The sequence below is a fragment of the Bacillus velezensis genome (genome assembly GCF_001461825.1).
Taxonomy (GTDB): Bacteria; Bacillota; Bacilli; order Bacillales; family Bacillaceae; genus Bacillus; species Bacillus velezensis.
In genome coordinates this window covers 458,744-513,431 of sequence record NZ_LLZC01000012.1, presented here as the reverse complement: position 1 = coordinate 513,431, position 54,688 = coordinate 458,744, and the positions used below count along the sequence as shown (strand labels likewise).

The following is a 54,688-nucleotide window of genomic DNA, read 5'->3' as shown; positions in this document are numbered from 1 at the left end:
CCGATTTCATCCACAATTATTACATCAGGACTCATAGAGCGGATCATCATCATCAGCCCTTCCGCCTTCGGACAGGCATCAAGGACATCGATTCTGCGGCCGAAACTGTGCTGGGGAATGCCCCGCAGGCAGCCGGCAATTTCCGACCGTTCATCTACGATACCTGTTTTTTTTGCAGGAATGCGTTTTGATCCAGTGCTGGAAAGCCGGGCCAAATCACGAAGCAAGGTCGTTTTCCCCGTTTGCGGAGGACCGATGATCAGCGTGTTCAGCCAGTTTTCTTTCCATAAAAAAGGAATGAGCGGTTCTGCGATCCCCAGCTTCTCCCGGGCGATTCGGATATTAAAAGAAGTAATATCCCGGAGTCCCTTGACGGCTCCGTTTTCGACGATGACTCTTCCGGCCAGTCCCACACGGTGGCCTCCTCTGATTGTGATGTATCCTTTTTTCAGCTCTTCTTCCAGCGTGTACATACTGTAATTGCTGAGCCGGCTGAGGATCAGCTGTGCGTCGCCGGCCGTGCACACATATGACAAATACAAAGGTTGTCCTTTTTGGATCAGTTCAACCGGCCTGTCGACGCGGATTCTGATTTCTTCTGTATCCCGCCTCGCTTCTTCGGGCACGGCGGAGATGGCATCTCTCAATAATTCAGGGAGAACCTCTGTAATCTCATTCAATAGAGTCTCCTCCTTTTTTACCGATTGGCTTCTTTAAAATGTATGATCCGGGACAGACTTTATGACACCCCGGCCCTCTATTTATGCACACCGGCCAAAATCAGCACCACTCCCGCAAAAATCAATATTAATTTTGCATATGAGAGCTGTCCGGCAATCTGATAAATGCCGATCGTCATTGTGATGATAAAGATCAGCGGGCCGACGATTGCCAAAATACTATTCACCACAACTGCCTTTCTGATGTCGTTTGTCAAAAGCATGATAATAGCGGCCGATAATTCAATGAGCGAGGACAAAACTCGTAAACCGGCCATCGTTAAAACAGTAGAATTGATTGAACCAAACAAAAATTTCATTGCAATCCCCCAACTTCAAGCATTTTGTTACACTATATGCTCTAGCTGACGGAAGTAGTCTCACTATTTTCATATAGAAGAAAGATTTGATGCAGAACGCAAAAAAAGCCTGCCCCGTAAAAGGAGCAGACTCCGAATTTCTTTAACTACGCTCTTGACACGTAAGAACCGTCTGATGTATTTACAACTAGCGTATCGCCTTCGTTCACGAAGAACGGTACGTTTACGACAAGACCTGTTTCCGTTTTGGCAGGTTTTGTGCCGCCTGACGCCGTGTCGCCTTTAATTCCCGGCTCTGTTTCAACAACTTTCAGTTCAACTGTGTTCGGCAGTTCAATACCGAGCGTTTCAGACTGATACATCATGATGTGCACAGACATATTTTCCAGAAGGTATTTTAATTCTTCTTCGATTTGGTTTTCATTCAATTCAAGCTGTTCATATGAGCTTGTATCCATGAACACGTGCTGATCGCCGTTGGCATAAAGATACTGCATCGTTTTTGTTTCGATTTGCGCTTTCGCAACTTTTTCACCTGCACGGAATGTTTTCTCCTGAATAGCGCCCGTGCGCAGGTTACGCAATTTAGAACGGACAAATGCCGCTCCTTTTCCCGGCTTTACGTGCTGGAAGTCAACGACGCGCCAAATGCCGCCGTCTACTTCAATCGTTAGTCCTGTACGAAAATCGTTAACTGAAATCATGTTTGATGTCCTCCTATATTCCGATCACAAAATAATTAATTCTTTAGGGGAATGCGTAATTGTCCGGTTGCCGTCCTCAGTGATGATGATATCATCTTCGATTCTTGCGCCCCCAACTTCCGGTATGTATATGCCCGGCTCAACCGTTACCGCCATGCCCGGCTCAAGAACGGCCGATGACCTGAAAGACAGCCCCGGTGATTCATGGACTTCCATTCCGAACCCGTGTCCTGTCGAATGGCCGAAATACTGTCCGTAGCCTTTTGCGGTGATGTGATCCCTCGTCAGAGCGTCCGCTTCTTTCCCCGTCATGCCGGGTTTAATATGCAGGACACCAAGCGCTTGGGCATCGTATACGACCTGATAAATCTCTTTCAGTTTATCACTTGGCTCTCCGACCGCGACGGTGCGTGTGATATCAGAACAATAGCCTTTATAATAAGCGCCGAAATCGAGCGTGACCAAGTCTCCCTTTTCAATCAATTTGCCGCTTGCCACTCCGTGGGGAAGGCTGGATCTGACTCCCGAGGCGACGATCATATCAAAGGAAGAGCCGTCTGCTCCTTGGCGTCTCATATAAAATTCGAGCTCGTTTGCAACTGAAATCTCTGAGATGCCCGGTTTGATAAACGTCAGAATATGTTCAAACGCATCATCCGCAATCTTCGCAGCTTCCTCTAATATCTTAATCTCTTCACTTGACTTAATCAAGCGCAACTTTTCAACGGAATCCGCGACGGGAACCATCTCCGCTTCCTGCAGCACCGCTTGGTAGGATGCATATGTTCCGTACGTCATGCTGTTTTGCTCGAAGCCGAGTTTTTTAATGCCGTACTCAAGAATCGTATCCGCAGCCGTTTGGATTAAGCTTCCGCCGTGCTCGATAATGTCAAAACCCTTCACTTGCGTCTTCGCCTGCTCGGTGTAACGGAAATCCGTGATAAATGCCGCACGTTCTTTCGATATGACCGCAAGGCCTGACGAACCCGTAAATCCCGTCATATACTGCAGATTGGCGGAGCTTGTCACCAACATTCCGTCTATATCCAGCTGACCGAAAAGATTTCGCAATTTCTCAAGTTTCATTCCCTTTCTCCTCCTCGCCGATTCTTGACTGCCGCCTGACAACGCGGGAGCATCCCCGCCCGGTTTTCAGCATAAAAAATGTTCACTTCTCGTGAACATTTTACCATACCGGACAGGGATTATACACTTATTCACTTGTTGCCGAGCGCCCTTGCAAGCTTGTCTGACGTAAGTTCATTGTAGTTGAAGGAAATTGAGTAGCCGACAAACAAACCGTACAGAATGTAAAGGCAAAGCGTCGTCACGATTGTATCTGATTTCAATTCAGTGATGGATTTCACATCTTCGAAAATCGGATTGAATAAGAAAAAAACCGCACACCATAAAATGACGCCGTACACCATCCCCGGCCACATCGTTTTAAAACGCTTCAGGCAGACGAAATAAATAAACGCCCCGGCAATTGAAATGAATCCGATGACAACGATGCTGACCATCGTGCCGAGCCATTGTTTTTTCCATTCTCCGATCATAAACGGCTGAAGAATCATGTTGGGGCTGATCTCTGAAAAATGAAAGACATACCCGAGATAGCCGATCAAACTCCAAAATACACCGCCGGCAAATCCGATACCGCAAATTCTGCCGGTAAATGAAACAGGCTGCTGATCATCATCCTGCTTCTTCTTTTCTTCCTGTTCTGAATGTTTTTCGCTTGTCATCATGGCACCTCCAGTCATAGACTGCCCCAAAATTTAAAAGTCATAAAAAGCTGCGCCATATTTTCATTCAATGAGTAAAATCTAAAGAAACGGGGTATACTGCATGTAGAAAAAGCATTGATTTCCCAACTGTCTAACTAGAGGTTTACCGCGGTTTCCTGTACAATAGAGTGAAAGGAAATGGTTAGTAAATCCTAAGAAAACAGGCAGGTTGATAAACAATGTCCAAACAAAAAACGCCCCCTGCATACGGCGGGCAGGCTGTTGTTGAAGGGGTCATGTTCGGCGGCAGAAAAAATTATGTTACCGCCATCCGCAGGAATGACGGAAGCATTGATTTTTTCAAGCTTCCGAGAGTGCCGAACGCCAAGCTTTCGGCTTTAAAAAAGATTCCTTTTTTGCGGGGAATCGTCGCCATCATTGAGGCGAGCGCCAACGGCACAAAGCATTTAAACTTTTCCAGCGAACGATACGGGCTTGATCCTCAGGATGACGCCAAGCTGGAGCAGGAAGATAAGAAGGGTTCGGGCTTATCGATGTTTTTCAGCCTGGCGGTGATCGGCGTTCTGTCGTTTTTGTTCAGCAAATTCGTTTTTACGCTCGTCCCGGTCTTCTTAGCGGAGCTTGTAAGGCCCGTCTTTTCCTCAGACGCCGCGCAGATCGGAATCGAAAGTCTGTTTAAGCTGCTTCTGCTTCTCGGCTACATTTATTTTTTATCAATGACGCCGTTAATTAAAAGAGTGTTTCAATATCATGGAGCCGAACATAAGGTCATAAACTGTTATGAACAGAATTTTCCAATTACAATAGAAAATGTTCAGAAACAGTCACGGCTTCATTACCGTTGCGGTTCAAGCTTTATTTTATTTACGATCATTGTCGGCATGTTCGTCTATTTACTCGTTCCGACAGATCCGCTTTGGGTGCGGATTTTAGACAGGATTGCGCTTATACCGGTCGTTCTCGGCATCTCCTTTGAAGTGCTCCAGCTGACGAACAGAGTGCGGAATATCCCCGTTTTGAAAGTGCTCGGTTATCCCGGCCTGTGGCTGCAGCTTTTAACGACAAAGGAACCGGCGGATGACCAGGTCGAGGTTGCCATAGAAAGCTTTAACGAGCTTCTCAGACTGGAAGACATTTCAGAACAGAGCGAAAAGCCGTCTCACAACGTAATCTGAACCGTTACCGTTATTATTTTGGAGGTGGGCAGTTATGAATCATCGTGTACAACCTTTTTTTGCTGTATTGATAGCGCTTGGCGCATTCGGTTTCATTTATGCGGCGGTAACCAACCCCGGGCAGATGATTTCAAGAGCGATCACCGTTATTATCGCAGGCATCATTATTTATTTTATCGTGAGGACGGTCCTGAACCGCCGCACCGGCCGTGACGGAACCGCTTTCAGAAAAGCGGCCAGACAATCGCGGCTCCGAATGAAGGAACAAAAAGCGAAGCACCGCGCCGGACACAGAGGCCGGGTCAGCCATTTGCGGAGCGTGCCGAGCAGCAGCAGACCGAAGCCGATGATTCTTAAGAAAAAAAGCCAGACCCAGCTTACCGTCATAGAAGGCAAAAAGAATAAAAAGAAAAACAGAGCGCTTTTTTAATAGCTCCATTGCTTCAAAAATTGCTCTGTTCTGCTTTTTCCTAGCTCAATGAGAGCTAGTTTTTTTTGCGGTGTGAGATGAAACTCCGTCGCCATCACATGTTCCACCGGAATAAAAATAATATTCTGTTCGTACTTTGTCGCGATATGCCTGGCATCATGAGCGTCTTTCATCGTTTCAAACAAAGCCCCGAACAGCTCAAAAGCGTTGCGGATTGTTTTTTTCGGGCGCTCTTTTTCGTTGGGCGAAAGTGAAATTCCGATGACCGGCCGTTTGCGTTCTTTTGAATACAGCCAAATCGGGAAATTGCTTAACACGCCGCCGTCAACGACCGTCGAGGTGCCTTTTTCGGTCTTCAGTTTTATCGGTTCAAAAAAATAAGGAATGCTGCAGCTCATTCTGACGGCTCTGGCAACCGGGAACATCTCCGGATTTAATCCGTAGCGGGGAAGATCGTCAGGAAGCACGATCATCGTTCCGTTCGTCAGATCTGAAGCGATGAGACGGAGCGAGCCTTTTTTCAAATCGCCGAACGCGATGATGCCCTTCGCTTTTAATTTATCCGCAATCCATTTTTCCAGCATATCGCCTCTGTATAGTCCGAGGCGCCAATATATCGACACCCACTGCAGGATTTTCAGCGGGAGGAATGAGTATCTCTGATCAAGCAATTGCCTTCCGTCCACCTCATCTATGATGGAATGAACCTCTCTGCTCGTATAGCCCGCAGCGATAAATGCGGCAATAATTGCGCCGGCGCTTGTTCCGGCGAGCCTTTCAAAGCGAAAGCCCTTTTCTTCCAGCGCTTCATAAGCGCCGGCAAGCGCCACCCCTTTTATCCCCCCGCCCGAAAATACGCCGTCAATCTGCATAGCGCGCCCTCTCCCTTCCATCTCAAGGTGTATTATTATTTTAAGAAACGGCTGGGCGAAATAGACCAAAGAATGAAGACATTAAAAAAAGGGCGCCCCATTTCGGGCTGCCCTTTATTCACCGGGATTTTCGGTTTTTTTCTGTACGGATTTCAATTCTTTTTTCCGGCTTTCGTCATCTTCGAAATACTGAACGAGGTCGCCGATGCGGTCAATGCTGTTCCAGCTCAGATGATGTTCGATTCCTTCAACATCATTGTAAATCTTCTCTTCATCAACACCAATGATTCTTAAAAACTGCTCAAGCAATTCGTGTCTGTATACGAGCCGTTTGCCGATCTTTTTGCCTTTTGACGTCAATACGAGCCCGCGATATTTTTCATAAATCAAATACTCGTCTTTATCTAGTTTTTGAACCATTTTCGTTACAGAGGAGGGGTGGACTGCCAAAGCTTCCGCGATATCAGAAACCCGTGCATATCCTTTTTCTTCTATCAGCATATAAATCTGTTCAATATAATCTTCCATACTTGGTGTTGTCATAAGTAACCCTCCCAAAAAGCACCTTAACTTTATAAACCATTACAAGTTTACACTAACGGTCATGAAAAAACAAGGATGCTTCCGGTCTGTCAAGCCTTATCAGCGCTTATAATTCCATTCATCAGACGCGTATTTCGTCTCAGCCAGCTCATTGACAAATGCAAGCTCTTCAGACGTGAGTGTGTAAGGCTCAAGATGAATGTTCAGCCCTTCCTCAAAACCGGCTTTAAAAGCGATTCTGGCCTCATCCATCGTTACCCGTTTCGGCGCTAAGGCGTTGATGGCTACCGCTTTGTTTTTGAAATTCCGCTGCATACGCTCACGGACTCTGTCGCTCGGATATAAAAACAGATCAAACAGCTTATCCTCATCAATGTCAAGCAGGATGGAACCGTGCTGAAGAATGACGCCTTTTTGGCGTGTCTGTGCGCTTCCGGCAACTTTCCGTCCTTCGACGACCAGTTCATACCACGAAGGCGCATCAAAGCAGACGGACGAGCGCGGATTTTTCAAGCTTTCTTTTTCTTTCTCCGTTCGCGGAATCGCAAAGCAGGCATCAAGTCCAAGGTTTCTGAATCCCTGCAGAATACCTTCTGAAATCACCCGGTACGCCTCTGTCACCGTGGCCGGCATTTCCGGGTGATCCTCTGAAACGATTACGCTGTATGTCAATTCTTTATCATGCAGAACACCCCGTCCGCCTGTCGGTCTTCTGACAAACCCGAGGCCGTGTTTATGTACTGCGTCAAAGTTAATTTCCTTCTTAATATTTTGAAAATACCCGACAGACAAAGTTGCCGGATTCCAGCCGTAAAAACGGATCACCGGAGGAATTTTTTTTTGGCTGTGCCAATATAAAAGCGCTTCATCCAGCGCCATGTTAAATGCCGGGCTTTCATTCCCTGAGTCAATAAACCGCCATGTTTCTTTTTCCATACACTGAACCCTTCTTTATCGTTTTAATAAAATCAGTTTAACAAACTGCCTTGAAAATGAAAAATATTTCGTTTCATTAAGGATGACAATCGCTTCATGCTTTACTATAATAGTATTTGTCCCAAAACGTCCGGTAAGCCTTGTTTTCAGGAAGCAGGGTTTTATTTTATAAGCTAAAGGAGTAGAATCGCATTGTCTAATATGATTGCTTTAATTATTGTTGCGGCGTTTATCGTTTATATGATCGTGTCGTATTTTTACCAGCAGCGTTTAATGAAAACACTTACGGAAGAGGAATTCCGCGCGGGCTACAGAAAAGCGCAGCTGATTGACGTCCGTGAGCCGAATGAATTTGAAGGCGGCCATATTCTCGGCGCGCGCAACATTCCGCTGTCACAGCTGAAACAGCGCAAAAGTGAAATCCGTCCTGATAAACCCGTTTATCTGTACTGCCAAAACAATGTCCGCAGCGGACGCGCGGCACAGACGCTCCGCAAACACGGCTGCAAAGATATTTACAACCTGAAAGGCGGATTTAAAAAATGGGGCGGAAAAATTAAAGCAAAAAACTAATCATGAAAAAAGAGCTGTCCGTTTTATACGGAAGCTCTTTTTTTATACCTTGTCAGCGGCTGACGTCAGGTGTACGTTCGTACTTTAAAACCGGCTTTCTTGCCGCCTTGGTTTCATCCATTCTTTTGACAACTGTTGTATGCGGCGCCTCCTGAACGATTTCAGGCGATTCCTCCGCTTCCCGCGCAATTTGAATCATGGCATCTATAAACGCATCAAGCGTTTCCTTTGATTCCGTTTCCGTCGGTTCGATCATGATGCTTTCTTCAACATTGAGAGGAAAATACACAGTCGGCGGATGATAGCCGAAATCCAAAAGCCGTTTGGCAATATCAAGCGTTCGTACGCCAAGCTTTTTCTGCCTTCTACCCGATAACACAAATTCATGCTTGCAATGACGGTCATACGGGAGATCATAATAAGGCGCGAGTCTTCTCATCATATAATTTGCATTTAAAACCGCGTTTTCGGTCACAGCTTTTAAGCCGTCAGGCCCCATGGAACGGATATACGTGTAGGCTCTGACATTAATGCCGAAGTTGCCGTAATAAGGTTTTACGCGCCCGATCGACTGCGGCCGGTCATAGTCAAACGTCAAACGCCCCTCTTTTTTCGTGAGAACGGGTTTCGGCAGATACGGAATGAATTCTTTTTTTACGCCGACCGGCCCTGAGCCAGGTCCTCCCCCGCCGTGCGGCCCGGTAAATGTTTTATGCAGATTAAGGTGAACGACGTCAAATCCCATATCTCCCGGTCTTGCTTTACTTAAAACGGCATTTAAATTCGCTCCGTCATAATAAAGCTTTCCGCCGGCCTGATGGACGATTTCAGCCATTTCCGTAATGTTTTCCTCAAATAACCCGAGGGTGTTCGGATTCGTCAGCATCAGCGCCGCTGTTTCTTCATTTACCGCTCTTTTCAAATCTTCAATGTCAACCAGCCCGTGCTCATTTGACTTGACGGTAATCGTTTCAAAACCGGCGACCGTGGCGGATGCCGGATTCGTGCCGTGGGCTGAATCAGGGACAATCACCTTCGTCCGTCCGAAGTCTCCCCGCGCTTCGTGATAGGCGCGGATCATCATCAGACCGGTCCATTCGCCGTGAGCGCCCGCCGCAGGCTGCAGCGTCACCTCGTCCATGCCCGTAATCTCCTCCAAGTGTCCGCTTAAATCGTATAAAAGCTCAAGCGCCCCCTGAACCGTGTCCTCGTCCTGAAGCGGATGAATAGCGGAAAAACCTGCGATCCGGGCAATTTTTTCATTTAATTTCGGATTGTATTTCATCGTACAAGAGCCGAGCGGGTAAAAGCCTGAATCAACTCCGTGGTTCCTCTTAGAAAGAGCGGTATAATGCCGCATAATATCGAGCTCTGATACTTCCGGCAGCTTTGCGTCTTCATCGCGGATATAGTCACCGGGAAGAAGACTTTCAAGCTCTGTTTCCGGCACATCAAGCTCCGGAAGGCTGTAACCGATACGCCCTTCGCGGGACATTTCAAAAATAAGCGCCTGATCTTGATTATTCATGTTGATCCCCCAATCCCGCAATAAGCGAATCGATCTCTTCTTTTGTTCTCAGCTCTGTGACAGCAATGAGCATATGCTGATTCAGTTCCGGATACGCAAGGCCTAAATCATATCCGCCGATTATGCCGTCTTGCAGGAGCCGCCGGTTTGCTTCCTTGACGGGAAGATTCAGCCTGACGGCAAATTCATTAAATATCGGGCCGTCAAATGCTACGTGCAAGCCGGCTTTTTCCGCTTGGCGTCTCGCGTAATCAGCTTTCAATATATTTTGGCGGGCCATGTCTTTGACGCCGTTTTTTCCGAGCGCCGTCATCGTAACTGAAGCCGCTAAAGCATTCAGCGCCTGATTTGAGCAAATGTTAGACGTGGCTTTGTCTCTTCTGATATGCTGCTCGCGCGCCTGAAGAGTGAGAACAAAGCCTCTTCGCCCGTTTTCATCTTCCGTTTGGCCGACAAGCCGGCCCGGCACCTTTCTCATCAGTTTTTTCGTTACTGCAAAATAGCCGCAGTGCGGGCCGCCGAACGCCGCAGGTATGCCGAAAGGCTGCGCGTCCCCGACGACGATATCAGCTCCGTATGCCCCGGGCGGTGTCAAAATACCGAGCGCGAGCGGGTTTGAAGAAACAATCAGCTGGCTGTTTCCTTTATGTGCGAGCGGCTCAATGTCCTTTAACGGCTCGATTTGTCCGAAGAAGTTCGGATACTGGACGATCACGGCGGCCGTTTCATCACAAACGGCATTTTCCAATGCTTCAAGATCTGTGACGCCGTTTTTCGCGGGCACCTCTACAACCTCAATATATTGGCCCTTTGCGTATGTTTTCAAAACATCCCGTGATTCCGGATGAACGGCTGCGGAAATGACGATTTTTTTCTTTTTCGTATGGCCCGACGCAAGCATCGCCGCTTCCGCCAGCGCCGTTCCCCCGTCGTACATAGAGGAGTTTGCGATATCCATTCCCGTTAATTCACAGATCATCGTTTGAAATTCAAAAATCGCCTGCAGCTCTCCTTGTGAGATTTCAGGCTGATAAGGCGTATACGCCGTGTAAAACTCTGATCGGGATATCACATGATCGACGATAACCGGCTGGTAGTGATCGTACACTCCTGCACCCAGAAAAGATGCATATGTAACAGCGTCTTTATTTTTCGCCGCAAGCTTTGTCAGCTCTCTCGTCAGCTCAGTTTCTGACTTTGCTTGTTTAATGCGGTAGTCTTTTTGAAACCGTACATTTTCCGGAATATCGGCAAACAGTTCATCAATTGTTTCTGCGCCGATGGCTTTCAGCATTTCTTTTTTATCCTGTTCTGTCGCGGGCAAATATCGATGCTTCATATGACTCTCCTTTTTCAGCTCTGTTTTGGACGTTTATAAAACGGTGTGCGGACAATCTTCGCTTTTACCGTTTTTTTACGGATTTCCACTTCTACTTCCGTTCCGACTTCACTGAATTCCGTTTTGATTAAGGCAAGGCCGATATTTTTCTTTAAAGTCGGAGATTGCGTGCCTGTCGTGACTTCACCGATCGGAACACCGTCTTTTTTCACGGCGTACCCGTGTCTCGGAATCCCTTTTTCAATCATCTCAAGTCCGACCAGCTTTCGCGGGGCTCCTTTTTCTTTCTGTTCGCGCAATACAGACTTCCCGAAAAAATCGGAATCTTTCTTGTGTTTCACGGCAAATCCGATTCCGGCTTCAATCGGTGTAATATCTTTCGTCAATTCCTGACCGTATAAAGCAAGCTTCGCTTCAAATCTCAGCGTATCACGGGCGCCGAGGCCGCACGGAACGAGACCTTCATACTCTCCCGCTGCAAGTATCTCCTTAAATAGATGAACTGCATCTTCATTGCGGCAATATAACTCAAACCCGTCTTCACCGGTATAGCCTGTTCTTGAAAGCAGGACTTGTCGTCCGGCAACGTCCGCCCCATCAATAAACGTAAACGGCTTTAAGGAGGACAAATCACATTCAGTCAGCTTCGCAAGAACCGACTGAGCATTCGGCCCCTGAACGGCAAGCAGTGAAATCCCGTCAGACTGATTCGTCAGCGTGACATCGCCTTCTGCATGTTCCGTCAGCCAAGCGATGTCTTTTTCAATATTAGACGCGTTAATCACGAGCAGATAGCAGCTCCCGCTTTTCTGATAGATCAGCAAGTCATCCACCGTACCGCCGTCAGGAAAACACATGGCAGTATAGAGCGCGTTTCCCGGCTTTAAATCGGCAACGTCATTTGTCATCATTTTTTGCAGAAAAGACAGGGCGTCTTTACCGGATACTTCAACTTCCCCCATATGGGACACATCAAACAGGCCCGCTTTTGTACGGACGGCTTCATGCTCCTCTTTAATAGAAGAAAATTGAACCGGCAGCTCCCATCCTCCAAAATCAATTGTTTTTCCGCCGTATTCTTTATACACGTCATAAAGCGGTGTTCGTTTCAGCATCATCTTCCCCCTTCAGTCATTGGCGCATTGTAAAAACATATAAAAAAGGACAGAGAAACACCTCATGAAAATGAAGGTTTCTCTGTCCCGGCACCTGAAAGTTTACTTTATGAACATATCATAAAGACGTCCCCTTTGGTGGCCTGCTTCTTCTAAGTGCAGACACTCTCCAGAGTTGCGTCGAGCAAGAGTTCTTTTGCCTGAGAGATTCACTCCGCAGTTTGCTCCTTCGGCGCCCGGACGCCCATCTTTCGTCCGAGTCTCTCCCCTTGCTGTCATTCGCTCATATTTACCAATTTTATGGACATACTAAAGCAATATCTTTTAGTGAAATCATTACTTATATCCTACCACCCTCACTTACGTCCGGCAACAAAAATTATGATAAATCAGTTTTTTAAAAGAAAGGCGGTTTTGTTACATATGACAGCAGAGATCATATTTGATGCAAACTGGCCGGGAGAGTTTTCTGAGCGGCTGAAAACGGACGGTCCCTGGTCAAATTGGGAGATGTACAAACTGTCGGCTGAAGTCCAGCAGACCCTTGCCATTCCTGAATTTGAAGGATTGAGGGCTCCTTTATACCTGCCCGATTTCACTCCGCTTCCCCATCAGCTTGAAGTCGCGCAGAAAGTCGTTGAAAAAATGAACGGCAAGGCGATTTTAGCTGATGAAGTGGGGCTCGGAAAAACGGTGGAAGCGGGCCTGATTTTAAAAGAATACATGATTCGCGGGCTGGCCAAAAAAATCCTGATTCTTGTGCCGGCATCACTCGTTTCCCAGTGGGTCAAAGAGCTTCAGGAGAAGTTTTTGATACCCGCTGTTGAACAGAAGAAAAGCTATGTGTGGGAACAGTGCGATATCGTCGTTTCTTCTATTGATACGGCCAAACGCTCGCCTCACAAGGACATTGTGCTTTCTATTCCGTATGATCTCGTCATTATTGACGAGGCGCACAAGCTCAAAAACAGCAAAACGAAAAATTATGAATTTGCGAGAAGTCTTGTGAAGAAATACTGCCTGCTTCTGACGGCGACGCCGATTCAAAACCGGATCGAAGAAATCTTCAATTTAGTGTCACTGTTAAAGCCCGGCCATTTAGGAAATGAAAGCGGATTTCAAGAAACCTTCAATCAGAAGGACGGGATTGACGCTCATGAGCATTTGAAAGAGCTCGTCAATAAGGTGATGATCCGCAACACGCGGAGCGACACCGGCCTTACATGGACGAAGCGCCACGTGAAAACAGTGCCGATCACCTTTTCACCGACGGAACAGGCGCTTTACGATGACATCGCCGCACTGAAAAACGGCACGGAAAAGCCCGCAAGCGCATTTTCCATTATGACGCTGCAAAGAGAGTGCTGTTCAAGCAGGGAAGCCGTGTATATGACGCTCAAAAAAATGCTTGACCAAAAAGACAAACAAGCGCCCGCATTCGATGATCAGACGATCGCTAATTTAATGGACCGCATCAATCAAGTCACGCAAAACTCAAAAGCGATTCAAGTTGTTGACTTGATCCAAAAGATTAATGATAAAGTCATTATTTTTACTGAATACAGGGCGACACAGATTTACCTGCAATGGTTCCTTCAGCAGAACGGCATAAGCTCCGTTCCGTTCAGAGGCGGATTTAAACGCGGAAAAAAAGACTGGATGAAGGATCTCTTCCGCGGCAAAGTGCAGGTGCTGATCGCTACAGAAGCCGGAGGCGAAGGGATCAACCTGCAATTTTGCAACCATATTATCAATTATGACCTCCCGTGGAACCCGATGCGGCTTGAACAAAGAATCGGAAGGATTCACAGACTCGGTCAGGAAAGAGATGTCCATATCTACAATATGGCGACAAAACATACGGTGGAAGAGCATATCTTAAAACTTCTGTATGACAAAATTCATTTATTTGAAAATGTCGTCGGAGAATTAGATGACATTTTAACAAAAATCAAAGTGAGCAATTTTGAAGACCATTTGCATGATATTTTATGCCATTCGCTGACAGAGGAAGAAATGAGAATCAAAATGGACAATCTCACCTCTTTTCTGTCGTACGGTACGGAAAAGCCCGCCAGAAAAAAAGGATCTTAATCTAAAAGGAGGAAGCGCGACATGAGACAGCAGGAGGTTCACGAATTTTTACTGCGCTTTTTTGAAGCGAACCACTGTCCGATTACAGAACACGGGCCGGGTTTTATGACGGTTCAGTTGACGGTCGAGATGGACAAACAAATTATGAACCGCCCGTTTTATTGGCATTGGCGTGAAAAAACGGGCGGCGAACCGAACCCGATGAAGATCACGTTCATCACTGATAAAGAAACGGCTCCGGAGGATATGGACGGCGAATTTATTTACTTTGGAGCCCCGCGCCTCTTTCAAATCTTTCAAGCAGTTAAACAAAATGGGAGATTTACAAGAATATATGAGAAAATTGTATCAGCCGGAGCCAGAGTGCCGCTTCAGCCCTGGCTGGGATTAAATGTAGTGATTTCATACCAATCCGACATGAAAAAAGACAGACTTTTGTCTTTAGGCCTGCATCTTGTTTCTGGAACAATTATAGAAGGGTTTCAGCAGAAGCTTGCACCGCTTCCGCTGACCTCGCAAATATCAGACTATTGCTTTACCATATCGCCGATGATTAAGCCGGAAAGCGGGATTAAAAGGATGGAGCATTACTTAAAAGACGCTGCCGCCAAAGAGCCGTCAGACTGGGCTGACAGCGCGATCGCCAGATGGAAAAAGGACCTCAGGCTGCTCGATCAGTTTTATGAGCAGACAGAGGAAAAACCTGAGGAATACCATTTGGAAAAACAAGCGCTGAAAGCCTTATATCAGCCGAAAATTCACATTCAGATTGAAAACGGCGGTTTATTTTTCCTGCAAAGTAATTTTTCTGGATAAGCGTTATCCATTCGACACCTTTCCCGTTTTTTCTGGAAATTCTATATTATAATAAAAGTATATAGAAAAAATTTCTGGCGTTTCGCATGCGATGAATCACTTCCAGACATGTAAAGATAAGGTCATGGCCGGATTGGCTGAAATACATAAACAAGTATTTTAGGAGGAGAAAATGCATGAAAAATGCAAAAACAGAATTTTCACAATTAGATAAGGAATGGGTTGAGCTGATATTAGAAGCCCAAAAAGCAAATATCAGCCTAGAAGAAATACGCAAATACCTGCTTTCGAATAAAAAGTCTTCTCAACATATCCAGGCAGCCAGAAGTCATACCGTAAATCCTTTCTGAATGTGCTATAATATCACAAGGAAGGTGATGACATTGATTGGCCAGCGTATTAAACAATACCGAAAAGAAAAAGGCTACTCACTATCAGAACTAGCTGAAAAAGCTGGGGTAGCGAAGTCTTATTTAAGCTCAATAGAACGAAATTTACAGACGAACCCCTCCATTCAATTTCTCGAAAAAGTCTCCGCTGTTCTGGACGTCTCGGTTCATACTTTACTTGATGAAAAACATGAAACCGAATACGATGGTCAATTAGATAGTGAATGGGAGAAATTAGTTCGCGATGCAATGACATCCGGGGTATCAAAAAAACAATTTCGTGAATTTTTAGATTATCAAAAATGGAGAAAAGCGCAAAAAGAGGAGTAGTGCCGCCATATGTGCACAACTCCTCTTTTAACTGTCCGACTTTCGGATTAGTTTTTATCCTCACTGTGAGCCTTTTCATTTTCCTTGACGTAACCGTCTTTATCCGTATGATCTTTCGTAATGGTCAAGCCGTTCCACTGCGTTGCTTCAAAAGAGAATTGAAGAGAAATCGCATTGCCTTGGAACTTGTTTTGCACACTTAATCCGTCCGCAGTTTTTGCGGTGTCATTTTTAAATTGGATTTCCATTCTCACCTGGTCATAATCAGCAGGCGTTTTCGGAACTCCGTCGTACTCAGGAGCTGTTTTGCCGTTAATGGTTGCTACATTGACTTTTCCGCTCTCACTCAGGAATTTCGGATCAATGTGCTTGCTGATCGCTTCGGCAGCTGCTTTATCCTGTTTTGTTGACATTAAGTATAAGTCTTTCAGGCTGGCCGCCTTCAAAATGATATTTTTAGGATAGCCGTTGCCCCCTTCTTTACCGACTGTCAGAACCGTAATTTCAAACTGGCTGAGGAAATCCTCCGCAGATTCATTTCCTTTCTTTGCTCCTTTAAAGTCAGTAAAATTCAAAGCCATCAGCACTTCTTTAATGGCAAGTGAACCGTTGTTTCTGAATTCGAAATCTTTCGTCAATTTATCGCCTGGTTTTAAGTTTGACAAATTGACATTGGCTGATTGTTCTTTAGCCGATAAATCAAGTGTTCCTGACGCAAATGTAGCGTCCGTCGACTTCACATCATTAAATGCGGCCCATGTGCCTCCTCCTACTAATGCTAAACCGAGTGCGGCTGAGGCAACGCCCAAGCTTAATTTCTTTTTCATACCCATGTTTGTACTCTCCCCTTACTTTTTATTTTTGTTATCAAATCCTGTCGCCAGGTTGCAACCGTATTCATGTGGAGATGGTTCCCTTTTTCGCATGTTCTTCCAGCGCTTTCGTTTTCCGCTCAATATCGCGGAGGGCGCTGACAATGACTGTTATTGAGTAAATCAAAAGCATGACGCCGGGAACGATTAACAGAATCGCCGTTCCGATCGGCTGGCTGGCCAAATGTATGACATATCCGGCATACGGAAGCTGATATCCCGTATACTGGGCCGCCACTTTTTCAGCTTGAACGGGTGCGGCATCCGGGGCGGCATTATGGTCCCCTTTTGTCTCAAACAGCAGGTTCCCGTCCTTTTTTGTGATCCCGATTATTCTGTGTGTGACGGCTGTTCCGTCATCTTGCGTAAAGGTGATCACATCCCCTTTTTTTAAGTCATTCACGTCAGAAATTTTCTTTACCGCTATGAGCGAACCCGTCTTAAATTCCGGGTCCATTGAACCCGACAGCACGGATTTCAGCGTATAGCCGAAAATGGCCGGCTCACCCCCGGAAGCCCGGGTCGAAATCACCGTTAACGTCAGCACAATAATCAAGCTGAAGATGACGGCATACAAAATATTACTGATCAGTTTCAGCGTTTTTTTCATGTTCTTCCCCGCTTTCTTTTACCGGCTCAGCCGGCTCTTTCTCCGTTTTCTTTAGATCGGAAACGGTCGCCTGTTCCCGGCATTTGACGAGTTTCATCGGTTTTGACCACTCAAATTTTTCTTCGTCGGCCGGGTACCCTTCAGGCTTGTAAACCTTGAATGCGTATATGCCCGGCTGCAAAGACCGCTTTGGCTCAATTTTATAAATCGTTTTGCTTTTTTTATCAGTAATAAGCCCTTTATCCACAACATTGCCGTTTCGTAAAGGCTGCTGCTGAGAAGCGATTTTATGGAGCTCCCATTTCCAGTCAGAAACAGTCCGCTCTTTTCCCTTATTCTCCAGCTCGGCATAGAGCTGAAGCGGCGCACACACGGTGCCTGACGTATCAGTTTGATTTGTTATATGTAAATCACTTTGATCCCAGCGTTCGTCATAACGGCAATCGTCATCCGTATATTGAAAATCTCCGCAAGTTTGAACCGGGAGACTGAAGCTTTTCACATCATTGAAGGAGGAACTTGTATCACCTGTGAACTGAGCACATATCATCACGGACAGGCAAAAAATGAACGAAAGCCGTAAAAATAGCATCATCCGCCATCTCACCTTGCCTTTTTTTTCCATTCGCAACAATCGGAACATGCCTTACCCCCTGTAAAACTGTTAATAAATATGACAACCGTTCTCTTTAAAGAACTGTATGAACAAAGTATAATCAAGGATTATCGTCTTGAAAAATGTCAAATTCGGTCAAATTGTTCGTTTTTGAGAATGGTATCTTTCAAAAACATCGTTTTGCTTCAAATTACACACCTTTTTGGAATTTTTTCTAATAAAACGTGAGAAAATAACGAGGTGCCTAGCACAAAATGGAAAGTATATACAGCGAAAGGACGAAGAATGATGATCAAACAAAGTCTGATTTGCCTTTCTCTTCTTGTTTTCGGGGTTTCAGGAACAGCTCAGGCGGAAACGGTGCCTTATTATGCTGTTCACCATAAATCAAAATGGGAAAAGTTAGCAGAAAAAGAAGCTAAAAAAAGATATCCGCTCGCCCAAACGTTATTTATTCAAAAGGTATGGGATCGGAAAAGAACGGACGAAGCAGTCAAGCAATACCACTTGACATTGCGGGATGGCGCAAAAGAATTTGGTGTGTTTGTTACGATTTCTTTTAATCCCTACAGCCAAAAAGTAAATAAAATTGCCGTCATTGAGGAATACCAATAAGGCCCTCCTGTATCAGGAGGACCTTTCGTGTGATTCAACTTTATTTTTTCCGCTGCATCCACAGCTTAAAACTGTACGGCAATATTCCGAACCAGTGCTGAGAAGCCGGCACTTTCTTTTCTTTCCGCACTTCTTTTCGCTCTCTCCGTTCCTGTTTCGGCGTATCGAAATATTTAACGAATTGCTCAGTCATATATTTTACATAATCATTTGTTTTCACGGCTCTCACCTCATAGTGCTGTCTTTATTATGAAGTGTTGTCCCGCCGCCTCTTTTTTATACTTCCGTCCATTGAATCAGCTGTTTCTTCTTCTGATCGAACAAAAGGGTAGCCTCCCGTCTCGTGCCTGTCGTGGTTTCCGCCTGAATTGTAACCTGAACCGTTTCCCGGCGATCACTCCCGGTGATGTGAAAAGAAACGGTGCCGTACGGAAAACGCTGTGTACCAGCCTGGGCCTTTTGTCCCTGTGTCATATGGCGGCTTGACAGCAGCGCGCCGTTTTGGAGCAGGTTCTCTCCGATCCAGTACTCCCCGGCCTCTTTTGCAAATGTTTTTCGGGTGATGAAATCAGATGAAGTATAGCTGATGACAAGTAAAACTGCGGCAGAAACAAACAGAACCGCGGGATATATAAAACCGTCAGATTTGTACATTTAATCACCTTTAAAAGAGCTGTAAACCGGAATGACCGCCTGATTCTTTTTACCTGTAACGCTTGAGATCTCTAATAAGAGCAGGCCATTTTTCACATCAGCCGTTAATGATGCCGCGTTTTGCAGGATCGGCACGTGGCCTTTTCCGTTTACTCTTTTCCTTATCATCTTATGATAAATTTCAAAACGCACTTCTTCGCCTCCTGTTTTCCGGCATGCTAACGCCCGTCCGCCGTCCGCCGGCTTCACAGTCTCAGCCTGTTTACATTCGTTCATGATCTGCTGAACGGCAATTTGATGCTCCCGGCTGTCTAATCCGCCGTTATCGGTCCGGTTTGATAAGAACAGATGTAAAATCGGGCCCAGGGTGCCTGATAGGAAAAGACAGACTGCCAAGGAGAACAAAACATTAAGAAGCGTAAAGCCAGTCTGTTTTGAGAATGCTGAGGCACATTTCTTTTTCGCCGGGGTCAGCCGCACACACTTTGTAATACTCACCATCCTCCTTCCACTTCACACCGGGAGACGGCGGCTTTTTTCCGGTCATCATATAAGTGCTGATATGTTTCTGAAGAAGCTGGTACGCTTCCTGGCGATCTTCTATTTTCAGGCCATCTGTCAGCATGCCCGTCCAGACCGGAATGATAGACGTCATAAGGAACAGCCAAATGGCCATTGCTGATAGCGTTTCAATAGTAGAGAACCCCTTATTTCCGTTTAGCATGGACATTTCCGCTCCCTAAGTAAACTGTGATCTCATAGGTGAACCCGGCGCTCTTCAATTGAATCTTTCCTCCCGAATTCGGATGGCCTTTTTCGTTAAATTCAAGGCTCTCCGGTAAAGTCACAAGCGTAATGTGAAGCGAATCAAAAGAACGCTCGACAATCCTTCCGCCTGACTGCAGTTTGTATTTATGCTCTTTTGGAAGAAAAGTGATTTTTGTTCTTTTATGTTCTGCGATAGCCGTTTCCTGAGCAAGCTGAATATCTTTTTGGAGCTGTTCTGTTTTTTGCCGCACGGCAAGGTGGGTGCAGACCGGCGGAACCGTCGTGAACAAAACCGTCAGCAGGACGGACGCCAGGCTTAACACAATCAGGCTTTCAAGAAGGGTAAACCCATTTTCTGTCCGCCTGTTATTGTTCAACTGTAACTTCTCCGCCACTAATTAAGATCTGTTTACCATTCGGGCAGGCTGTATTCTTTTTGATATACCCCTCTGATTGTAAATCGTTCATATCCGGCATTTTACCTTCATGGTCGATTTCGTACGCCGTCACTTGGGCTTTCACCATATTCTGCAGTCCTTCACAGCCTTTACGCTGAATGCTTTGATTATGTTTTGTAACGTTAGGAATGGTGATTAAAAGCAGAATGGAAACGATAAATAAAACAATCAGCATTTCAATTAAAGTAAATCCATCTTGATTTTTCAGACGAAGCACTCCCTTACATTTGGTTCATCATCTGGTACATCGGCATCAGCATTGACATGTAGACAATTAAAATCATACCGGCCACAACACCGTAAATGACAGGCTGGAGAATGCCGGTATACTTCGCCGCGTTTTGTTCAAGACGCTCCATCATAAACTGGCTGTACGTATAAAGTTCGCGGTGAAGCCGGCCGTTTGCCTGTCCGTGGCTGACTGCAGCCGCAAGGTCTTTTTCATAGCACGGATGCCCGGAAAGAGCGGATTCTATGGTTTCTCCGGCTTTCAGACGTGTAATGAGCATCTCTGCTTCTTCACGATAAAAAGGCAGAAAAGATTGTTCTTTAAAAGCTGTTAAGCTGTCATAGATAGAAAGGCCGGATTTCAGAAGACTGCTGAGCTGTAAAGAGAAAAAGTAGCTGTTAAAAAGAACGGCCGCTTTTCCTAATAGGGGGATTTTCACAACAATCAGCATTTTATCTTGCGGGGATTTTTTCTTACATAAGAACCAAACGTACAAAAACAAGCAGAAAGCGGCGGACAGCGCCAGTGCGCAGGCTTCATGAAAATGCCGAAAAAACGCAAAGATCAAAGCAGTCGCACCGGATGTATTCATATTCATTGATTGATAAATCCCAGAAAACTGCGGAATGATTAAACTTTGCAGGATATAAAACATGACACAGACGGAAGATATTAAAAACATCGGATACCGGAGCATTTTTTTGATTTGATTCGTCTGCATGAGCTTTCTCTGTAACAAGTCGCCGCTTTGTTTCATCGCCCCCGGCAATTCCCCGTGTTTCTCAGCGAAATAGCAGATAGAGACGGCTTCTTTGTGAAAAGACAGTGCCTCAAGCACTTGGTAAAACGCATCACCTTCCCTCAGCCGGCGGATTCCGTCCGTCAGCTCTGCAAGCTGACGTTTATGCAGCTGGAGTTTCAGCAGTCTTAGCCCTTCAATCAGACTGTATCCTTTTTCCGTCATTTCACCGAGCCTTTTCAAAAAAGCCGCTTGATCCTTCAACGGCCAGGTTCGTTTAATCCGCTTCATGATACACCCACCGATCGTAATTGTCGGTCGTGACATAGCCGAGCGCGATTCCTTTTCTGATCAGCCTGCGGAGCGTCTGATATTGAAAATTGGCGTGCTCTCCCTTTGCTTCCTGAAAGCATTGGGTGAGGTTTTTCCCGTAGAGCAGTTCATAAATGCCCGCACGGCGTGTCTGCCTGTACATCCGGCAGTACACGGAACAGTTTTCCTCTTTGCAGAACGGACATGTTAAATCAACCAGACGCTGAGCGGCAATGGCAATGACGGTTTGTTCAATTTCTGTCATGTTCACGCCAAACTCCAGCAGCCTGTATATGGCGCCCTTAGCATCTCTTGTATGCAGGCTTGAAAGAACGAGGTGTCCCGTCATTGCCGCGCGGACTGCGATTTCAGCCGTCTCGGCATCCCTGATTTCCCCTAAGATGATCATATCGGGATCATGTCTTAAAATCGCTTTTAAACCGGCGGAATATGTGACTCCGGCTTTTTCATTCACCTGAACTTGCAGCACATCCTCATCTCTTGTTTCTACGGGGTCTTCAAGCGTGACAATCCGCCGGTTGAAATGCCGTTTTGCATAGTTGACAAGCGAGTAAAGAGTGGTCGTTTTTCCAGATCCGGTCGGGCCGGTAAACAGAAGCAGGCCGTGCGAATGCTTCAGAAAGGACAATAGTGCGGCGCCTGCCCCCCGAAATAAGGACAGTTTATCCAGAGGGGGAATCTGCTGCTTAGGCAAAAGCCTGATGACAAGACTTTCATCATTCATTGTCGGCAAGGTTGACATTCTCAAATGAACGGTTTCTGTCGGAAGCGGCAGAGACAATGACCCGTTTTGCGGCTTTCGTCTTTCTCCTATATCCATGGCCGATAAAAACTTGAAATGAGAAATAAGCCTTACACATTCCTCTTTTTTTAAGACTCTTTTTTTCACAAGAGCATGGCCGATGCGAAAATGAATGAAAGCATCCCTTTCTCTCGGCACAATGTGTATATCTGAAGCCCTTGCCGTATAGGCCTCGTTTATGATGTTCCTGCTGTATGTTTCAATATTTTTCACAAGACTTCCCTCCTTCCGCACGTATTGTAAATCAGATACACAAAAGCCGGCAAAGGAGAGATTATGCGTTTTACACTGTGTAAAACGCATAAAAATAAAAAACAAGCCCCCTGACATTGATTTACCGAATGAAATCCGGAACCATTCGGCCATTTTCAGCCATCAAAAAAAGCAGGCGAATGCCTGCTCTTCTTAGCGTTTCTTTTCTTTCCGCAAATATTTTTTTTGATGCTCCCTCAAAATGTCCCCTGTCCAGCCTTTGTGCCGCAGATAAATATAAATCAGCAGGGTTGATACAATAATGAGCACGATGGAACAGATATACGCATATTTCCAATGAAGCTCCGGCATGTTATCAAAGTTCATCCCCCAGAGAGCTCCAAGCGCCGTCATCGGTGTAAAGAGTGTTGTAAAGATCGTCAAGGCTTTCACAATTTCATTTCCTCTTTGGGAGGTAATGACTTCCTCGGCGTGCAGCAGATTGCTCAATTCCTGATCAAACTCATTGATATATGTAATTCCTCTTTCCATCTTTTGATGAGCTCTGAGGTAATCTTTCTGCCTGTCATTTTTCGGAAGAAAAGCTTCTTTTAAAGCCATTTCTACTTTTTTAGCCCCCAGTGTAAGACCTTTCCAAATGAACAGCTCATGGCGCAGTTTATGCACATTTTCCAAGATTCCTTTGCTGTTGTCATCATGAATCTGCCATTTCAGCGTCCGCTGCTTGACTTCAAATTCATCCAGTCCGATCAGATAGGAATTCATCAGCTCTCCCAGTAAAACGAAAAAGCCTTCAATCGGATTTTCACAGGTTTGAATCTGCTGTGTGGCATGCTTTTCTTTTACACCGCGCAGCAGCGAAAAATCAAAATTAATTGTAAAAAAGAAGTCTCTCGTAATATAAAAGTGAAATACGGTATGGTTTTTTTCATCATCTAATCCTTGATGATAGATTAAAGAACCGAAAACCGCTTCATTATTCTGATCATTTGTATCTGAGCGCAGAAAGTTTATATGATTTTCATGTTCAAACCACTTTTCGCATTGCGGCCAGTGATTGTGATGGATCATTTTTTTCGCTTCTGTTTTTTCATGCGGACCGAGCTGGTACCACAGCCAGTCCGCACCCGAATGTACCTTCATCTCTTGTCATCCTCCAGTATCGCTTTCTTGTTTTATTACCGTAAATGAAGCAGGCTAAACCAGGTTCGATGTTTGAGCAGCCTTCTACAGTGGTATTATTCCGAAAAAAGGGAGGTGCAAGCCTTCCTTCGCGGAAGGCGTTACATTGTATATCATCAAACTATCTGCCATCGTACTATTTATTTTATTAACGGCGTGTTTTGTCGCCATAGAGTTTTCAATCGTTAAAGCAAGGCGCTCCCGCATTAATCAGCTCATTGAGGAAAATGTAAAAGGAGCAAAAGCAGCCAAGCATGTCATTACACACCTTGATGAATATTTATCGGCCTGCCAATTGGGTATCACCGTCACCGCTTTGGGAATCGGCTGGCTGGGTGAACCGACAGTCAAAGCAATGCTTCAGCCGTTATTTTTAAAGACCGGAGTTCACGAAGCGGTTGCCCAAGTCCTGTCATTGATCATCGCCTTTCTGCTGGTTACATATGTGAATGTCGTCATCGGCGAACTCGCCCCGAAAAGTTTTGCTATCCAAAAAGCCGAGCGGATTACACTTTTGTCTGCCAGACCGATGATTTTGTTTTATAAGTTAATGTTTCCGTTCATCTGGCTGCTCAATCATTCCGCCCGCCTGATTACAGCAATGTTCGGCTTGAAGCCTGCTTCCGAACATGAAATGGCTTATACGGAAGAGGAATTGCGGGTGCTCCTTGCCGAAAGCTATCGAAGCGGCATGATTAAAAAAAGCGAGCTGCATTACGTAAATAACATTTTTACATTTGATAAGCGCACTGCCAAAGAAATTATGGTGCCCCGGAATGAAATGGTGAGCCTGCCGTTAGACAGCGGATCGGGACATATGCTCCGGGACATTATCAAAACAAATAAATATACCCGGTATCCCGTAGTAAAAGGAGATAAAGATCATGTAGTCGGCATCATCAATATAAAAGAAGTTTTATTCAGATTCCTGTCAGAAGGAGCGGCGTTTACAAAACACGAACTCAGCCCTTACATCCAGCCGGCGATCCACGTGATTGAGACGATTCCGATTTATCAATTATTCGTTAAAATGCAGCGGGAACACGCCCATATGGCCATTCTCATTGATGAGTACGGCGGAACCGCGGGATTAGTAACGGCGGAAGATATCATTGAAGAGATCGTCGGCGAAATCCGCGACGAATTTGATACGGACGAAACACCTTCCGTTCAAAAGCTTGGGAAGAACCGCTATCTCCTGAACGCCAAATTGCTGATCAGTGACGTCAATGATGTACTCGGAACAGAGATTACGGCTGATCAAGTCGATACACTCGGGGGCTGGTTTCTTACTCAGCATATTGACGCGAAGCCCGGGAGCACCATTGATTTTGAAGGCTACACATTTACGGTAAAAGAAATCGACAGCCATCATATCATTACGATTGAAGCTGACAAAGCTGAATAGCTGAGGGAGAAATCCCTCCCGGCCATTCAGCTTTTTATCATCTTAATGATTCTTTTACGATAAATCCGTTTTTTGCCAGCGCTTTCGCCAGACTCTGCTCCGTTTTCACCTGAGAAAAATCAATGCCGAGCTTCACGACGGTCTGCGCGATTTCCGGCCTGATGCCTGAGATTGTCGTTTCTATGCCAAGAAGTTTTGTGCTGTCAATCACTTTAAAAATCTGATAAGCGACCATCGTATCCACAATCGGCACACCTGATATATCTAAAAATAAATAAGAAAGCCGGAGTGAAGAACATTGATCAAGCACCGATTCCAAAATCATTTTTGCCCGGTAGGTGTCAATTTCGCCGACGAGCGGCAAAATTCCAATACCGTCGGCAATCGGCATAATCGGCGCGCTTAGTTCGTTAATCATTTCTTTTTGGGCGTTTAATTGTGTAACCGTCACTTTATAATATTCCTCTGTAAATACTTCAATCATATGGTCAATTGCTTTGTTCAGCTTCTCTCCCCAATGGAATACCGCATTCGCCCCAGGCTTCTCAGACATTTTTTCACAGCATGTCTGTATGCGGTTCCAGACCAATCTCCGGAATTCTTTAAAGCTCGTGACGCTTTCATAGACCGGTACTTCATGGACGGCCCGGTCCCTTGCGAACTGAAGCGCCCATTTTGTCAGCTCCTCTTCCCCGCCGTCTTTTTCCGATAGAATGCCGGCAACGATTTCAATTAACAGACGGTGCTGCATTTCCGCTTTCTGATCGTCTGAAGGCCGCCCCGATTTTGGTATGAGCAGCCACTGGCGTGTGATTTCACCTGATTCTTCAATTAAGGTTCGAGATAATGTTTCGTTCAAATGTTTCACGGGTCTCCTCCATTCAAATTCCTTTGTATGTATAAATCGGCGCCGGACGCACATACTGTAATTACATCCGATGGGCTATAGCCAAGCGGTAAGGCAATGGACTTTGACTCCGTGATCGTTGGTTCGAATCCAGCTAGCCCAGTCCCGCAACCGCAAAAAACGAAGATTAGCTGATAAATTTTGATCAGCGGATCTTCGTTTTTCTCTTATGATACAGATTGATGTACCGTTTTTTTCTTCGTCAGCTTCATCAGTTCTCCCGGATTGTATCCGATAACGAGCTTATTGCGATCGATCAGAATCGGACGCCGCAGCAGTTTCGGCTTCTCAGTCAAAAGCTTCAGCACTTCATTTACAGTCATTTCTTCAATGTTCAGGTTGAGGTTTTTAAATGTTTGGCTTCTCGTCGCCAATATTTCATCAATTCCTTCGGTCGTTAATGATAAGATCTGCTTCAATTCATCAATTGTCGGTGTCTCCCTGAATAGATGGCGCTCTTGAAAGTCAACATTGTGGGCTTTTAACCAATGTTTCGTTTTTCGGCATGATGTGCAGCTCGGGTATGAATAAAAAATAAGTTCTTTCATTTTTAAAAATTCCTCCCTCGGATAATCCGTCTCTTTGTTAACATAAGTACCCTGAACTTTTTTTCATTAAACATATTTCAAAAAAATTTTTCGGATCTTTTTCAGAGAGCGGCATAAGATATAAAACACAGGGAAAGACATAAATTCCACAATAAATATAATCATGAAAATGTTTACATTTCGAGTGCCGATCTATTATAATAAACTTCAGATAGACTCTCGGGAGGGGATAAGGAATGAATCGCATGTTCCGGGTGTTAGGATTTTGGACGGGGATATTTGCAGTCATGTTTTTTTTAGGGGGCATGAAAGACGCTTCTCTTTTGTTTTTTGGACAGACGATCTTTTTCGTATTTCTTTCTTATTTGAATTTGACTGAGCGGATGTATATTTATATTTTCGGAGCTTACTTAACCGTATTTTTCGCCGGATTTACATATTACTCTATTTTTATTATGACACCGGGCGGCGGAACCCACTGACAGAAAAAGACAGACCGATTAGGTCTGTCTTTTTTCATTTACAGTGAAAAACCATTAATAAACGGGTTTCGCTCCTGCTCTGTCTGGATATCCGTTTCCGGCCCGTGCCCGCTTAATACAAGTGTATGTCCGGGAAGCGTGAGCAGTTTTTGATGAATGGAATCAAGCAATACGTTCTGACTTCCGCCGTGTAAATCAGTGCGGCCGATGCCTCCCTGAAAGAGCACATCACCTGAAATCACCAGATCCGCGTCCTTCACATAATAAGAAACGCTTCCCGGTGAATGTCCCGGCGTAAACAATGTCTCCAAATGGAAAGGCCCGATGTCCAAAATGCCGTCGCCTTCGATCAGCCGTTCAGCGGGCCGTGCCGTTACGGCGATGCCCCGCAATATGCCTGATCCGTTTAAAGAAGAGTCCTCCAGCCACTTTTCTTCATTTTTGTGAAGATATACGGGAACGTCCCATCTGTCTCTTACTTCGTCAAGCGCGCCGATATGGTCAAAATGAGCGTGCGTCAGTAAGATGGCCAGCGGCTTCAGATTGTTTTCTTTTATGTAATTGTTGATTTTGTCCGCTTCCCCGCCCGGATCAAAAATAAGACAGGACTGATCCTCACTGACGAGAAAATACGCGTTTGCCTGAATCGGACCGGCCGGCATTCGTCTCCATTTCACTTTCATCACCTCTTTATGTATATGCCCTTATTATGAAGGTTTTCTGCGGAAGATTCAATGAATGCGGCCGGGAAAACGCTATCGACAAACAAAATGAAAACGGTTAAAATGAAATGGAAAGATTTTCAGGTTCCAATGACAAAGGAGGAGCATCATGTTACTTGTTGTAATCTTCGGCCTTGTCGCATTATTAGCTGTATTAGGAGTCCTGCGGGCTGTCAGACAGAGAAATATCCTGGGATTTTTGTTAGCCGCCGCCACGCTGGGCGTGTTTGGCTGGTTTACCGTAATGACCGTTGTAACCAGCGGCTATCCGACTGCACATTAAAAGCCTGTATCCAATGGATACAGGCTTATTTTTTATTGCTGCAAATGTTTGCTGACACTTTTGATTTTGCTCTCCAGCGTCGTTTCTTTATCACGTCTGTCATCAATGCGGATATTTGTCGCCACTCTGTGCAGCCCTTTTTGGAACGGGGCTTCGTGAATGTCCTGAATGACTGCGAATAAGTCGCTCAGCTCACCTTCAATCAACGTGTTCATCGGCGTGAGCTGAAATTTGATTTTGCCGGCAGCTTTGTAACCCTCCAAAATGTTTTGCACATCCGCTACATACTCACTGACGCTCGGTGTTTTTGTTCCGATCGGAATGATTGTCACATCTGCAATTGCCATTTGGTTCAAACTCCTTTTTCATTTGTTATGATTGGTTCTGTCATGCCTGTTTTCAGTGAAATCAGACGGTCATACGTAAAGCCGTATAAAGCGTATTCCCCGTTCGGAGAGATCTGAATCGGCTCCATTTCCGTGTTTTTGAGCACCGTCCGCTCCCGTTCGTCTCCTAAGTCAAAGCTGATCAGATTGTAAGAGCGGCCTTCAGGCTTAAATATGTAAAACCGCTTGTGTGTCTGATCGTAATCATATTCCATTGGCGCAAAGCTCTTATACTTTTCTTGGAGAGGAAATCGGTGTGTCACGGATGCCGGCTTTTGGAAAAGGAACTCGCCGTCTCCGTCCGATTGATCCGTTTGTCTGACGGCAATCGTCATGCCCGGGCGGGAATCGGCCCAGATGACGTGATGAAGCACTCTTTTTTCTTTTTTTGTCTGCAAGTCATAAGAATATAAAGGACCCTCTTCCTCCGTTTTTCCTTGCTTGATATATTGGAATTCATCAGTGGAGGTCCAATGGACAAAAGGGGCCTGAACGGGACTCTTTTTTAAAATGCCGTTGTTCATATCGGCAGTATAGGCTGTGAAGTCCCATGTTTCAGTAAAAACGGTAATCATCATTTGATACGGGTCATACGGATTCCAAGCCGTCTCCAGCTCATAAGAGTTAAAGGCTTTGTGATAAAGTCTTTTCCCCTGCTTGTTCATAAGCACAAGCTCAGTCTGACCGCTGCTTGTCACCTGTACAAGAATCAGCTGTTTTTTCCGGCTGATCTTTACATTGACAATATGGCCCTTTGTTTCATAGAGCCGTTCGGATTTTCCGCTGAAAAGATCATATTTCATCAGCTGATGATGTGCTGTATACAGAATTGTTCTGTTATCCAGCCATCCTTCCGTTTTCTCCGCTTCCTTTTTACTGAGCGGAACGATTTTCTGTTCTGCCGATTTTGCCGAAACGCCTGTGTCTTGCTGCTGATGAGATGGTTCACAGGCCGCTAAACACAGAACGAATGCGGACAGCAGAACACAAACCAAGTATCTCACCAGCCTTCCCTCCATTCTTTTCTATTGTCCCATATTTGTTTATGTAAACAAATGAGAAATTTCACAGATGTCTCAAAAAACAAGCGATCTCCACAAAATACCTTCCGTCGCTTGATAAATATCAGCAAACTGATAAAAAGGCAAAGGGTTTTTTCCCTTCCCGAGCTCAATGGTATAGCCCTCTTTTCCATACTGCTGTATAAACCAATCCCTAAAACCGGCATGGCTGTCAATGGTTTTAACGCCTTGATAGCGGTTTCCGCTTATCGCTTCAAACTCCCGAATCATCCGGGATGATTGCTCCGGTTCACCTCCTTCGTATCCCCAATAAATCTCTTCTCCCTGCGTATGAAGCGCGATCAGCCTGTCAGGCGGCTGCTCCGTTATCAGCCGGTGCATCGCCTGCGCCTCCGGTTCAGTGAGCGGCGCCGTCCCCGGAAAATCACGGTATGAAGGGGCTTTCGGTTTGCGCCTCTGTTCAATATCCCAATTAGATGGGAAATGTTTATTTAAATCCACACCGTTTATATTCGCCTTCCATTCGCGGAAATCCGGGCGGTGCTCATTTAATTGATGAAGAAATTCATTTTTTTCTGATAAATCTTCACATCCGTAAAGTACGAGATCAACACCGTCGGGATTTACGAGCGGAACGAATGACAATGATGTCCGGCTGAATATATCAAGCACAGAGTGCCCGAAAACAGTTTTATTTTCGCATAATGCCGCGCAATATTCTTTACACCATTTAAGCGCGACCGAGGTGGTGATCCATTCATTGGCATGAAATGAGGCGTTTACATGGACTTTTCTTTCAGCCGTATCCGCACCTATTTTCAGCTCATATAGCGGCTTTCCCAATACGGAACTGCCGATTTTACGGCACGTGACAAACGGAAAGACATCCGTTATTTTCTCAATTTCTTCATAAACCGATTGGGAGCCGTACACCTTTTCTTCCTTCACCCATTGATCATCGGAAAGAATCCTTTCACAGTGCCGGATGTATCGCGAAAGCCCGCTCAGCGTCTCAAGCGGCGGACTCTCTGACTGCCCGCACACGGCAAAGCCGGGACAAAATAATTCATCGCTTTCCGCCGTTTTATCAGCGGCTTTCAACAGTTTTACATCAATTGAAAGCACCTTTGCGATATCTTTCATATGCTGTTTCAATTCAGGTTTGACACGAATTCCCGCCATGTTCATCCCCCTTTTTTAAAAACTATATGACAGGGGAGATAAAAAAAGAAAGCCGCCCGCGATATGGGCAGGCAGACTTTCTTCAGCAGTTTTGATGTTTGAGCCATTCATTTTTGGCAATCCACGCCCCGCCGATGACTCCGGCGTCATTTCCAAGTGCCGCGATCGAAATATCGGCCGCTTCCGCAGAACGCGGGAACGCGGTGATTTTGAAGGTCTCTTCCACTTTTGACCGCAGGATTTCACCCGCTTTAGAGACCCCTCCGCCGAGCACGATTTTCGTCGGGTTCATGGCGCTTGCCAGGTTTCCGAGCACGAGGCCTAAATGTTTTGCGACATAATCGACGACTTCAAGCGCTGTCTTATCCTGCTGTTTAGCCGCTTCGAACACGTCACGTGCCGTCAGATCATCCACTTGTAAGAGCGAAGAGTCGGAAACCGCCGCAAGCTTTTCTTTCGCGATGCGGACGATGCCTGTTGCGGACGCAATCGTTTCGATGCAGCCGGATTTTCCGCAGTTGCACGGAGCTCCTCCTTCCGGAATACTGCAAATATGACCGATTTCTCCGCCGGCCCCGTTTTTACCGTGAACGATTTCTCCGTTGACGATGATGCCTCCGCCGACTCCGGTTCCGAGCGTCACTAAAATGACATCTTTGGCCCCGTCACCTGCACCCTTCCACATTTCTCCGAGCGCCGCGATATTGGCATCGTTTTCAATGACGGCCGGAATACCCGTTTCCGCCTCGAGATGGTCTTTCAGCGGATAGTTTTTCCACCCCATATTTGTCGTCTCATAGACCATTCCCGTCGCCATTTCCACGGGTCCGGGCGCTCCCATTCCGATCCATTTTACGATCCGTTTCGGCTTGTTCAGTTCTTCCAGCTTCTGGTCAAGCGCTTTGGCGATCGTGACCGTAATTGTGTTTCCTGATTTATCGGTCGGAACTTCCCATTTATGCTGAATTTCACCGTACATGTTGATAAAGGCCAGCTTGATGGTTGTTCCGCCAAGATCAATCCCCGCAAACCATGTATCTTCCATAATAATCTCCTTTTCTTATTAAAATCCTGCTTTGTTATCTGCCTTTGATCCGCTCCGATTCTCTCTGAAGAACTCCGGCGGCTTTTTGCCATAATTCTCTTTCAATCACGTTTGACAAGTACATTTCCTTTAATTCATCTTTCATAAAGTCAATTTCGGCTTGTCTGTCACCGAAATAAACGATATGTCCGAATGACTTAAACAGCTGCTGCACGTCATAAAATGAATTCATCTTCTTCACCATTTCTATTCTTCTTAGTATAAGCGTATTTCATCACTGATCCGGGCGTCAAGCAAAAAACGATTGGAGAAAATATCCTTGTATTATTTTCATAAATTGTATATTCAAAATTGTAAAAAAACACTCATTTATGCGTTTTTCTGTTACAATACTTTCGTGCCCAAAAGCACAAAAGGATTAAAGTTTGATGGGGTGTTGTTTTGAAACAAGAAAAAAGGCTGACGTTCATCTCAGCCATCAGTTTATTTGTCTTGATGTTAGCAGTCATTATTTCCTGCCTGTTTTTCTTTCATACAGAGCCGCATATGCCGCTATTCTTTTGCGTCATTATTCTGTCTCTGGCAGGTTTGTGGCTCGGTTTCTCGTGGGACAGTCTTGAAAAAGGAATTGTCAGCGGATTGAAAAACGGTGTGCAGCCGATTATCGTGCTGGCTTTGATCGGTGTACTGATCGGCGCCTGGATGTACAGCGGCGCCATTCCCACCGTCACCGTTTACGCTTTGTCAATTATACAGCCGAGTCAGCTGCTTTTGACCGCATTATTTTCCTGCATGATTATCAGCACGCTTGTCGGCTCAAGTCTGACAACTGTCAGTACAATCGGCGTCGCGCTGTTAGGGGTAGCAAGCGCGGCGGGAGTTCCGCTCGAATGGACGGCGGGAGCAGTCATTTGCGGGGCTTGTTTCGGTGATAAAATGTCACCGATGTCCGACACGACGAATTTTGCCGCCGGAATCGGCGAAATTCCGATTTTTAAGCATATTCGCCATATGATGGGCACTACCGTTCCGGCACTGCTGATCACGATTGTTCTTTTTTATATTCTCGGTTCATCGGTTTCAATAAATGCCGCTTCAACGCAAAATATTGAGGCGGTCATTTCCGGAATAAAAGAGGCCGTTCACGTTACGCCTTGGTCGCTTCTTTCACCTCTGTTGGTGATCATTTTAGCTGTGAGACGGGTTTCCGTGATTCCGGTGCTTACCGCCGGTATTATTTCCGCAGGGCTTCTGACTGCTGTTTTTATTCCTGACAGCAGCATTCAAGGATTTATATCCGCCCTGCAAAGCGGGACGGCGTTTAAAACCGGCGACCAGGCTGTGGCCAGCATTATCAACAGGGGCGGGCTCCAATCGATGATGGGATCAGTCTCTCTGATCATGATCGCCTTTGCGCTCGGCGGCCTGATGGAAAAAACGGGCCTGATCGCGGCGCTGCTTCAAGGATTGATAAAAGGCGTGCATACGAAAGGACGTCTTGTCATGGCGACCGTCTTCTCAAGTATAGGCGTAAACCTTGCGACAGGTGAGCAGTATTTGTCGATCTTAATTCCGGGTCAATCTTATAAACCTTTATATGACAAGCTCAGCATTAAGCGGATTCACCTTGCGCGGTCGCTTGAGGACGGCGGAACATTGATCAACCCGCTGATTCCCTGGGGAGTAAGCGGCGCTTTTATGGCAAGCGCATTAGGGGTTTCCGTCATCGACTACCTGCCGTTTACCTTTTTCCTGTACATTTCTCCTATGATCTCAATTCTGCTCGGTTTCCTGAAAAAAAGCTGACAATACGAGAAAACCTGCCGTTTTTTACCGGCAGGTTTTCTTATGCAAAAAATCCCGCTGAAAAACGGGATTTGTTTAAAATGCCTGCTGAATGAATTTGTTTCTGATAAACGGTATTTTTAAAAAGAAATGAATGAATGACCGTCTGATCCCCGGCTGGCTGAGCACGCTGTTCATCAGACGGTAGCGGTTTTGGTAAACGGCTAAAACAGATACGGCGCATAATGAGTAGATCAACAATTTTTTCATCTTATCCCTCCTGCCCCTATCGTTTGTCAAACAGCGAGAATTATTCCGGTGCAAGAAGTTTTTTATGCGATTAAGCGATGGTTTCAGATTCAGTCACGATCATATCGACCGGAATATCGTGGGGCATGCGGGGAATGCGGTCTGTCAGCTGGCAGTCAAAGAGAAGCGACACGGTACGGCCTTTATAACCGGAGAGGTACCGATCATAATATCCTCCGCCGTATCCGATTCTGAAGCCTTCCCGGTCAAAAGCCACGCCGGGCACAATCACAAGGTCAATGTCTTTTTGGGCGGCTTTTTCCGTCAGGCTCTCGATCGGTTCACTGAGGCCCGCATATACGGTTTCCAGCTGATCATACGCAGAAAATGTACGGAACTCCATCGCTCCCGTCTGCGGAAAGCATTTTGGGATACAGACTTGTTTTTTCTCTTTCCAGGCCTGTTCAATAATCGGCCGTGTCGGAATTTCCAGGCGTGTCGAGATGGTAACGGCGATCACGCGGGCCTGTTTCCATTCTTTTAAAGAAAACAGCGTTTCACGCATGCTGCGGCATTTTTTCTCCCATTCACTTTCTGTCATGTCAGAAAGCTTTGCTTTTATATCGGTTCTGATTTGTGCTTTCACGTTTCTCAAACCTCCCTGAAAGACAAAAAAGCCAGAACTTTATTGAAAGCTCCAGCTTTTTCCGCTGTTTTAAACAGCTTATTTTGTTTCACGGTGTAACGTAGATTTTTTATCACGTGGGCAATATTTTTTAAATTCAACGCGGTCCGGATTGTTGCGTTTGTTCTTTTTAGAAATATAGTTACGCTCACCACATTCAGTGCAAGCCAAAGTAATATTAACGCGCATTATTTTCCCTCCAAACTAAATATCATTTACTTATTCAGACTTATATATAATACCACTATAATGGACGGAATGCTAGAGTGATTTACATGAAATGTTGTTTAAGTGCAGAAAACATCAGTTTACGCTTCTGATCCTCTGAATGAGCCTGCGTCAGATGAAGGGAAAATATGACGAAACAGGACAAAAAAGGACTTTCTGATACGAAATCTATAGAGAAATAACCGTTTGCTCCCCGAATAAAAAAGATTTCCCGACAAAATTCCGTTTTTTTCTCTATTTCCTTTAGAATGGCGGCGTTTTATGGTATAAAAAAGAAGGGCAAATTAATAATAGAAGGTGATGAAACGTGGAAATTGCTATTATTGCGTTGTTTATCGTCAGTATAGCGCTTATTGCATTCTCATATTCTCAAAGAGATCCGATGAAAGACGTGGAACAGGAGCTTGAAACGCTTCAGCTTTCCGCCATGCAGGAAATTTACAAGTTGAAAAAGAAAATGACGGTGCTTGAAGAAGAATTGCTGGAAACCAACCTCGTGATCCGCAAAGCCAAAAGCAGCGGCATTAACCAAAAAATCGCCAAACAAATCATTTCAAAATATAACAACGGAATGTCTGCGGAAGCCATCGCAAAAGCGGAGCACGTGTCTGTCGAGGACGTCAATACCATTATTAAAGATAATGAGAAGGTGCTCGTATGACAAAACGGGGCATTCAGGCTTTTGCAGCAGGCATGATTTTAGCGACGGCCGTTCTCGCCGCTGTCTTCTATTTGACTGACCATGACCAGGCAGCCGCCGTTAAAACCGAAAAAACAGCATTGACAGAAAAAGAAGTAAACAGCTACCTCGACGATCAGCAAAAAGTCTCCGTCAACCGGGATGACTATCAAAAACTTCTTGATTCTAAAGAAAAAGCGTTAAACAACGACCAAAACACAGACGACAAAAAGAAAAAAGTAACATACAAACTGACGATTAAAAACGGAATGAGCACTGCTGATGTGTCATCCATTCTTGAAAAAGAAGGGATTATTCCTTCAGCGAAGGACTTTAATGATTACGTCATTGACGCAGGCTACCATAAAGAAATCCGCGCCGGCCATTTCAAAGTCGACTCAGATATGAGCTTTAAAAAAATCGTCAAAACATTAACCCGCTAAAAAAGCTTGCAGGCATCGTCCATTCAGATGGATACGGCCGGCAGGCTTTTTTAATAAGCAATATAAAACGGACCCGATCAATGGCCGGGCCCGTTTTTTTCATCCGAATTTTCCGGTGATATAATCATGTGTTTTTTGATGATCCGGCTGAGAAAATATTTTGTCCGTATCCCCCCACTCTACCAGTTCGCCCATATAGAAAAACGCGGTTTGATCAGAGACCCTCGCAGCCTGCTGCATGTTGTGCGTCACAATGACGATTGTATACTTTTCTTTCAATGTCAAAATCAGCTCTTCTATTTTCCGTGTGGATACAGGGTCGAGAGCGGACGTCGGTTCATCCATCAGAAGGACGTCCGGTTTGGTGGCGAGCGCCCTTGCGATGCACAGCCGCTGCTGCTGACCGCCTGACAGTGAAAGCGCCTGCTGGTGAAGGCGATCTTTCACTTCATCCCAGAGCGCAGCTGCCTTTAAAGATTCCTCGGCGATTTCAAGCAGTTTCTTTTTATTTTTTTCGCCGTGAATTCTCGGACCGTACACGACATTCTCAAATATTGACTGCGGAAACGGATTGCCTTTTTGAAACACCATACCGATTTGTTTTCTTAATTCTGCCGCATCCGTCTTTTCTTTCAGCAGATTGCGCCCATTATAGATCATGTCGCCTGTCACTTTGACATTCGGAGCCATTTGCAGCATTAAGTTTAATGTTTTAATAAAAGTGGATTTCCCGCAGCCGGACGGACCGATGATCGCAGTTACCTTCCGCTCCTCAAAACCGATCGTAATGTCTTTTAAAGCCTGATGGGCTCCGTACCATACGTTCATGCCGTAAATATCAAATAAATTCTGTGTGTGCACCGCTTCCTTCACAAGGCTCACAGTCCTTCCCCCTATCCGAACTTTCCGTTAATGTAGTCATCTGTCTTTTGCGCTTTAGGACTCGTAAAAATTTGTTCTGTCTGCCCGTATTCCACCACTTCCCCGTTTAAAAAGAAAGCCGTTCGGTCAGACACCCTCAGCGCCTGCTGCATGTTATGCGTAACGATAATAATCGAATAATCTTTTTTCAGTTCTGTCAAAAGCGTCTCGATTCTGGCGTTTGAAATAGGGTCCAGAGCTGAAGCCGGTTCATCTAAAAGAAGTACGGCAGGTTTCATCGCAAGCGTACGGGCGATGCAAAGGCGCTGCTGCTGGCCGCCTGATAACGAAAGAGCCGATGAATGAAGCCGGTCTTTGACTTCATCCCAAAGAGCAGCCTTCGTTAAGCTTTCCTCGACCGCATCATCCAAAACGGCTTTCCTGCGTTCACCCGCATACTTCAGCGCATGTGTGATGTTATTGTAAATGGATTTCGGGAACGGATTCGGTTTTTGAAACACCATACCGATCTCCCGTCTGAGAGACACGACATTAATCGCTTCTCCCAAAATATTCAGCCCTTCATAAAGGATCTCCCCCTCGCTTCTTGCCGAAGGAATGGCATCGTTCATTCTGTTAATCTGTCTCAAAAATGTTGATTTCCCGCAGCCGGACGGACCGATCAGAGCCGTCACCGCATGTTTTTCAATATCCATGTTTACATCTTTAACCGCTTGTTTGTCACCGTAATAAATTGATAAATGCTTCACTTCCAAAATTGAAGACTCCGGCGAACGCTTTGTCTGTTCCGCATGTTCCCTGATGATGTGATCAATCATGTTTTCGCCTCTTTCCGATTAATTTGCCGTAAGCTTTTTATAAATGACAGATCCGAGCCATCTTGCACAAAGGTTAAACAAGAGCACCGAAATCACCAGCACCGCCGAGCCGCCGTTTGCAATCGCTTCGGCGTCAGGGATGATTCCCTGCGTATTGACACTCCATATATGAACCGCCAGCGTCTCAGCCGGCCTGAAAATGTTGAAAGGAGAAGATTCAGAAAACGGGTTCAAATCCGTAAAGTTCAGCCGCGGCGTTGTCAGTCCCGCTGTAAATAACAATGCGGCCGCTTCTCCGAATACTCTTCCTGATGCGAGAATGGCTCCGGTTAAAATCGAAGGAATCGCACTCGGAATCAGCACCGTTTTGACGGTATGCCATCTCGATACGCCTAAAGCGAGAGAAGCTTCTTTCAGCTCCTTAGGAACTGCAGTGAGCGCGCCTTCTGTCACCCGGACCATAACGGGAAGGTTAAAGACGGTTAATGCGAGCGCGCCTCCGATAATCGTGTAGCCCCATCCGGTCAGGTTTACAAACATCAGCATGCCGAACATCCCGATGACAATGGACGGAAGCGAAGACAGCACCTCAATACACGTTCTGATAAAATCAGTGATTTTATTTTGGGGCGCATATTCAGCCATAAAGACGCCGCCCCCCACACCAAGCGGTATCGTGATCAGCATGGTGATAAACAGAATGTAAAAGGAGTTAAAAAGCTGATCCCGTATTCCGCCGCCTGACGCAATGGCGCTCGATTTTGACGTAAGAAAATGCAAGGAGATTTCAGAGACGCCGTGAATAAGAATGTACAAAAACAATCCTGCCAAAATCGCCGCGATTATAGCGGCGCATAACCCGAATACACCGGTGGCCAATTTATCCGTTATTTTCCGGTTCATTACACTTTCCTCCTAGATGACAAGTAGCGTATGAGCAATATAAACAGAAACGACATGATGAGAAGAACGAGCCCCATAGACCATAACGTATTATTTTCAATACTGCCGTATGTGGTATGGCCCATGTTTAACGTAATAATCGTCGTTAATGTTCCCGCCGTATCAAGCAGGCTTTCCGGCAGAAGCTTTGTATTTCCGATAACCATCTGTACGGCGAGTGCTTCTCCGAACGCTCTTGCCATCCCGAGCACGACAGCGGTCAGCAATGTCGGAAACGCCGCCGGGATAAGCACCTTTCTGATTGTCTGCCACCTCGTCGCACCAAGCGCATATGAACCGTCGCGAAGGTGTTTCGGAAGTGACGCAAGCGCATCAGCGGAAATCGATGTAACAGTCGGCAGAATCATTACCGAGAGCACGATCGTCCCCGCCAGAAGGCTGTGACCCGTTCCGCTTGATTTAAAAGAGCCGATAAACGGAACCAATACTGTAAGACCTATGAATCCATAAACGACGGACGGAATGCCGACAAGCAGCTCAATTACCGGCTGCAGCACCTTTTTTCCCCAAGTCGGCGCAATTTCCGTCATAAACACGGCACCCGCAATACCGAGGGGCGCTGCGATCAGAGCGGACAGAACGGTGACCGCAAATGATCCGAAAATAAAAGGCAGCGCGCCGAACTCAGGTTTTGCCTGGGTTGGATTCCAATTCAGACTTGTTAAGAACTCAATCGGGCTTACACCATTTACAAAAAAAGATTGCAGCCCCTTTATGCCGAGAAAAATTGTGATCGCCGCTGATGCCGCAATGATAATCGCGGCACACACAGACACAATCACCCTTCCGCGGACTTCATCCAATTGCCTGTTTTGTTTTGAGCTTATTAAGCGTTCGCTTACAGACTCTTTTTCTCTGTGATTTATCATTTGTTTACACTCCTATAAAGAAGAAGAGGCGGGGAGCCCGCCCTCCCCTCAGCTTTGCTTGCCGTTTGCGTCACGTGTGACTTTCATATCAGAGATCGGAATGTAGCCTTGATCTTTTACGATACTTTTCTGTACTTCATCGCTGTTCATATAGTCAAGAAACGTTTTTGTAAGGCCTGACGCTTCTCCTTTCGTATAAGAGTGCTCGTAAGCCCAAATCGGATACTCGCCTGTGACGACGTTTTTCTCTTCCGGTTTGATGCCTCCGATCGATAAAGGCGTTACTTTGTCATCGTTTATATAAGAGAATGCCAGATAACCGATTGCTCCCGGCGTTTCAGCAATGATTTTTTTAACTGTATTGGAGGAATCCTCTGTAATGCCCTCAGCAGGATCTGCTCCGTCAAGCGCGTATTTGACGAACGTAGCGCGTGTTCCTGATGAATCAGGACGGTTCACGAGTGTAATTTTTTGATCTTTACCGCCAAGCTCTTTCCAGTTTTTAATTTTTCCTGTAAAGACGTCTGTCAGCTGTTTTTTGGTTATATCCTTTACGCCCGCACCGGGGTTGACCGCAGCCGCCATCGCCACTACCGCTACTCGGTGGTCTTTTAGGGCTTTCGCATCAATGCCTTCTTTTTCTTCAGCAAAGACATCTGAGTTGCCGATTTGCACTGCCCCTTCAGACACTTGCGAAAGACCTGTTCCTGAACCCCCCGCTTGCACCTGCACATCAGCATCCGGATGTTTTTCCATAAACTTTTCCGCCGCTGCCAGTACTAACGGCTGCATGGCTGATGAACCAGAAATGGTTAAAGAACCTGATGCTTTTTTATCCTCACTTGCAGATTGACTGTCTGTCTTGCCGCTTTCCTTTGCATTTCCGCATGCTGCAGCAACAATCATAACAGCAGCCATCAGAAGCATAAGCATCCATTTGTTTTTTTTCATTTCCTGAATTCCCCCTGCATTTAATGTGTAATTTGTCCTACACGTATAGAGTAAAGGGTTCTTGTAAAATGCGTATAAATCAAGTGTTAAGGTTTTGTAAATCCGGATGTTTTTTTGTATAAAAAAAAACGCTCACAGATTGTGAGCGTTTTTCTGTTAGTTGTTTGTATTGCCGTTTTCAGCGTCTTCCTGAATTTTATCTTCGTTTTTCTGCTTCGTATTATTATCTTCTTGTTTCTTTTTCAGCTCAAAGTATTTGTCCAGAGCTGCTCTTCCTATATCATCCGTAATCGAATATCGATCGCTGTAATTAATATAGGCCCAAGGAACGACTACAGAAATAGCCACTTCCGGATTATCAGCAGGTGCATACGCGACAAGAGTCGTGTTATATGTTGCTTCACCCGTCTCTGATTTGTCAGGACCGTCATAGAAAGATTGCGCGGTACCCGTTTTACCGGCAGGACTGTATGTCGCAGTCGCAAAATCAGTTGCGGCTGTCCCTTTTGTCATGACGCGTCTGAAACCTGCCTGCACTTCTTTAATGTCTGCATTATTCATATCAATCTTATTCAGTACTTGGGGCTGAACAGACTCTACAACGGCTCCGATTCCTTTTTTCGAATCAGGCTGCCTGACCTCTTTTACAAGCTGAGGTTTCAAACGATAGCCTCCATTGGCGATTGTAGATACATACTGCGCCATTTGCAGCGGTGTAAACGTATCATACTGTCCGATGGCAAAGTCTAACAGAAGACCGGAAATTCGCTGTGACCCTTGGTACCCGGTCGCTTCATTCGGAAGATCAATCCCCGTCTTAACTCCGAGTCCGAACTGATTGAAGTAGTATCTGAAAGTATCGAATGCCTTCATATCAAGCGGCAGGGACTGGCCTTTTTTGTACTCCCCTTTACCGACGGCAATCGCCGTTTTGAACATGAACACGTTTGATGATTCCTGAAGCGCTTTTTGGATATCTACGGGACCTAAATTCGTCCATGATTTTTTCGGGTTTTTACTTCCCTTGAAATACATAGGTTCATCCTGAAAAACGGTGTTCAAATTAATCGCGCCCGTCTGCAGTCCGGTCAACACCGTCGCTCCTTTGACCGCCGATCCCATTGCGTAGGAGGAAGTCATTGCGCCGAGGGCATAATCATTAATTTTGTACTTTCCATGATCATTCGTAATCTGTTTGCCGGCCATCGTCAGCACTTCTCCGTTTTTCGGGTTCATCATGACGACGAAGGCCCGATCAAGAAGCTTCGTGCTCGGTCTCGCTTTTGCCGATCTTAAATTTTTCTCAATGATTTTTTCAACGGATTTCTGCAGGTCCATATCAATGGATAACACAAGGTCTTTGCCGGCCTGCCCTTTTGAAATCACTTTGCTGCCCGTGACATTTCCGGATGAGTCGGTTAAGTTCTGCACTTTCTCTTTTTGACCCTGCAGCAGGCTTTCATATTGATATTCTAAATAGCTTTTTCCGACCCTGTCATTCCGGCTGTAGCCGAGTGACAGATAGTGATCCAGCAGGTTGGACGGAAGACCTTCGTTCGAACTGGATACACTGCCGAGCAATGTCCGGATCAGGCTTTTATAAGGATAAGACCGTTCCCAGTCAGACGTCACGTCAACCCCCGGCAGTTCATCTAAATGTTCGCTGACGACGGCCATTTCTTTTGCCGACACGCCTTCATTTTTGATGTATTGAGGCGTCAGGGAGTATCCTGAATCCATCTGCCTTTTGATCGCAAGGATCTGCATGTCTTTTGAAGTGAGCTCATTCAGCTGTTTGTCTGTGATGCGTTTCAGCTGAAGCTGATATAAATCATCGTCAGACAGTTTTTTGTCTTCAGCTTTTTGGTTTTCTTCGGCCGTAATCAGTTTTTTCGCTTCATCAGGCCTCGTTAACATCCAATAGTCTTTTTTATCCCGCTCAGTCACCTTTTTGGTGCTTACCTTAATCATACCCGACAGTTTTTTTGCGATTTTTAAACGCTGCGCCTGGGTGGTTGAGGCTGAACGTGTATATGTAATCGCATTTAATGCTTTATTCGTTACGATGGGATTTAGGTTCCGGTCGTATATTTTCCCTCTCGGAACCGCCGTGCTGACATCAGACTCCTCTTGCTTATTAGCGGCGTTTTTATAATCATCACCCTGAACGATCTGCTTGATGCCAAGCTCGACGATAATCCAAGTGAAAATAAGAAACGCAACCAAAAACAAAAAATTAAGCCGGATCGGCAGTGATTTTTTCTTTTCTTTGTTTACAGCTATTTTCTTTTTATTTCTCCTCATGACATCACCTTTTCTTATTTACAGAAAGAAATGACACCTTCTGTTCAGGTGCCATTTTTCATTCTAAAGGTTTTTTCGATATTTTTCTACAGATAACCCTTTTATCTTTCTCCTTTTATAAAATTCGGTTCCGCCGCCTGTTTTTGTCGGTCTTCTTCTACTGTTTCATCAGAAGTTTCCGTATCCAGTTTGATGTCTTTTATAAAGTAATAAATCAGCGGATGCCCGGCTCCGAGCAGCACGAGCGCCGCCGGTATCCCCACTTTTTCCTTGAACAATGTAACGATTACAAGGAAACAAAGGATGGAAACGATCCGGCCCGCATTTAAAAATAACTCCCTGAGCACAATGTATTCAATTCTGGCTTTTCTGGCAAGCCGCGCCCGGCCTATCACATCATATGTAAGCGAGACATACGGCACGAGCAGAACTGGATAGCCGATCGCAATAAACACTCCGTACAAAAGGAGCGTCGTGAAGCTCATTTTAAAAATAATGAGAAACAGAGCGCCGTACAAGATCAATCCGCCGATAAGAATCGCCTTTTTCCGCGCTCTTTTTTTGATGAGCCTTGATGCAAAATAATAGGCGAAAAAAGAAACCGCGGAATTGACGAGACCGAATGTTCCGAGCGCCAGCTCACTGTTTGTCGCAATGAATACAAATACGCTGATTAAAAAAACAAAAATCCCTTCTCTCAAGCCTTGAAAAAAGTGCGCGTTGGTAATCCGGCGCCAATTCAGATTCGTGTGGCGCTCATCAAAAACTTTTTTCAGCATAAACCGGCCTTTCGACTCCCTCCGCTTCAGAAAAAAGCTCATGACCACGGCAAGGGCAAATAAGCCGAGCGACAGGCTGAAAATGATTGTATAACCCGTATTGTTTTCAAGTCTTGAAATGACATATCCGGCCACAATCGGACCGATCATGCCCGCCGATGAAGATAAAATGCCTAAAAACCCGTTAAAAAAATCTCTCGTTTCCGGTTCCGTGATTTCGAAAGTCAGCACATTAAAAGCCAGCCAGTAAAAGCCGTATCCCACTCCGAGCACGGCCCCTATCAAAACGAGACGGGAAGCCGCAGTTTCTCCGGCAAGCAGCACACTTAAATAAAAAGCGGCCAAAAAGATAACGCCGAACCTTAGAATAAACACTCTGTCAATTTTTTTAGCCAGCCGGCCCGCCAGCAGAAAGGTAACCGGCTGCATCGTCACGACCGACAAATTGTATATGGCCAAATCAATAAATTTTCCCGACTGCTTCCACAAATACACGTTGACAAATGTATTTGACAGCGCGATGCCCAATGAGTAAAGGCCGCCAATCGTCAATAACAGCAGCAGCCCTTTATTTATTTCGATGTCGCCGATAATTTTTTTTATTTTGCTCATCATTGACTCCCCTTTACTACACATTAGTTTGTCTCACTCAAACTGAGATATGTAAGAGGAATCAAAGTCAATAAAAAAACAAGGTCTCCCGCGGGAGACCTTGTGATCATTCAACTCAATTATTTTGCTTCGCTGTAAAGACGGGCAACTTCATCCCAGTTCACAACATTCCAGAAAGCTGAAATGTAATCAGGACGGCGGTTTTGGTAGTTCAGGTAGTACGCGTGCTCCCAAACATCAAGACCGAGAACAGGTGTTTTACCCTCTGAAAGCGGTGAATCTTGGTTTGGCGTGCTTGTAATTTCAAGTTTGCCGTTGTTTACAACGAGCCAAGCCCAGCCTGAACCGAAACGGCCTGCAGCTGCTGCGGCGAATTTTTCTTTAAATTGATCGAAGCTTCCGAACGTGCTTTTGATCTCTTCAGCAAGCTCACCAGTCGGTTCGCCTCCGCCATTCGGAGATAAAAGAGTCCAGAATAAAGAGTGGTTTGCATGTCCGCCGCCATTGTTGCGGACTGCCGTGCGGATGTCCTCCGGCACTGCGTTCAAATCAGCAACAAGCTCATCTACAGATTTCTCTGCAAGCGCTGATCCTTCAATCGCTTTGTTGAGGTTTGTCACGTATGTGTTATGGTGCTTCGTATGGTGAATCGTCATCGTTTCCTTATCGATATGCGGTTCTAAAGCATCATAAGCGTAAGGCAATTCTGGAAGTTTGTAAGCCATAATTTTTTCCTCCTTTAAATATATGTACTGAAATGCCGCTTAACGCGAACTTTTCTAATCTCAATGTAACAAAAGAAAGCGTGGTAATCAATGAAAAAGCTCACAATCCGGCGATTCCAGCAGACATATTACACTTTATCCGTTCACGGCCGAAATTAAACCTTTCTAAAGCACCGTCCATAAGAAATATCCGATCATAAAGAGCTGAATGACGCCTTTTGCCGCCACGCTTGTTAAAAAGCCGATTAACGAGCCGAGCCCCACTTTTGCCGCGGACTTGATATCCTTTTGATGAACAAACACCTCAGCGCAGAGAGCACCGATAAACGGGCCTAATATAATGCCTGCCACGGGAATAACGAAGGGCCCGATCAATAATCCGATCGTGCTTCCCCAGATTGCCGCCCTGCTTCCTCCGTACCTTTTAACGCCAAGTAAATTTGACACATAGTCAGCGGCGAATAAAACGGCCGCAAATACCGCCTCAATGAGCCAAAACAGGTAAGAATAAGGACTGAAGGAAAACAAAAATCCGTAGAGAAGAAAACCGGCCACAATAAAAATAACGCTTGGAATCACCGGATATACAAGCCCGATAAAAGCAATGACGAAGACCGCAATGATCATCAGCCAATACAAAACACTCATGACAAAAACACCCTCCTTTGTTTTGCGGGCGATCACCGCTTCCCGCTTTATCTTATTATGTATGATTCCTTATCACCGCTTTAAATACTCTCACTTGTGTTCATCCCCTGTGAACGATACAATAAGCAACATATACCAGTTTAGGCTAGGAAGTGAAGATGTTGAACATATTTACGGCTTTATTGAAAAGTACATACTCTCCGGCAGATATTGCAAAAACACGGTTTCAGGGGATAGGAAAAGCGATCCTTTATGTATTTTTGCTGTCTGTCCTTTTTACGCTGCCAAGCGCTTATTACCTTTGCTCCGGCACCGTAAACTCAATGAACGGTTTCAAAACCGTGTTAAAGAAAGATTTCCCTGATTTCAGCATTTCAAACGGAGAATTGCAGACGAAAGCGTCCGCCTCTAAGGAAACGGAAGCGAACGGGTTCGTCATCGTGTTTGATCCGACGGATGCTTACGGCGCTAAACAAATAGCGGCGAAACAAAATGCGATCGGCATTTTGAAAAATAAAATGGTGCTTGCTGTAGACGGACAGGCGACAGAAATGAATTATTCGCTGATGCCTGCTGATATCACAAAAAAAGAAATCATATCAGCATTAAACCAAAATAAAACAATGATCGTCACCGTCCTGTCCGTTTTGCTGTTCATCATGACAGCGGCCGGAAAATTCATTGAAGTATCATTTCTCGCCGTCATCGGCCTGATATTGAAAAATGCGCAAAGAAAGACATTGAATTACCAGCAGCTCTGGAAGCTTTCGGCTTATTCCATTACACTTTCGACCATATTCTTTACGATCATGCGCGCGCTTGTCATTACGGTGCCGAGTGAATTTTTAGTGAATTGGTTTGTAAACTTTATCATCCTTTTCCTCGTCTTAAAAGAGATACCGCCAAGAAAAACAGCTGTGTAACAAAGACTGCCCCCGGCGGTCTTCTTTTTTGTCATGAACAAAATGGGACAAGCATACAATGAAGTAAAAATGTATGCGGGAGGCGGTTGGAATGAAGCGGCTTACTTTTGTATTCGGCAGTTTATTTGTGATATTCATTATCTTTTACGATCTTAAAATCGGCACGATCCCTTCTCAAGACCTTCCGGCATACGCAGCGGCGGCGCAGCCAGCCCAACAGGAAGCTTCATACAGAACGGTTACGGTCAAAAAAGGCGATACGGTGATGTCGATAGTCGGCGCACATAAAGCGCCAGATGATATTGCACAAGATTTTGAAGCGCTGAATCCGAATGTAAAAGCAAACGCCATTCAGGCAGGCACCGCTTATAAATTCCCCGTCTACCGCAATTAAACGTTAATTTCTTGTCAGTTCGGCAAATACACTGTTACAATATAACATGTAAATAGAAGTTGCCTGACATGTAAAAGGCTCAGCCTGCAAAAGCGGTAACTACAATTAAGGAGCGATTGACAAGTGAGTGAAATCACACATCGTACAAAAACGCGTCCCGTCAAAGTGGGACCTTTAACAATAGGCGGAAATAACGAAGTCGTCATTCAGAGTATGACGACGACCAAAACACACGACGTAGAAGCAACAGTTGCGGAAATCAACCGTTTAGCCGAAGCCGGCTGCCAAATTGTCCGGGTGGCATGTCCGGACGAACGCGCCGCTAACGCGATTGCCGACATCAAAAAACAAATTTCCATCCCTCTCGTTGTCGATATTCATTTTGACTACAAGCTTGCATTAAAAGCAATTGAGGGCGGCGCCGACAAAATCAGAATCAACCCGGGTAACATCGGCCGCCGCGAAAAAGTGGAAGCCGTCGTAAAAGCGGCGAAAGAAAAAGGAATTCCGATCCGGATCGGCGTAAACGCGGGTTCTTTGGAAAAACGCATTTTAGAAAAATACGGCTATCCGACTGCTGACGGAATGGTTGAGAGTGCGCTTCATCATATCAAAATCTTGGAAGATCTTGACTTTCATGACATCATCGTCAGCATGAAAGCGTCTGACGTCAATCTAGCCATAGAAGCATACGAAAAAGCGTCAAAAGCATTTGATTATCCGCTCCACCTCGGAATTACAGAATCGGGCACGCTGTTTGCCGGAACGGTAAAAAGCGCGGCCGGACTCGGAGCGATTTTAAGCAAAGGAATTGGAAACACGCTCCGGATCTCTCTGAGCGCCGACCCGGTTGAAGAAGTAAAAGTAGCCAGAGAACTGCTGAAATCATTCGGTCTTGCTTCAAACGCGGCTACGCTTATTTCATGCCCGACATGCGGACGGATCGAAATTGATCTTATCAGCATCGCAAATGAAGTGGAAGAATATATTTCTAAAGTCAAAGCGCCGATTAAAGTAGCCGTTCTCGGATGCGCCGTTAACGGACCGGGTGAAGCAAGAGAAGCCGATATCGGGATTGCCGGCGCGCGCGGCGAAGGACTTCTTTTCCGCAAAGGCCAAATCGTCCGCAAAGTCCCTGAAGAAACCATGGTCGATGAGCTGAAAAAAGAAATCGACAAGCTGGCAGAAGAACACTACGCAAAGCTTGAAGCGGAAAAAGCAAAAGCAGAACAAGAAACACAAAAAGCTTGACGGATATTCCGCCAAGCTTTTTTTTGCGTTGTGTTAAAAAAACGGTGTAATGAAGATGCCAAGCACAAGGGAAACAATACCGATTCCCATCGCCCATCCGCCTAAAGCGCCTGCTCCTCTTCTTCTGGCGATATAGCCGACGATAATGCCGCATGCCCCTAATAAAACAGGGAGCACAAACAGGGAAATGATAGAAATAGCCAATGCTGCATACCCTATCCCCCGGCCTTCACTTACTCCGTCCCGGTTATCATCACGGTCTGCTGCCCGGTCAGAAGCACGATATGGCTCTGAAATTTCAGCCGCTGTTTCTTCTGAATAAACATCACGTGTGATATCGGTTCCTTCCGATCCATGATCCACATAGTAGTCGTTGCCTTTTCGATTTTCGTAATCGTATGCCACCTTCAATTCCCCCTTTTTCTTTTATGAAAGGAGCTTTTTTAGTTTCCGCGTTTTTTACGGATTCATGTTTGCTAAACTTTTCTGGTATTGTTAATTGTTTATGTTACACTTGAAGGGATGAATTTATAGGAGTGTGGACATGTTACGGTTAGGTATAGATATTGACGGCACAGTTACGGCACAGGATACATTTGTCCCTTATTTAAACCGCTCATTTCATCTTTCCATTACCTTGGATGATATGACTGATTATGATCTGACGAAGCTTTTGAACATTACAGACGAGGAATTTTGGGAATGGATGAACGTTCATGAAGCAGCCATATATAAAGAAGCGAAGCTCGCGGAATTTGCCAAGCAGGCACTGGACGGACTGAAAGAAGAGCACCGTCTGATCTACATTACGGCAAGACGCGGCCACTTAGAAGATGTTACGCTGGACTGGTTTGCAAACCGGGACATTCATTACGATCACATTGAGCTTGTCGGAGGCCATCACAAAGTGGAAGCCGTCAAAAAACACGGCATTGATTTATTTTTCGAAGATCACCACGGCAATGCGACAATGATCGCAAAAGAAGCAGGCATTCCGGTTATCCTTTTTAACTCCCCATATAATCAGCTCCCCATCGATTCCAATATTATCAGGGTGCAGAATTGGCTTGAAGCCGTCGCCTGGATTAATAAAAACAAACATAGCTTTCAGCATGTGAAAAGCTGAAAAAAAACCTCCTGTATAAGCAGGAGGTTTTTTATCGGCACGCCGGACAGGTGCCGTAAATTTCAAACTTATGGCCGCTGATTTCATACCCTTCCAAATCATCGTGCAGCTTATCCATCGGACAGGACTCAATTTCCTTCGTTTTCCCGCAGGTTAAACAGATAAAATGGTGATGATGATGGGTATAAGAGCATGTAAAACGGAACAGTTTTTCTCCGGAAAGCTCCGTCGTTTCCAAAATGCCGAGTTCTTCATATAACGAAAGATTTCTGTATATGGTATCAAAGCTCAGACCCGGATAGTCGTCATTTAATGCGGCAAGCACGTTTTTGGCGGTCAGATATTTATCAGAATCAGCAAAAAGCTGCAGCATGTCTTCTCGCTTACTCGTATATTTATACCCTTTTTCTTTCAGCAGGTTCAACGCTTCTTGTACGTTCATGAGGACCTCCCCTTTACAACACGGTATCGCTCCAAAAAGAAAATGGCAGCTGTCTGAACAGCAGGCCATTTTCTTATGATGTATCAAATTATACCTATAAAATGATGAAAAGTAAATGAAAGCCTAGTGAATCGCGGTTTTGAACTTACCGCCCCTCGTTTCATGGGTATTCATGATCGTAATAAAGGCGTTTTTATCAATTTCAAACACAATGGATTTCAATTTAGTCACTTCAAGCCTTGTCACGACCGCGTAAATGACTTCTTTGGTTTCATCCGTATATCCGCCTTTTCCCTGAAGCTTGGTGGTTCCCCGTCCAAGCCGGTGCAATATAGCATCTGAGATCTCAGCATATTGCTCTGCAACAATAATGACCGCTTTTGTTTCATCAAGCCCCTGGATGACGGCGTCAATCGTTTTCATGGCAATATAATAAGTCATGAAAGAATACATTGCCTGCTCCGGACCGAACACAAAACCGGCCCAAATGAAAATAAACACATTGATGAGCATAACGAATTCCCCGACTGAAAAGGGCAGCTTTTTCGTGAGAAGGATACCAAGGATTTCAGTACCGTCCATCGAGCCTCCGTTTCGGATGACAAGGCCTACCCCGAAACCGAGCAAAAGCCCCCCGAATACCGTCGCCAAAATAGGCTGGGTCGTAATGGCCTCCACATGGTGCAATGAGGATTCAATCAGCGCTAAACCGACGATTCCGATAACAGTAGAGATGAGAAATGTTTTTCCGATATATTTATATCCGAAAATCATAAATGGAATGTTGAGTAACACAACGAATAAGGCAAAATTGAGGAGGGGATTGGACATAAAGAGGTGGTCTAAAATTAATGAAACACCGATAATGCCTCCGTCGATAAAATTATTAGGGACCAGAAACAATTCAATACTTACGGCGGCTGAACCCGCCCCGATCAGAATCATAATGACCCTGAAGATAAAGTGTAAAAATGATTCTCTTTTATGCTGTTTATTTGGGGTCATAAAATCTCCTTTCCTATAATAACTATTTTAAACAGTAAGCAACTTTATTTTACCATTAAAAGCTGTAACATTTTAATGATCTGCTCAATACATTATGTCTAAAGAGGTGAAAGTATCGATGATTTTAATACAAAGAATTATTTTGCAGCGGCTCAATCAAGTCACTGCGGACGATCTGCTGAAATATTCCAAGCAATACGGAATCAGCATTACGAGGAGTCAAGCGGCTGAGGTAGCGGCTCTGATGCACGGAAAAAACATCAATATTTTTGATGATCAGGAGCGGCTGCGCCTGCTGAAAAAAGTGGAAACGATAACCTCAAAAGAAACGGCGCGGAAAGTTGACGAACTTTTCAATCAATTCTCAGGGTAAGAAAGGAGGGACACCCGCCCCTCCTTTCTTTCTTATTGAGCTGATATTTTTTCAAGAAGCTCCTTATCAAACTGCTTTTCTTTCAGCATTTCGATTTCAAAACGGTACGGCGGCTTCTTATTTTTCTTGTCTTCGCCTACATACGGTGTTTCGAGGATTTTCGGAATATCGGCAAGCTGCTCGTGATGAACGATGTACTGCAGAGCGTCAAAACCGATCTCTCCGAACCCGATATTTTCATGGCGGTCTTTCCGGGCGCCTTTGATATTTTTACTGTCGTTAACATGAAGGACTTTTATCCGATCGATGCCGACGATTTTATCAAACTCGTTAAGAACACCGTCAAAATCATTAGCGACATCATACCCGGCGTCATGGGTGTGGCAAGTGTCAAAGCAGACGGATAGATGTTCATTATGCGTGACTCCCGCAATGATCTCGGCCAGCTCTTCAAAGCTTCTCCCGCATTCTGATCCTTTGCCCGCCATTGTTTCCAGCGCAATCTGCACGTTTTGACCGGGAACAATCACTTCGTTTAAACCTTCAATGATTTTTTTGATGCCCGTCTCAGCCCCGGCTCCGACATGCGCTCCTGGATGAAGCACGATCTGTTTCGCGCCGATCGCTGCCGTTCTTTCAATTTCAGAACGCAGAAAATCAACGCCCAGCTCAAACGTTGCCGGATTTGTCGTATTTCCGATGTTAATGATGTACGGCGCATGCACGACAATCTCGTCGATGCCGTTTTCCTTCATATGGGCGCGGCCCGCTTCAATATTCAAGTCTTCAATTTTTTTGCGGCGCGTGTTTTGGGGAGCGCCCGTATAGATCATAAATGTATTCGCCCCGTACGAAACAGCTTCCTTGCTTGCGGCAAGGAGCATATGTTTTCCGCTCATTGAGACGTGTGAACCTATTTTCAGCAACCCGATTCCCCTACTTTCCTTTGTTAGATTTGTTTCTTCTCTGCTTTCTTTTTATCTTTTCCATTTCGTAGCCCATTTTCTTTTTATAGCCCGGCTTCACTTTTTTCGGTTTTTTCACGAGGCGCTTCGCCATTTGGTCGGCCTCATTCTCCGATTTTTTGCGTTTTTTGCGGCGGTGGCGGTCATCGCCTTTCTTCCATTCGCCGTTTACAAGCTCCGCATAGTCAAACACAATACCCATCTTTTCGAGTCTTACGAGCGCATCTTCGTCAGAAAGCTCATAAATGGTCAGTGCTTGACCTGATGAACCGGCGCGTGCAGTTCTACCGACGCGGTGAACATAAAAATCCAGATCGTCCGGAAGCTCATAGTTGATGACGTGGCTTACGCCTTTAATGTCAATTCCTCTTGCCGCAAGGTCTGTCGCAATGACATAAGTGAATTCCAGATCATTAATCTGCTTCATTACCTTCTTACGCTCACGCGGCGTTAATCCCCCGTGCAGAAGACCGATCCTCATGCCCTTTTCAGTCAGATATTTCGCAATATGGTCAGCCGTGTTTTTCGTATTTGCAAACACAATGCCCAGATAAGGGTTCAGATGAGACATCATATCAAAAAGCAGTTTGTCTTTATCACGCTGTTTAGAAGGAACCAAAACATGTTCAATCTTTTCGGCTGTGATTCTTTTCGGCTCAACATGCGCGTACTTCGGATTTTCCATATACTTTTTCAAAAACGGCTTCAGCTTTTCCGGAATCGTAGCTGAGAACACTAGCATCTGAAGTTCTTCCGGCATACGCGATCCGATGAAATCAACGTCTTCTAAAAAGCCCATGTCAAGCATCAGATCAGCTTCGTCAATGACGAGAGACTGCGCTTTATAGACGTTCAATGCCTGCGCCTTAATCAGATCCGCGATCCGGCCCGGCGTTCCGACGACGAGATGAGGCTGTGTTTTCAGCTTATCAATTGATTTTTGCTTGTCCGTCCCGCCGATGAAGCATTTTGTCCGGATCGGCTCATCTTCCGCACCCTGTGTGATTTTGAGCGCTTCCTGATGAATCTGATTGGCAAGCTCTCTCGTCGGCGCCGTGATAACAGCCTGTACCGTATCAGAACCCGGATCAATCCGATTCAAAATTGGCAATAAATAGGCGTGGGTTTTCCCCGTCCCCGTCTGGGACTGCCCGATCACGCTTTCGTTTTTCAGTACGGCAGGTATCAGACGCTTTTGAATATCTGTCGGTTCATAAAAACCAAGGCGGTGAACTGCATCTATAATAAACGGTTTTAAGTTGTATCCATCAAATTTAGTTTCTTTCATTTTTCCCAGCTCCTTAAAGCGGCACATTCTGTGTCCATCATCACATTATAACCGATTTTACTTAAAAACACCATGTCTCGGGGGAATCCTGTTTTCGAGACAGAAAAGCAAATGCCCCCTCCGATGCATATTGTAATAGCAGAGAGACAGAAAGGAGGTACAAGTATGTTTCCACAGCAGCCGATGAGAAATATGGCGCAGCAGGGCCGGCCGTTTATGAATCCGCGTATGATGATGGGAGGAAGACCGTCATTGCCGGGCCGGCAGCTGATGCAGCAGGGCCGGCAGCTTTTCCCTCAGCAGCAGATTGCCGGAGCGGGCCTGAGAAACGCAGGCACGGGCGGCGGAGGGGGCTTAAAAGGGATGCTTTCCCGTTTTTTACCCGGTTCAGGAGGAGGAAGCGCTGCCGCGTCGGCACCGGCGGCGGCCAGCGGAGGAGCAGGTGCAGGACTGCAGGGAATACAGAACCTGGCAAGTCCGGCATCCCTGTCGAGCATGCTCGGCAACGTTCAGAAGGTGCTCGGCGTGGCGCAGCAGGTTACGCCGATGATCCAGCAGTACGGTCCTTTAGTACGGAGTCTGCCCGCCATGATGAAGCTTTACAGCCAATTAAGCAGCAGTGACGACGAGAATGAATCTGACGAGACGAAAGAAACAGACGAACAGGACAAAAAGGATGAAGCTGAAAAAACAGATGAAACAGAAGATGAAAACAAATCAGACGCCTCATCCAAAACATCAAAGAAGACGTCTGAAAAAGCATCCGCTTCAAAAGAAAAAGACGCCGCACAGGCAGACTCAGCGGAACAGCCGCGTCCAAAAAGAACATCGGGCAGATCAAAGCCGAAATTATATATTTAACATTCTTTGATATCTCACGAAAGATTAGCTATAATGAGATCAGAAGAATGCAAGATTTGAGCCGTTTAACTACGGCTTTTTATATTGCCTCTACACTCACTTTTGATAGGAGGACATCTACATTGAACGTTATCAAAATATCGCCGCGCGGCTACTGTTACGGCGTTGTTGATGCCATGGTCATAGCTAAAAACGCGTCACTCGATAAAACACTGCCAAGACCTATATATATACTCGGAATGATTGTTCATAATAAGCATGTCACAGATGCGTTTGAGGAAGACGGCATTTACACGCTTGACGGCACAAACCGTCTGGAGATTTTAAAGCAGGTGGAAAAAGGAACCGTTATTTTCACGGCTCACGGGGTATCTCCGGAAGTAAGAAAAGCCGCTGAGGAAAAAGGGCTCGTTACGATTGACGCCACATGCCCGGACGTCACGAAAACACATGACTTAATCCGGAAAGTAAAAGCTGAAGGCTATCACGTCATATACATCGGCAAAAAAGGCCACCCCGAGCCTGAAGGAGCCGTCGGCGTCGCTCCTGAAATCGTTCATCTCGTTGAAACAGAGGAAGACGTGAGAAATCTCGATATTCAGGCTGAGAAATTAATCGTTACAAACCAAACGACAATGTCCCAGTGGGACGTCCACGATATTATGGAATCAGTCAAAGAAAAGTACCCGTACGTGGAATACCATCAGGAAATCTGCCTGGCCACACAGGT

Annotated in this window: 69 protein-coding genes, 1 tRNA gene and 1 riboswitch (2 of these 71 cut by a window edge); of the genes, 22 read left to right on the top strand and 48 right to left on the bottom strand. The window is 45.5% G+C overall.

Annotated features, from left to right (window positions below; translation table 11 throughout):
* From spoIIIAA to AR442_RS06760, 5 genes are all read right to left on the bottom strand, one after another.
* A protein-coding gene (gene spoIIIAA, locus AR442_RS06780; protein WP_014418361.1) for a stage III sporulation protein AA crosses the window boundary here: on the bottom strand, window positions 1-680 show its 5' portion. The gene continues 244 nt to the left of window position 1, outside the view; 680 of the gene's 924 nt are visible here — the first part of the coding sequence; the start codon lies at window positions 678-680; the stop codon falls past the left edge of the window.
* Between the two features lie 77 nt (window positions 681-757).
* A complete protein-coding gene (locus AR442_RS06775; RefSeq protein WP_003153124.1) occupies window positions 758-1,039 on the bottom strand; it encodes a YqhV family protein in 282 nt (93 codons plus the stop codon).
* A gap of 146 nt (window positions 1,040-1,185) precedes the next feature.
* Entirely contained in the window at window positions 1,186-1,743 is a 558-nt protein-coding gene (efp, locus tag AR442_RS06770) for an elongation factor P (protein ID WP_003153123.1), read from the bottom strand.
* A 24-nt stretch (window positions 1,744-1,767) separates the two neighbouring features.
* Window positions 1,768-2,829, bottom strand: a complete 1,062-nt coding sequence (locus AR442_RS06765) for a M24 family metallopeptidase (RefSeq protein ID WP_003153122.1) — start codon at window positions 2,827-2,829, stop codon at window positions 1,768-1,770.
* Between the two features lie 131 nt (window positions 2,830-2,960).
* Window positions 2,961-3,491 carry a YqhR family membrane protein gene (locus AR442_RS06760; RefSeq protein ID WP_029973882.1) on the bottom strand — a complete coding sequence of 177 codons (531 nt, stop codon included), beginning with the start codon at window positions 3,489-3,491 and terminating at the stop codon, window positions 2,961-2,963.
* 221 nt (window positions 3,492-3,712) lie between these two features.
* On the opposite strand from AR442_RS06760, the gene AR442_RS06755 reads away from it, so the two are divergent.
* Together AR442_RS06755 and AR442_RS06750 are read left to right on the top strand one after the other, a co-directional pair.
* The gene (locus AR442_RS06755) at window positions 3,713-4,669 is read left to right on the top strand and encodes a DUF1385 domain-containing protein (protein ID WP_053284919.1); all 957 of its coding nucleotides are present in this window, start codon (window positions 3,713-3,715) and stop codon (window positions 4,667-4,669) included.
* A 34-nt stretch (window positions 4,670-4,703) separates the two neighbouring features.
* Window positions 4,704-5,099 carry an SA1362 family protein gene (locus AR442_RS06750; protein WP_007408340.1) on the top strand — a complete coding sequence of 132 codons (396 nt, stop codon included), beginning with the start codon at window positions 4,704-4,706 and terminating at the stop codon, window positions 5,097-5,099.
* Here AR442_RS06750 and AR442_RS06745 read toward each other — a convergent pair.
* From AR442_RS06745 to AR442_RS06735, 3 genes are all read right to left on the bottom strand, one after another.
* Window positions 5,096-5,971 (bottom strand): patatin-like phospholipase family protein, encoded by an 876-nt coding sequence (locus AR442_RS06745; protein ID WP_022552971.1) that lies wholly within the window; start codon window positions 5,969-5,971, stop codon window positions 5,096-5,098. The genes AR442_RS06750 and AR442_RS06745 overlap by 4 nt on opposite strands.
* 114 nt (window positions 5,972-6,085) lie before the next feature.
* On the bottom strand, window positions 6,086-6,514 hold the full coding sequence (gene mntR, locus AR442_RS06740) for a transcriptional regulator MntR (protein ID WP_007408338.1): 429 nt from the start codon (window positions 6,512-6,514) through the stop codon (window positions 6,086-6,088).
* A 99-nt stretch (window positions 6,515-6,613) separates the two neighbouring features.
* Window positions 6,614-7,450 carry a lipoate--protein ligase family protein gene (locus tag AR442_RS06735; protein ID WP_003153114.1) on the bottom strand — a complete coding sequence of 279 codons (837 nt, stop codon included), beginning with the start codon at window positions 7,448-7,450 and terminating at the stop codon, window positions 6,614-6,616.
* Between the two features lie 192 nt (window positions 7,451-7,642).
* Between AR442_RS06735 and AR442_RS06730 the strand changes: the two genes are divergently transcribed.
* Window positions 7,643-8,023: a rhodanese-like domain-containing protein gene (locus AR442_RS06730; protein ID WP_007408335.1), complete on the top strand. Its 381-nt coding sequence runs from the start codon at window positions 7,643-7,645 to the stop codon at window positions 8,021-8,023.
* Window positions 8,024-8,075: 52 nt separating this feature from the next.
* On the opposite strand, the gene gcvPB is transcribed toward AR442_RS06730, so the two are convergent.
* The 3 genes from gcvPB to gcvT are packed head-to-tail and all read right to left on the bottom strand — an operon-like array spanning window position 8,076 to window position 12,005.
* Entirely contained in the window at window positions 8,076-9,551 is a 1,476-nt protein-coding gene (gcvPB, locus tag AR442_RS06725; RefSeq protein ID WP_053284920.1) for an aminomethyl-transferring glycine dehydrogenase subunit GcvPB, read from the bottom strand.
* Window positions 9,544-10,890 (bottom strand): aminomethyl-transferring glycine dehydrogenase subunit GcvPA, encoded by a 1,347-nt coding sequence (gene gcvPA, locus AR442_RS06720; RefSeq protein WP_022552969.1) that lies wholly within the window; start codon window positions 10,888-10,890, stop codon window positions 9,544-9,546. The genes gcvPB and gcvPA overlap by 8 nt, the downstream gene beginning before the upstream one ends.
* Window positions 10,891-10,904: 14 nt before the next feature.
* The gene (gene gcvT, locus AR442_RS06715; protein ID WP_017418134.1) at window positions 10,905-12,005 is read right to left on the bottom strand and encodes a glycine cleavage system aminomethyltransferase GcvT; all 1,101 of its coding nucleotides are present in this window, start codon (window positions 12,003-12,005) and stop codon (window positions 10,905-10,907) included.
* 178 nt (window positions 12,006-12,183) lie between these two features.
* A riboswitch (glycine riboswitch) is annotated at window positions 12,184-12,284 on the bottom strand.
* A gap of 144 nt (window positions 12,285-12,428) precedes the next feature.
* Between gcvT and AR442_RS06710 the strand changes: the two genes are divergently transcribed.
* The 4 genes from AR442_RS06710 to sinR all read left to right on the top strand — a co-directional run bounded on the left by AR442_RS06710 (window position 12,429) and on the right by sinR (window position 15,634).
* Window positions 12,429-14,099 (top strand): DEAD/DEAH box helicase, encoded by a 1,671-nt coding sequence (locus tag AR442_RS06710; protein ID WP_053284921.1) that lies wholly within the window; start codon window positions 12,429-12,431, stop codon window positions 14,097-14,099.
* 21 nt (window positions 14,100-14,120) lie between these two features.
* The gene (locus AR442_RS06705; protein ID WP_014418368.1) at window positions 14,121-14,915 is read left to right on the top strand and encodes a YqhG family protein; all 795 of its coding nucleotides are present in this window, start codon (window positions 14,121-14,123) and stop codon (window positions 14,913-14,915) included.
* A gap of 176 nt (window positions 14,916-15,091) precedes the next feature.
* Complete coding sequence (gene sinI / locus AR442_RS06700; protein ID WP_014418369.1) at window positions 15,092-15,265, top strand: anti-repressor SinI; 174 nt, start codon at window positions 15,092-15,094, stop codon at window positions 15,263-15,265.
* 33 nt (window positions 15,266-15,298) lie between these two features.
* Window positions 15,299-15,634 carry a transcriptional regulator SinR gene (sinR, locus tag AR442_RS06695; protein WP_003153104.1) on the top strand — a complete coding sequence of 112 codons (336 nt, stop codon included), beginning with the start codon at window positions 15,299-15,301 and terminating at the stop codon, window positions 15,632-15,634.
* Between the two features lie 47 nt (window positions 15,635-15,681).
* Here sinR and tasA read toward each other — a convergent pair whose 3' ends face one another.
* The 3 genes from tasA to tapA form a co-directional block, all read right to left on the bottom strand.
* Entirely contained in the window at window positions 15,682-16,467 is a 786-nt protein-coding gene (gene tasA, locus AR442_RS06690; RefSeq protein ID WP_007408329.1) for a biofilm matrix protein TasA, read from the bottom strand.
* A 64-nt stretch (window positions 16,468-16,531) separates the two neighbouring features.
* Entirely contained in the window at window positions 16,532-17,116 is a 585-nt protein-coding gene (sipW, locus tag AR442_RS06685) for a signal peptidase I SipW (RefSeq protein ID WP_012117977.1), read from the bottom strand.
* Window positions 17,088-17,759 carry an amyloid fiber anchoring/assembly protein TapA gene (gene tapA, locus AR442_RS06680; RefSeq protein WP_053284922.1) on the bottom strand — a complete coding sequence of 224 codons (672 nt, stop codon included), beginning with the start codon at window positions 17,757-17,759 and terminating at the stop codon, window positions 17,088-17,090. Before tapA ends, sipW begins: the two co-directional genes overlap by 29 nt.
* A 258-nt stretch (window positions 17,760-18,017) precedes the next feature.
* On the opposite strand from tapA, the gene AR442_RS06675 reads away from it, so the two are divergent.
* Window positions 18,018-18,347 carry a DUF3889 domain-containing protein gene (locus AR442_RS06675; RefSeq protein WP_012117979.1) on the top strand — a complete coding sequence of 110 codons (330 nt, stop codon included), beginning with the start codon at window positions 18,018-18,020 and terminating at the stop codon, window positions 18,345-18,347.
* A 40-nt stretch (window positions 18,348-18,387) separates the two neighbouring features.
* Here the strand turns inward: AR442_RS06675 and AR442_RS06670 are convergent, their stop codons facing one another.
* From AR442_RS06670 to AR442_RS06630, 9 genes are all read right to left on the bottom strand, one after another.
* Entirely contained in the window at window positions 18,388-18,567 is a 180-nt protein-coding gene (locus tag AR442_RS06670; RefSeq protein WP_003153093.1) for a YqzE family protein, read from the bottom strand.
* Window positions 18,568-18,623: 56 nt separating this feature from the next.
* Complete coding sequence (gene comGG, locus AR442_RS06665) at window positions 18,624-19,001, bottom strand: competence type IV pilus minor pilin ComGG (RefSeq protein WP_053284923.1); 378 nt, start codon at window positions 18,999-19,001, stop codon at window positions 18,624-18,626.
* The gene (comGF, locus tag AR442_RS06660) at window positions 19,002-19,397 is read right to left on the bottom strand and encodes a competence type IV pilus minor pilin ComGF (RefSeq protein WP_025649850.1); all 396 of its coding nucleotides are present in this window, start codon (window positions 19,395-19,397) and stop codon (window positions 19,002-19,004) included.
* Between the two features lie 13 nt (window positions 19,398-19,410).
* Window positions 19,411-19,725 (bottom strand): competence type IV pilus minor pilin ComGE, encoded by a 315-nt coding sequence (gene comGE / locus AR442_RS06655; protein ID WP_017418140.1) that lies wholly within the window; start codon window positions 19,723-19,725, stop codon window positions 19,411-19,413.
* Window positions 19,709-20,146 carry a competence type IV pilus minor pilin ComGD gene (gene comGD / locus AR442_RS06650; protein WP_007612572.1) on the bottom strand — a complete coding sequence of 146 codons (438 nt, stop codon included), beginning with the start codon at window positions 20,144-20,146 and terminating at the stop codon, window positions 19,709-19,711. Before comGD ends, comGE begins: the two co-directional genes overlap by 17 nt.
* Complete coding sequence (comGC, locus tag AR442_RS06645) at window positions 20,136-20,444, bottom strand: competence type IV pilus major pilin ComGC (protein WP_014418376.1); 309 nt, start codon at window positions 20,442-20,444, stop codon at window positions 20,136-20,138. The genes comGD and comGC overlap by 11 nt, the downstream gene beginning before the upstream one ends.
* Window positions 20,445-20,448: 4 nt before the next feature.
* Window positions 20,449-21,486 carry a competence type IV pilus assembly protein ComGB gene (comGB, locus tag AR442_RS06640; RefSeq protein ID WP_053284924.1) on the bottom strand — a complete coding sequence of 346 codons (1,038 nt, stop codon included), beginning with the start codon at window positions 21,484-21,486 and terminating at the stop codon, window positions 20,449-20,451.
* Entirely contained in the window at window positions 21,473-22,543 is a 1,071-nt protein-coding gene (comGA, locus tag AR442_RS06635) for a competence type IV pilus ATPase ComGA (protein WP_014418378.1), read from the bottom strand. The genes comGB and comGA overlap by 14 nt, the downstream gene beginning before the upstream one ends.
* Before the next feature lie 192 nt (window positions 22,544-22,735).
* Window positions 22,736-23,686 (bottom strand): magnesium transporter CorA family protein, encoded by a 951-nt coding sequence (locus AR442_RS06630; protein ID WP_014418379.1) that lies wholly within the window; start codon window positions 23,684-23,686, stop codon window positions 22,736-22,738.
* Window positions 23,687-23,831: 145 nt separating this feature from the next.
* Here AR442_RS06630 and AR442_RS06625 point away from each other — a divergent pair, with 145 nt between their 5' ends.
* Window positions 23,832-25,133, top strand: a complete 1,302-nt coding sequence (locus AR442_RS06625) for a hemolysin family protein (protein ID WP_029973873.1) — start codon at window positions 23,832-23,834, stop codon at window positions 25,131-25,133.
* A gap of 37 nt (window positions 25,134-25,170) precedes the next feature.
* Here AR442_RS06625 and AR442_RS06620 read toward each other — a convergent pair whose 3' ends face one another.
* Window positions 25,171-26,001: an STAS domain-containing protein gene (locus AR442_RS06620; protein WP_025649847.1), complete on the bottom strand. Its 831-nt coding sequence runs from the start codon at window positions 25,999-26,001 to the stop codon at window positions 25,171-25,173.
* A gap of 71 nt (window positions 26,002-26,072) precedes the next feature.
* Here AR442_RS06620 and AR442_RS06615 point away from each other — a divergent pair.
* Window positions 26,073-26,143: transfer RNA gene (locus tag AR442_RS06615), tRNA-Gln, on the top strand.
* 64 nt (window positions 26,144-26,207) lie between these two features.
* Here the strand turns inward: AR442_RS06615 and AR442_RS06610 are convergent.
* A complete protein-coding gene (locus AR442_RS06610) occupies window positions 26,208-26,588 on the bottom strand; it encodes a Spx/MgsR family RNA polymerase-binding regulatory protein (protein WP_003153079.1) in 381 nt (126 codons plus the stop codon).
* A 236-nt stretch (window positions 26,589-26,824) separates the two neighbouring features.
* Between AR442_RS06610 and AR442_RS06605 the strand changes: the two genes are divergently transcribed.
* Entirely contained in the window at window positions 26,825-27,070 is a 246-nt protein-coding gene (locus tag AR442_RS06605) for a DUF2626 domain-containing protein (RefSeq protein ID WP_003153078.1), read from the top strand.
* Between the two features lie 38 nt (window positions 27,071-27,108).
* Here AR442_RS06605 and AR442_RS06600 read toward each other — a convergent pair whose 3' ends face one another.
* Window positions 27,109-27,747 carry an MBL fold metallo-hydrolase gene (locus AR442_RS06600; protein ID WP_017418145.1) on the bottom strand — a complete coding sequence of 213 codons (639 nt, stop codon included), beginning with the start codon at window positions 27,745-27,747 and terminating at the stop codon, window positions 27,109-27,111.
* Between the two features lie 154 nt (window positions 27,748-27,901).
* Between AR442_RS06600 and AR442_RS19870 the strand changes: the two genes are divergently transcribed.
* Complete coding sequence (locus AR442_RS19870) at window positions 27,902-28,075, top strand: DUF2759 domain-containing protein (RefSeq protein WP_003153076.1); 174 nt, start codon at window positions 27,902-27,904, stop codon at window positions 28,073-28,075.
* Window positions 28,076-28,107: 32 nt separating this feature from the next.
* On the opposite strand, the gene AR442_RS06595 is transcribed toward AR442_RS19870, so the two are convergent.
* The 5 genes from AR442_RS06595 to AR442_RS06575 form a co-directional block, all read right to left on the bottom strand.
* Window positions 28,108-28,422, bottom strand: a complete 315-nt coding sequence (locus AR442_RS06595; RefSeq protein WP_003153073.1) for an MTH1187 family thiamine-binding protein — start codon at window positions 28,420-28,422, stop codon at window positions 28,108-28,110.
* 5 nt (window positions 28,423-28,427) lie between these two features.
* A complete protein-coding gene (locus AR442_RS06590) occupies window positions 28,428-29,465 on the bottom strand; it encodes a YqgU-like beta propeller domain-containing protein (protein WP_017418146.1) in 1,038 nt (345 codons plus the stop codon).
* 72 nt (window positions 29,466-29,537) lie between these two features.
* Window positions 29,538-30,665 carry a M14 family metallopeptidase gene (locus tag AR442_RS06585; protein ID WP_053284925.1) on the bottom strand — a complete coding sequence of 376 codons (1,128 nt, stop codon included), beginning with the start codon at window positions 30,663-30,665 and terminating at the stop codon, window positions 29,538-29,540.
* A gap of 82 nt (window positions 30,666-30,747) precedes the next feature.
* The gene (gene glcK, locus AR442_RS06580; protein WP_014418385.1) at window positions 30,748-31,710 is read right to left on the bottom strand and encodes a glucose kinase GlcK; all 963 of its coding nucleotides are present in this window, start codon (window positions 31,708-31,710) and stop codon (window positions 30,748-30,750) included.
* Between the two features lie 34 nt (window positions 31,711-31,744).
* A complete protein-coding gene (locus AR442_RS06575) occupies window positions 31,745-31,954 on the bottom strand; it encodes a YqgQ family protein (protein WP_007408313.1) in 210 nt (69 codons plus the stop codon).
* Window positions 31,955-32,151: 197 nt separating this feature from the next.
* Here AR442_RS06575 and nhaC point away from each other — a divergent pair, with 197 nt between their 5' ends.
* A complete protein-coding gene (gene nhaC / locus AR442_RS06570) occupies window positions 32,152-33,516 on the top strand; it encodes a Na+/H+ antiporter NhaC (protein ID WP_021494320.1) in 1,365 nt (454 codons plus the stop codon).
* Between the two features lie 75 nt (window positions 33,517-33,591).
* Here nhaC and AR442_RS20280 read toward each other — a convergent pair whose 3' ends face one another.
* The 3 genes from AR442_RS20280 to rpmG all read right to left on the bottom strand — a co-directional run bounded on the left by AR442_RS20280 (window position 33,592) and on the right by rpmG (window position 34,618).
* Window positions 33,592-33,765, bottom strand: coding sequence for a hypothetical protein (locus tag AR442_RS20280; RefSeq protein WP_007408311.1), 174 nt, complete (start codon window positions 33,763-33,765; stop codon window positions 33,592-33,594).
* A gap of 70 nt (window positions 33,766-33,835) precedes the next feature.
* A complete protein-coding gene (locus tag AR442_RS06565) occupies window positions 33,836-34,390 on the bottom strand; it encodes a 5-formyltetrahydrofolate cyclo-ligase (protein WP_017418150.1) in 555 nt (184 codons plus the stop codon).
* Between the two features lie 78 nt (window positions 34,391-34,468).
* Window positions 34,469-34,618 (bottom strand): 50S ribosomal protein L33, encoded by a 150-nt coding sequence (gene rpmG / locus AR442_RS19865; protein WP_003153056.1) that lies wholly within the window; start codon window positions 34,616-34,618, stop codon window positions 34,469-34,471.
* Between the two features lie 346 nt (window positions 34,619-34,964).
* On the opposite strand from rpmG, the gene AR442_RS06560 reads away from it, so the two are divergent.
* Window positions 34,965-35,318 carry a hypothetical protein gene (locus tag AR442_RS06560; RefSeq protein ID WP_003153047.1) on the top strand — a complete coding sequence of 118 codons (354 nt, stop codon included), beginning with the start codon at window positions 34,965-34,967 and terminating at the stop codon, window positions 35,316-35,318.
* Window positions 35,315-35,779, top strand: a complete 465-nt coding sequence (locus AR442_RS06555) for an endolytic transglycosylase MltG (protein ID WP_014418388.1) — start codon at window positions 35,315-35,317, stop codon at window positions 35,777-35,779. The genes AR442_RS06560 and AR442_RS06555 overlap by 4 nt, the downstream gene beginning before the upstream one ends.
* Before the next feature lie 99 nt (window positions 35,780-35,878).
* On the opposite strand, the gene pstB (AR442_RS06550) is transcribed toward AR442_RS06555, so the two are convergent.
* The 9 genes from pstB (AR442_RS06550) to AR442_RS06510 form a co-directional block, all read right to left on the bottom strand.
* The gene (gene pstB / locus AR442_RS06550; protein WP_053284926.1) at window positions 35,879-36,661 is read right to left on the bottom strand and encodes a phosphate ABC transporter ATP-binding protein PstB; all 783 of its coding nucleotides are present in this window, start codon (window positions 36,659-36,661) and stop codon (window positions 35,879-35,881) included.
* Between the two features lie 11 nt (window positions 36,662-36,672).
* On the bottom strand, window positions 36,673-37,479 hold the full coding sequence (gene pstB / locus AR442_RS06545) for a phosphate ABC transporter ATP-binding protein PstB (RefSeq protein ID WP_014418390.1): 807 nt from the start codon (window positions 37,477-37,479) through the stop codon (window positions 36,673-36,675).
* Between the two features lie 18 nt (window positions 37,480-37,497).
* Window positions 37,498-38,382, bottom strand: coding sequence for a phosphate ABC transporter permease PstA (gene pstA, locus AR442_RS06540; RefSeq protein WP_053284927.1), 885 nt, complete (start codon window positions 38,380-38,382; stop codon window positions 37,498-37,500).
* A complete protein-coding gene (gene pstC, locus AR442_RS06535; RefSeq protein WP_007612605.1) occupies window positions 38,382-39,311 on the bottom strand; it encodes a phosphate ABC transporter permease subunit PstC in 930 nt (309 codons plus the stop codon). Before pstC ends, pstA begins: the two co-directional genes overlap by 1 nt.
* A gap of 48 nt (window positions 39,312-39,359) precedes the next feature.
* Complete coding sequence (locus AR442_RS06530) at window positions 39,360-40,262, bottom strand: phosphate ABC transporter substrate-binding protein (protein ID WP_007408304.1); 903 nt, start codon at window positions 40,260-40,262, stop codon at window positions 39,360-39,362.
* A gap of 156 nt (window positions 40,263-40,418) precedes the next feature.
* Window positions 40,419-42,566, bottom strand: coding sequence for a penicillin-binding protein 2A (pbpA, locus tag AR442_RS06525; protein WP_029973866.1), 2,148 nt, complete (start codon window positions 42,564-42,566; stop codon window positions 40,419-40,421).
* A 101-nt stretch (window positions 42,567-42,667) separates the two neighbouring features.
* Window positions 42,668-43,957: an MFS transporter gene (locus AR442_RS06520; protein WP_012118002.1), complete on the bottom strand. Its 1,290-nt coding sequence runs from the start codon at window positions 43,955-43,957 to the stop codon at window positions 42,668-42,670.
* Between the two features lie 119 nt (window positions 43,958-44,076).
* Window positions 44,077-44,682: a superoxide dismutase SodA gene (sodA, locus tag AR442_RS06515; protein ID WP_003153025.1), complete on the bottom strand. Its 606-nt coding sequence runs from the start codon at window positions 44,680-44,682 to the stop codon at window positions 44,077-44,079.
* Between the two features lie 165 nt (window positions 44,683-44,847).
* Window positions 44,848-45,330, bottom strand: coding sequence for a DUF456 domain-containing protein (locus AR442_RS06510; RefSeq protein WP_007408301.1), 483 nt, complete (start codon window positions 45,328-45,330; stop codon window positions 44,848-44,850).
* Window positions 45,331-45,488: 158 nt separating this feature from the next.
* Between AR442_RS06510 and AR442_RS06505 the strand changes: the two genes are divergently transcribed.
* The 3 genes from AR442_RS06505 (at window position 45,489) to ispG (ending at window position 47,898) form a co-directional block, all read left to right on the top strand.
* Window positions 45,489-46,253, top strand: a complete 765-nt coding sequence (locus AR442_RS06505) for a DUF1189 domain-containing protein (protein WP_014418394.1) — start codon at window positions 45,489-45,491, stop codon at window positions 46,251-46,253.
* A gap of 91 nt (window positions 46,254-46,344) precedes the next feature.
* Entirely contained in the window at window positions 46,345-46,647 is a 303-nt protein-coding gene (locus AR442_RS06500) for a LysM peptidoglycan-binding domain-containing protein (protein ID WP_003153022.1), read from the top strand.
* Window positions 46,648-46,779: 132 nt separating this feature from the next.
* Complete coding sequence (gene ispG / locus AR442_RS06495) at window positions 46,780-47,898, top strand: flavodoxin-dependent (E)-4-hydroxy-3-methylbut-2-enyl-diphosphate synthase (protein WP_170616544.1); 1,119 nt, start codon at window positions 46,780-46,782, stop codon at window positions 47,896-47,898.
* Between the two features lie 33 nt (window positions 47,899-47,931).
* Here the strand turns inward: ispG and AR442_RS06490 are convergent, their stop codons facing one another.
* The gene (locus tag AR442_RS06490) at window positions 47,932-48,309 is read right to left on the bottom strand and encodes a DUF308 domain-containing protein (protein ID WP_087920773.1); all 378 of its coding nucleotides are present in this window, start codon (window positions 48,307-48,309) and stop codon (window positions 47,932-47,934) included.
* Between the two features lie 133 nt (window positions 48,310-48,442).
* On the opposite strand from AR442_RS06490, the gene AR442_RS06485 reads away from it, so the two are divergent.
* Complete coding sequence (locus AR442_RS06485; RefSeq protein WP_007408297.1) at window positions 48,443-49,024, top strand: nucleotidase; 582 nt, start codon at window positions 48,443-48,445, stop codon at window positions 49,022-49,024.
* A 31-nt stretch (window positions 49,025-49,055) separates the two neighbouring features.
* Here the strand turns inward: AR442_RS06485 and zur are convergent, their stop codons facing one another.
* Window positions 49,056-49,466 (bottom strand): zinc uptake transcriptional repressor Zur, encoded by a 411-nt coding sequence (gene zur / locus AR442_RS06480; protein ID WP_003153018.1) that lies wholly within the window; start codon window positions 49,464-49,466, stop codon window positions 49,056-49,058.
* 123 nt (window positions 49,467-49,589) lie between these two features.
* Window positions 49,590-50,471 carry a YitT family protein gene (locus AR442_RS06475; RefSeq protein ID WP_007408296.1) on the bottom strand — a complete coding sequence of 294 codons (882 nt, stop codon included), beginning with the start codon at window positions 50,469-50,471 and terminating at the stop codon, window positions 49,590-49,592.
* Window positions 50,472-50,589: 118 nt separating this feature from the next.
* Here AR442_RS06475 and AR442_RS06470 point away from each other — a divergent pair, with 118 nt between their 5' ends.
* Window positions 50,590-50,844, top strand: coding sequence for a DUF2624 domain-containing protein (locus tag AR442_RS06470; protein ID WP_014418397.1), 255 nt, complete (start codon window positions 50,590-50,592; stop codon window positions 50,842-50,844).
* Window positions 50,845-50,876: 32 nt separating this feature from the next.
* On the opposite strand, the gene AR442_RS06465 is transcribed toward AR442_RS06470, so the two are convergent.
* Complete coding sequence (locus AR442_RS06465) at window positions 50,877-51,770, bottom strand: deoxyribonuclease IV (protein ID WP_014418398.1); 894 nt, start codon at window positions 51,768-51,770, stop codon at window positions 50,877-50,879.
* Between the two features lie 10 nt (window positions 51,771-51,780).
* Window positions 51,781-53,097 carry a DEAD/DEAH box helicase gene (locus tag AR442_RS06460; protein ID WP_022552948.1) on the bottom strand — a complete coding sequence of 439 codons (1,317 nt, stop codon included), beginning with the start codon at window positions 53,095-53,097 and terminating at the stop codon, window positions 51,781-51,783.
* Between the two features lie 165 nt (window positions 53,098-53,262).
* On the opposite strand from AR442_RS06460, the gene vrrA reads away from it, so the two are divergent.
* The gene (gene vrrA / locus AR442_RS06455; RefSeq protein ID WP_012118006.1) at window positions 53,263-53,958 is read left to right on the top strand and encodes a VrrA/YqfQ family protein; all 696 of its coding nucleotides are present in this window, start codon (window positions 53,263-53,265) and stop codon (window positions 53,956-53,958) included.
* A gap of 122 nt (window positions 53,959-54,080) precedes the next feature.
* A protein-coding gene (locus AR442_RS06450) for a 4-hydroxy-3-methylbut-2-enyl diphosphate reductase (protein WP_053284928.1) crosses the window boundary here: on the top strand, window positions 54,081-54,688 show its 5' portion. 337 nt of this gene lie beyond the right edge of the window; the window shows 608 of its 945 coding nt (coding positions 1-608); the start codon lies at window positions 54,081-54,083; its stop codon lies off the right edge, out of view.

Coding starts and splice junctions, on each gene's coding strand:
- AR442_RS06775 (WP_003153124.1), bottom strand. CDS start 1,039: ATGAAATTTTTGTTTGGTTCAATCAATTCTACTGTTTTAACGATGGCC.
- efp (WP_003153123.1), bottom strand. CDS start 1,743: ATGATTTCAGTTAACGATTTTCGTACAGGACTAACGATTGAAGTAGAC.
- AR442_RS06765 (WP_003153122.1), bottom strand. CDS start 2,829: ATGAAACTTGAGAAATTGCGAAATCTTTTCGGTCAGCTGGATATAGAC.
- AR442_RS06760 (WP_029973882.1), bottom strand. CDS start 3,491: ATGACAAGCGAAAAACATTCAGAACAGGAAGAAAAGAAGAAGCAGGAT.
- AR442_RS06755 (WP_053284919.1), top strand. CDS start 3,713: ATGTCCAAACAAAAAACGCCCCCTGCATACGGCGGGCAGGCTGTTGTT.
- AR442_RS06750 (WP_007408340.1), top strand. CDS start 4,704: ATGAATCATCGTGTACAACCTTTTTTTGCTGTATTGATAGCGCTTGGC.
- AR442_RS06745 (WP_022552971.1), bottom strand. CDS start 5,971: ATGCAGATTGACGGCGTATTTTCGGGCGGGGGGATAAAAGGGGTGGCG.
- mntR (WP_007408338.1), bottom strand. CDS start 6,514: ATGACAACACCAAGTATGGAAGATTATATTGAACAGATTTATATGCTG.
- AR442_RS06735 (WP_003153114.1), bottom strand. CDS start 7,450: ATGGAAAAAGAAACATGGCGGTTTATTGACTCAGGGAATGAAAGCCCG.
- gcvPB (WP_053284920.1), bottom strand. CDS start 9,551: ATGAATAATCAAGATCAGGCGCTTATTTTTGAAATGTCCCGCGAAGGG.
- gcvPA (WP_022552969.1), bottom strand. CDS start 10,890: ATGAAGCATCGATATTTGCCCGCGACAGAACAGGATAAAAAAGAAATG.
- gcvT (WP_017418134.1), bottom strand. CDS start 12,005: ATGCTGAAACGAACACCGCTTTATGACGTGTATAAAGAATACGGCGGA.
- AR442_RS06710 (WP_053284921.1), top strand. CDS start 12,429: ATGACAGCAGAGATCATATTTGATGCAAACTGGCCGGGAGAGTTTTCT.
- AR442_RS06705 (WP_014418368.1), top strand. CDS start 14,121: ATGAGACAGCAGGAGGTTCACGAATTTTTACTGCGCTTTTTTGAAGCG.
- sinI (WP_014418369.1), top strand. CDS start 15,092: ATGAAAAATGCAAAAACAGAATTTTCACAATTAGATAAGGAATGGGTT.
- tasA (WP_007408329.1), bottom strand. CDS start 16,467: ATGGGTATGAAAAAGAAATTAAGCTTGGGCGTTGCCTCAGCCGCACTC.
- sipW (WP_012117977.1), bottom strand. CDS start 17,116: ATGAAAAAAACGCTGAAACTGATCAGTAATATTTTGTATGCCGTCATC.
- tapA (WP_053284922.1), bottom strand. CDS start 17,759: ATGTTCCGATTGTTGCGAATGGAAAAAAAAGGCAAGGTGAGATGGCGG.
- AR442_RS06675 (WP_012117979.1), top strand. CDS start 18,018: ATGATGATCAAACAAAGTCTGATTTGCCTTTCTCTTCTTGTTTTCGGG.
- comGG (WP_053284923.1), bottom strand. CDS start 19,001: ATGTACAAATCTGACGGTTTTATATATCCCGCGGTTCTGTTTGTTTCT.
- comGE (WP_017418140.1), bottom strand. CDS start 19,725: ATGCTAAACGGAAATAAGGGGTTCTCTACTATTGAAACGCTATCAGCA.
- comGB (WP_053284924.1), bottom strand. CDS start 21,486: ATGAAGCGGATTAAACGAACCTGGCCGTTGAAGGATCAAGCGGCTTTT.
- AR442_RS06630 (WP_014418379.1), bottom strand. CDS start 23,686: ATGAAGGTACATTCGGGTGCGGACTGGCTGTGGTACCAGCTCGGTCCG.
- AR442_RS06610 (WP_003153079.1), bottom strand. CDS start 26,588: ATGAAAGAACTTATTTTTTATTCATACCCGAGCTGCACATCATGCCGA.
- AR442_RS06605 (WP_003153078.1), top strand. CDS start 26,825: ATGAATCGCATGTTCCGGGTGTTAGGATTTTGGACGGGGATATTTGCA.
- AR442_RS19870 (WP_003153076.1), top strand. CDS start 27,902: ATGTTACTTGTTGTAATCTTCGGCCTTGTCGCATTATTAGCTGTATTA.
- AR442_RS06595 (WP_003153073.1), bottom strand. CDS start 28,422: ATGGCAATTGCAGATGTGACAATCATTCCGATCGGAACAAAAACACCG.
- AR442_RS06585 (WP_053284925.1), bottom strand. CDS start 30,665: ATGGCGGGAATTCGTGTCAAACCTGAATTGAAACAGCATATGAAAGAT.
- glcK (WP_014418385.1), bottom strand. CDS start 31,710: ATGGAAGATACATGGTTTGCGGGGATTGATCTTGGCGGAACAACCATC.
- AR442_RS06575 (WP_007408313.1), bottom strand. CDS start 31,954: ATGGTGAAGAAGATGAATTCATTTTATGACGTGCAGCAGCTGTTTAAG.
- AR442_RS20280 (WP_007408311.1), bottom strand. CDS start 33,765: ATGAAAAAATTGTTGATCTACTCATTATGCGCCGTATCTGTTTTAGCC.
- rpmG (WP_003153056.1), bottom strand. CDS start 34,618: ATGCGCGTTAATATTACTTTGGCTTGCACTGAATGTGGTGAGCGTAAC.
- AR442_RS06555 (WP_014418388.1), top strand. CDS start 35,315: ATGACAAAACGGGGCATTCAGGCTTTTGCAGCAGGCATGATTTTAGCG.
- pstB (WP_014418390.1), bottom strand. CDS start 37,479: ATGATTGATCACATCATCAGGGAACATGCGGAACAGACAAAGCGTTCG.
- pstA (WP_053284927.1), bottom strand. CDS start 38,382: ATGAACCGGAAAATAACGGATAAATTGGCCACCGGTGTATTCGGGTTA.
- pstC (WP_007612605.1), bottom strand. CDS start 39,311: ATGATAAATCACAGAGAAAAAGAGTCTGTAAGCGAACGCTTAATAAGC.
- AR442_RS06530 (WP_007408304.1), bottom strand. CDS start 40,262: ATGAAAAAAAACAAATGGATGCTTATGCTTCTGATGGCTGCTGTTATG.
- pbpA (WP_029973866.1), bottom strand. CDS start 42,566: ATGAGGAGAAATAAAAAGAAAATAGCTGTAAACAAAGAAAAGAAAAAA.
- AR442_RS06520 (WP_012118002.1), bottom strand. CDS start 43,957: ATGAGCAAAATAAAAAAAATTATCGGCGACATCGAAATAAATAAAGGG.
- sodA (WP_003153025.1), bottom strand. CDS start 44,682: ATGGCTTACAAACTTCCAGAATTGCCTTACGCTTATGATGCTTTAGAA.
- AR442_RS06510 (WP_007408301.1), bottom strand. CDS start 45,330: ATGAGTGTTTTGTATTGGCTGATGATCATTGCGGTCTTCGTCATTGCT.
- AR442_RS06505 (WP_014418394.1), top strand. CDS start 45,489: ATGTTGAACATATTTACGGCTTTATTGAAAAGTACATACTCTCCGGCA.
- AR442_RS06500 (WP_003153022.1), top strand. CDS start 46,345: ATGAAGCGGCTTACTTTTGTATTCGGCAGTTTATTTGTGATATTCATT.
- AR442_RS06485 (WP_007408297.1), top strand. CDS start 48,443: ATGTTACGGTTAGGTATAGATATTGACGGCACAGTTACGGCACAGGAT.
- zur (WP_003153018.1), bottom strand. CDS start 49,466: ATGAACGTACAAGAAGCGTTGAACCTGCTGAAAGAAAAAGGGTATAAA.
- AR442_RS06475 (WP_007408296.1), bottom strand. CDS start 50,471: ATGACCCCAAATAAACAGCATAAAAGAGAATCATTTTTACACTTTATC.
- AR442_RS06470 (WP_014418397.1), top strand. CDS start 50,590: ATGATTTTAATACAAAGAATTATTTTGCAGCGGCTCAATCAAGTCACT.
- AR442_RS06460 (WP_022552948.1), bottom strand. CDS start 53,097: ATGAAAGAAACTAAATTTGATGGATACAACTTAAAACCGTTTATTATA.
- vrrA (WP_012118006.1), top strand. CDS start 53,263: ATGTTTCCACAGCAGCCGATGAGAAATATGGCGCAGCAGGGCCGGCCG.